Source organism: Chloroflexota bacterium (genome assembly GCA_026706485.1).
Lineage (GTDB): Bacteria > Chloroflexota > UBA11872 > UBA11872 > UBA11872 > JAJECS01.
Window position 1 is genome coordinate 57,672 of record JAPOYR010000008.1, and the last position, 57,671, is coordinate 115,342.

Here is a 57,671-nt window from a genome sequence, read left to right on the forward strand (position 1 = left end):
TGCGAATACGGCGGCGTCGCCCAGGACCTCCGGAATCGACGTCGCATCGGATGCCACGACCGGAACGCCGCACGCCATGGCCTCCACCGGGTCCAGCCCAAACCCCTCGTAGCGCGACGGAAACACGAAGACGGCGGCGGCCCGGTAGAGGGCTGCCTTGTCCTCTTCCGGCACCTCGCCAATCACGTTCAGCCAGGGGGCGTCTCCATGATTGCGGAACCAGTCCACGTACACCGGGCTCTGGGGGCGGGGCGCGCGTCCCGCGACGACCAGGGCAACGCCGGTCGCCGACCAAATCTCCGGCCAGGCCTGGAGCAGCACGCCCAGGTTCTTGCGAGCGTCCAGCGCCCCCAGATACAGCGCAAAGCGCGCCGGAAGACCGAAGCGCCCACGAATCGCCGCGTCGCGGCCATCCGGCGTCGGGGTGAGGCTCGTGGCGATGCCGTTGTGAATCACGTGAATCCGATCGGCCGGCACGCCCAGCACCGTCGTCAGTTCGCGCCGGGTCCAGTGCGACACCGAGATCACGTGGCGGATACGCCGCAGCCCGGCGCGAGTCAGCAGGTTGTAGAGCCGCCGCGGTCGGCTGGCGCCGTACTCGGGCAATACGAAGGGAATGGCGTCATGCGCGGTCACGATGGCGCGCGATATGGCGATCGGCGGCGCGAGATGCGGCGCATGAAGCACGTCGCCCGAACGGCGGGCGGCCGCGGGCCATGCCGCTTGCTCCCACCACACCTTCCCGACGCGGCCCCGCGCTCCGCTCCCAGGCACGCGCTCCACGATCTCGATGTCCGGGTATCCCGCCCGCAGCGCGGCGACCAGATGCTCCAGGTGTTGACCGGTGCCCGTCAGCGGATATAGGCGAAAGAGGGCGTTGAGCTCGACGCGCACCGGAGGCTGGTGCGCCTAGCGGTTTTCGTTGATGCCGAACCGCCGGTAGACGCCCAGCGCCGTGGCGTCGTCTCCACTAAAGGCGACCTTGAGCGTCAGCAGCGCCGCGATCACGGCCCCGCCGATGGCGAACGTCCACGAGCCCTGCATGAGCCCGAACACCACCGGGATCGCCGCGTGAAGCACGCGGGCCGCGGGCACGTTGCGCCGGATGGCCAGAATCGCCGCCAGCCACACCCCAAAGAGCACCAGCAGCATGAGCGGGGCGGCTACCAGCAGCGCCCAACCCACCGTGGTGCTGCCGCGGCTCCCGCGAAACTTGGCGAAGAGCTGCCACATGTTGCCCGCGGTGAGCCCCGCCATGGCAACCATGAGACCGACGTCGTCCCGCATCGGCACCCACCAGTCGGCCGGATACTGCCATCCCCAGGGAAACCATCCCTCGGGAAACCACCCCGCCAGAAACACGGTGAGCGCCGCCAAGATGCCGTGGCCGACGATCGTGAGCAGGCCGGGCAGCTTGCCCACGTTGAACATCGTGTTGAGCACGCCCAGGTTGCCGGAGCCGATCCGTCGCAGGTCCGTCCGCTTCAGCACGGCGGACATGATCAATGCGACCGGCACGCTGCCAAGCAGGTAGGCCACAACGCCCAGGACGGCGTAGCTCAGAATGTCGGGAGGTGTCATACGCCTTGCCTCGGCCGCAGTCTACCGCTTCGCGGCGATCCCGCTGCCCTGGGGCGACGGCTCACCGCGGCGCGCCTCGGCGTACACGTCGAGCATCTGCCGCGCCGAGCGGGACCACGAAAAGTCCTCGAGCCGGCGCCTCCCGCGCTCCATCAGCTCCGCGCGCCGATCCGCATCCCGCACCACGCGCACGATGCCGGCGGCGATTGACTCGGGATCGTGCGGGTCCACCAGCTCCGCCGCATCTCCCGCCGCCTCGAGCATCCCGGATTCGTTGGACGTCACCACCGGGGCGCCGCAGGCGAACGCCTCCAGGATCGGAAGGCCAAAGCCCTCCGCAAAGCTCGGATACACCAGCACGGCCGCCCGGCGATAGAGCGCTCGCAGCGTCGCGTCGCTGGTTTGGCCGACGAATCGAACGCCGGGCGGTCCGGCCGACTCGATGTCGGCGAACACCCGCTCGCACAGCCAGCCCTCGCGTCCCACATGTACCACCGGCAACTGCCGGCCCAGTTGCCGCGCGCTCAACGCGGCCGCGCGGGCCAGCCCCCCGAGATTCTTCCGTGGATGAATCGTGCCCACGCTCAGCAGGTATTCCTCGGGCAGCCGCAGCCGTCGTCGCACCGCGGCCAGCTCCTCCGCGCCGTCACGCTCGTGGAAATCCGCGCTGACCGCGTTCGGCACCACCCGGATCCGGTGCGGGCGCACGCCGTAGCGCGTCATCAGGTCCCGGCGCGTGGTCTCGGAGACCGCGACGACCAATCGCGCCCGGTCGATCGACCATGGCACCGCGGATTCCAGAAACCGCCGCTGCGCCGGGTGCGCGTCCTCGGGCCGGGTGGCAAACGCCAGGTCGTGCACGGTGACCACGCCGGCGGCCGCGATGCGCGGCGGGAGGACGAAGTCCGGCCCGTGCATCACATGCAGAGGACCCAGCAGCGTCTCGATGGGCAGCGGCAATCGCGCCTTGTACCAGCCCGCCAGCATGACCCGAGGACTGAGCGGCAACCGCCGCAGCTTGACGCGCTCGTGCACGCCGAGCGCATCGGCCTCGGGCACCGGCCCGCGGTGGGCATAGACCAGGCGCAGGTCCGGACAGTCCGGCAGCCGCAGCATCGCGTTCACCAGCTCGCGCGTCGCGCGGCCGATGCCTTCCCGTTGGGTGGCGGCGGACGTGTAGTCGATGCCGACCCGCACGGGTTGCCCTACCGCTTCATTCGCGTCAACGCAAACATCGCCGCGCCGGTGACCGTGACGCACCAATAGGAAATGAACCGGTCGATGATCGCCACCACCCCCGCCGGCCCGGCGCTCACGCCGCCGGCCACCCGCAGCAGGCCGATGATCCCGCCATCAACCGCTCCCAGGCCGCCGGGGGTCGGAAACGCCAGCAGCAGCGACGCGGCCGCGCCGCTGAAGAAGATCGTGCCCAGGCCCAGCTCGAGCCCAACCGCCCGCGTCACCAGGGTCAGCCGGCCCATCTCCGCCGTCCAGATGACGAAGCTCAACAGCCAGAGTGAGGGTCCGCTGCGCCAGGTCCAGCTATCGAAGACGCCGCTGTGAAAGCGCTCGTAGATCTCCCCCACCCGCTTCGGAAAGCGTCGGAAAATCGGGCTGCCGAACAGCAGCATGGCGAACACCGCCGCGGCGAGCACGGCCAGCACCACGACCGCCACCACGATGATCCGGCCCACGTCCTCGCCAACCTCCGCCTGCTGCAGCACGAACACCGAGCTCACCAGCACGATCAGAATCAGGCTCACCACGTCGAGCACGCGTTCGGTGAACACCGTCCCCAGCGTGCGCGTGAGCGACGTGCCGTAGTTGGCGCGGGCCATGTAGGCCCGGTAGACGTCGCCCATCTTGAGCGGAATCACGCCGTTCACGAACCACGAGATGTAGAGGATCTGAAACAGGCCCCACATCGTGTATTTCGGCGTCGTCTCCTCATGCTTGACCGCGTTGTTCAGCAAGATGCGCCAGCGCAAGGTCCGCAGCGGAAAGTTCGAAGCGTAGACCACGAAGGCGGCCACGATCAGCCACGGATTGGCGCGCGACAGCCGATCCAGGATTTCCTCGATCGACAGGTCGTTCAGGAACCACACCAGCACCAGCAGCGCCGCGGCGATCGCAAAGCTGAGCAGCGTCCGGACGCTCAGAAAGCCGCGGCGAAGGGCCGGGCGGGCGACCAGCGGCCCCTCCGGTTCGGCGCCCTCCGGCGGGATCTCCCGCTCGTTCATGACGCCGCTCCCGTGCCCGGAGGCGCCTGCCGGCGACGGTGATCCCACTCAATGGCGTAGCTCAGTCCAATGAAGAGCGCGAAGACGAGACCCATGCCGTTCACGAACAAGCTGTCCACCAGGTTGTGCAACGAAAACGCGACCATACCGCCCAGCGCCCCGATCGTCGCCCACTCCCATGGCGCACCCCGCGCCCAATGCACCGCGCGGACGCAACGCCAGATCGCCCAGACGCTGAGCGCCAGAAACGCGACCGCCGCCGGCAATCCGGCCTCGGCCGCGAAGTTCAGATAGATGTTGTGCGCATGCCCCGGCAACTGCAAGAACGGCTCGAAGTTGAACCTGGAGTACGCCTGGTCGTAGTTGCCCGCGCCCACACCGATCAGCGGCGCGCTCATGAACATCCGCCAGCCGGCCTCCCACTGGGCCAGCCGCTCGCTGATGGCGAAGTCGTCGTCCACCACGATGCGCAAGGCGTCGCGAACCTCCGTTCGGCCTTCCACCGCCGCGCGCGCCGGATCGGGAAGCGCCCGTTCCAGGCCCCCCGTGAGCTGCCAGCCGGCGAAGGCCAGGAACCCGGCCACGATCAGCGCGACCGTCGCCGCGCCCAGTACGCGGACCCGCGGCATCGCCGCCAGCAGCACCACGGCCGTGCTCCCAATCATTCCAATCCAGGCTCCTCGCGATCGGCTGATCACCAGCGCTACCAGCACCAGCAGCCAGAGCGCGGCGATCCACGGCCGTCGCGACCGCCGGGCATAGATCGCCCCGGCCAGCAGCAACGGCAAGTGCAATCCAAGGTAACCCCCGAAGGGATTGGGCTGCTCGAAGGTTCCAAACGACCGGATCAGACCGCCCACGTTGAACGCCGCCGGCCCGATGCCCGTTATCGCCTGCACCAGCCCCACCGCGGCCTCCGCCGTCACGGCCACTCCGACCAGCCACGCCACGGCGATCCTGGCGTCGGCGTGCCGCAGCACATCCGCCAGCAGCACGACCGCCACGGCCACCTGCAGCCACTTGATGGTCTCCTTGAGCACTGGCGCCGGATCGGGGGCCAGCACGCCGGTGACACTCAACCACGCGGCAAAGACGACTATCGCCAGCGCCAGCCGGGGAATCTCGATCCGCCCGCGGCCGTGCCCCCCAAGCCACACCACCAGCGCCGCCCCCAATGCAAAGTCGCTCAGCCCCACCACCGACGGCCCGAGGGCAATCTCGCCCAGTCCGCGAAACGGGACCAGGGCCACGGCCGCGGCCGCCAGCATGGCCGTCGTGGACCGCGCGTCCGGCAGCTTGCCGGCGATGCGCAGTCCTCCGACCAGCACCACCCCGCCGAGCGCCACGAGCGCCATGCTCAGCAGCGCCGGCGGCGTTTGCACGATCGCCACGGCCACGAACCCGACAACCGCCAGGGCCGCCAGCCAACGCAGCCCGCGCGCTCGATCTTGCGCCGTCCACCACGCGGCGGCCGCCAGCGCCGCCCCAAGCACCGGCGGCGCCACCTGCAACACGCCGCCAAGCTCCGCCGCCGCCAGTGCTCCGTAAATCCCGGACACCACGACGGCGGCCAGCGCCAGCAACAGCTGCGGCGTCCAGGCCGAGACGAGGGCGCTTGGGCTAGTTCGGCTCAGCAAGCGCCAGATGCTCGCGGTACCAGTCAACCGTCCGACGCAATCCGTCGGCGGGCGCCACCTGCGGCTGCCAGGCCAGCACCTCGCGCGCGCGGCCGATGTCGGGACGCCGCCGCTGCGGATCGTCCGGGCGGGCCGGCACGTGGCGAATCTCGGACGACGAGTCCGCGATGTCGCGAATCCAATCCGCGTACTCCGCCACCGAGTGCTCGCTGGGATTGCCCAGGTTGAAGACCTGGCCGTCGGTGGCGGGCCGATACATCGCGCGGGAAATGCCCTCGGCCATGTCGGTCACAAAGCACAGGCTCCGCGTCTGGCTGCCGTCGCCCACCACCGTCAGCGGCTCGCCGCGCAGGGCGTTGGTCACGAACTCGATCGACATGCGCCCGTCCCCCACACGCATGCGGGGACCGTAGGTATTGAAAATCCGCACCACGCGCGCATTCAGCCCGTGCATGCGGCGTCGCATCATCACCAGCGCCTCGGCGAAGCGCTTGCTCTCGTCGTAGGGCGAGCGCAGCCCGATCGGGTTCACGTTGCCAAAGTAGGTCTCGCGCTGGGGGTGCTCCAGGGGATCGCCGTAGATCTCCGAGGTCGACGCCAGCAGCAGGCGCGCGCCGTCTCGCTGCGCCAGGTCACAAAGGTTGCGCGCACCGAGCGCGTTCACCCACATGATCTCCTCGGGAATGCGGTCGAAGTCCGTCGGGCTGGCCGGACTCGCCAGGTGAAACACCGCGTCCACCGGCTCTTCAACGTCCAGCGGCTCGCAAACGTCATGCTCGATCAACTGGAAGTCGGGTCGTCCCGCCAGGTGCGCCACGTTCTCGGGACGCCCGGTCAGAAAGCTGTCCACCGCAATCACGCGGCGACCGGACGCGAGCAGACCGTCACAGAGATGCGAGCCGATGAAGCCGGCACCCCCGGCCACGAGTGCCGTGTTCACGCGGACTTGGGGTCCTCACCGAAAAAACGTCGTTTGGAACCCCTTCCCTTTTCAAGGAGACCTTTGCGTAATCCCTCCCGCGGTGCCTGGAGCGCAGGTCCGACCCCCTCTCCCCTGGAGGGAGAGGGTTGGGGTGAGGGGGATCCGCAGCTCGGGCGAGGGGTATCGACCGTTCTTACAAAAGTCTGTTCGAGGGAAGAGGTTGGGATGGGGGTCATCGAGTGATATTCCAGGTGGGGCCGTTTGGTGCCCTCTCGCAGATGGCTGCGGGCGCCGGCATCACGCGGAATTGTTCAGACCTTCCCTAGGCGCCGCGCACCGACCACGCCAGCGCCATCCTGCGGGCGTCCATTCTATAAGGTCGGCGCCGAAGTCTCTCAACGACCGTCCGTCACTCCGGCGGAAGCCGGAGTCCAGGAATCCGGCTCGGTGGCCCGCGCTGCGTGCAGCGTGGGACCGGACACCCCTAATCTGAGGGTCCTCCGGGTAACTTCGGAGAAACGCCCATCGCCCCGCTCGTGGTGAGCCTGTAGCCGCTCGTGGTGAGCCCGTCGAACCACAGCGGCGACGACAGCTCAGAGCGGATGCGACGACCGGATCATGGAGGGGCGGTTCGCAAACCGCCCTGTCGTGGACTGAACAACCCGCTTCGGCTCAGTTCGCTGTCGGTTGTTACCTTCAAGTCGAGCAACCACCTCGCTAGCCGCCTGCACCCCAAGTGGAACCCCCCGACGACCTCGCGCTGACTCCACCGGAGAAGCACATGTGGCAAGCCGTCATGGGCGGCCAGCTTTGCACTTTCGGCAACGACGATCCGCGTGAACTTCTCTTCGACGACGAATGGGGACCGGAGCGCACCGTCCGGGGATTCGTGCTGGCGGCACTCCTCGTACGACTTCCGCCATGCGGAGCACCAGCAGTTCCACAAGTTGTGATCCAGGGTGCCCAAGTGACCGGTATGGTCGATCTGGATCTTCCCGATGAAATCGTCGGTATCCACCTTGATCACGCTCAGACCATGACAGCCCTCCTATTTGAGTCCTGCCTTTTCGATACTGATCTCTATTTCAGTTTAGGACAATTACACAGTCTATCTATAAGTCGCTGCGTCTTGTCGTCAATAAATGCCGAGGGAGTCTGGATTAAGGGTCGCCTGCAAATCACTGAGTCATTGATAAAGGGAGTCGTCAACCTGATAGACGCTGAGGTCAGCAGATCGGTAGTTATTTCGGACCTCGCAGTAACTGGGGAAAACGGGGTAGCAATAAATGCCTATGGCCTCAAAGTAGGCGGCAGCGCATTTCTATGTGACCACTCGATCGCAATCGGAAAGGTCCATCTCATGAGTGCGTCGATCGGTGGCAATTTAGGCTGCAATCAGGCAACGATCTATAATCTCGAAGGTCAGGCGCCCAACGCTGACGGCGCAAACATCCGGGGTAGCGTATTGCTGCAAGACGGCTTTCAAGCGACCGGCGAAATGCGATTCATCAGCGCACGAATCGGCGGCAAAATGATATGCGACGGAGCGAGCTTCAACGCACCCTATGCGGGCGATGCACTCGTAGCCGACACACTGAACGTCCATGACGATGTATCGCTCGCTTCAGGATTTCAGGCCACTGGATCGGTGCGGCTGCGAAATGCGCATATCGGTGGAAATCTCATCTGCGAAGGAGGACGATTCGATAATCCCGGACGCGTCTCACTCAGCATCGACGGATCCAAGATCAACGGCTCAGTCAACCTTTCTCTAGATGCCAAAGCTGGCTTCTATGCTGCTGGCGAGGTGCGGCTTCCAGGCGCATATATCGGCGGTGGACTTGTCTGCAAAGGTGGCCGAATCGAGAATGGCGGAGATCATGCCCTCCTCGCTGATGGTACCGACATCCGAGGCGGCGCGTTTCTACTAGACGGCTTTCACGCGGTGGGTGAGGTAAGGTTCGTCAGTGCTCACCTTGGTCGACATCTCGAAGTCATAGATGCAGTATTCTCTAGTAAGACTAATTCATCCCAAGTCTATGCCAGTGGTCTCATTCTGCAGAATGCTCGCATGGATATATTCTTTTTGCATGGTCCGAGTCTGCGAATCTTTGGGGAATTGGATCTGCGAGCTGCGCGAATCCGCGTGCTCAACGATGATCCCGAACGCCTATTCGCAAGCAGTACGACGCTAGGTCTCGATGGCTTTGTCTACGAGCAATTTGCTTTGGATTCGCCCCCAGACCTCAATACCCGCCTGCGGTGGCTTGAGATCCAACGACCGGGCTATCACCCTCAGCCATTCGACCAGCTTGCGGCCGTCTTTCGGAGCAACGGTCAGGACCATGAAGCTACGCAAGTGTTGATCGCCAAGCGTCGAAAGCGTCGGGGAACGCTTCCCAATCGGTGGCACAAGAGCTGGGACAGATTCTTGGATTGCTCGGTGCGTTACGGCTGGCAGCCGTGGCGGCCGCTGGTGCTCGGAGTCGGTGTATTTCTGGTTGCGCTTGCACTCGTCTTTGGTGCGGACCGGGCGGGCGTTGTCACCAGCCTCTCGGACACGCCATCACCGTACGACTGGTTCATCCACACGCTTGATGTGTTCCTTCCGGTTGTTGACCTGGGCGTCGAGTCGCGGTGGGTCATCAATGCTGAAAGCGGCGGCGGCGCCCTGGCAGTCGTGTGGTCTCTGTGGATTCTGAAGCTGGTGGGCTGGGGCACGATCACGCTTGCCCTGGCCGCCGTCACCCGAATCGTGCAGCGCGAGTAGACGTAGGTCTTGGCCGCGCCAATTTTGTGCACAGCCACACTCTCCATGACCCCGCACCCACCTAACACCCCCCTCCCAGCCCTCCTGGTCCTGGGCTCGAACCTGGGCGATCGGATGGGTCACTTGCGCTTCGCGGTGGCGGGGTTGGGGATGGTTGGACGCATCGATGCCGTGTCGCCGGTCTACGAGTCGCCGCCGGCCGGGCATATCCACCAGGGCCCGTTTCTGAACCTGGCGCTGCGGCTCACGACCGGGCTGGGGCCGGTGCGGCTCTTGATGTGGGGCAAGGGCCTCGAATTCGCCGCTGGGCGTCGGCCGGGCATCCCCTACGGCCCGCGCCCGCTGGATGTGGACATTGTGAGCCTGGGAGCGCTGACCATTGCGAACGGGCGCGTGACCATTCCGCACCCCCGCGTCGCCGAGCGGCCGTTCATGGCGGCCCCGCTGGCCGACATTGCCCCACGCGAGACGTTGGCGGGCCACGACGCGACGCTGGCCGAGCTCGACCGCCGGCTTGGCCGCGAGGACCTCACGCCGGTAGCGGGTCCGGATGCCGTGTGGACGAGGCAGTGCCTTTCCTGAGCGAAGCCTTCGACGGAGTCGTTTGCGTCGCCCCTCCGTCGTTCCGGCGGCGCCTGTCCCCGCGAGTGGAGACCCTTGCAGAATCCAGCCGCGCTTGGGGATGACCGGGCGCCCTCTGTCCGCGCCCAGGTTCAATGAAGGGTGGATTCCCGCCTTCGCGGGAATGACGAAGGGTTACGCCAACGCCTTCGAGGGCGGAGGCCGGAAGCCAGTTCGGTCGAGTTTGGATGCACGCCGGATGCCTGGCGTCGGGCGGGTCTGAGGCCCGCCCCTACCGGATTTCAACAAGGTCTCAAGAGGGGAGAGGCGAACGGACCGCGGCGACCAAGCCGAAATACGTCATGCGCCGGCCTAAGCGAGCCACCAGCGGGGATCGCGCTGGCGCACCTTCGGCCTGTGAAATAATCCGCCGCCCCCGCGCCTCCCGAAAGCCGCCTCGCATTCGCACGGAACCAGACCTCCCCGCCGCGCGACGCCGCGTGATCGATGCCCTTCATCGCGCGCGGCGTCCCTTGGTGCTGTCGCACCGGGATTCGGACGCCGACAGCCTGGGCTCCGCGCTGGCGCTCGGCGGCGCCTTTGCCCAGCTTGGCGTGGAGGCGGTGTTGGCCGTCCACCAGCCGGACCGCATTGCCCCGCCCTTGAACGAGCTTCCGGGCGCGGCCGCCGTCGTTCCCCTCACCGCCGAGCTTGGGGCCGCGCACCGCGACGTGATCTTCGTCGTCGATACCGCCAGTCCCGCGCTCTTGGGCGGCGAGCCAACCACACGTGACGCGCTCTTGAGCAGCCGGCCCGTCGTCAACATCGACCACCACGACTCCAACCAGCACTACGGCGCCGTCAACTACGTGGAGACCGCCGCCGCGGCCACGGCCGAGGTTTTGTGGGGGCTGCTGACGGAGGCCCGCATCCCGCTGACGGCGGACATGGCGACCAATCTGCAAGCGGGCCTGGTCGGCGACACGCTCGGGTTCCAAATCGCCGACACCTCGCCTCGCACGCTGCGGGCAGCGGCCGGCTTGCTGGAAGCCGGCGGCGCGACGCACGGCCTCCCGCGGCGCGTGCTCAATGCGCGCACCATCCCGGCCACGCGCCTGTATGGCGCCGCCCTGGCGGCGGTGCAAACCACGGCCGACGGTCGCATCGTCTGGACCTGCGTCACCCAGGCCATGGCGGCCTCGGTGGATGCCAGCGTGCACTACTCGCACGGATTGCCCAATGCCCTTCAGGAAGTCGTGGGCGCGGAGATTGCAGCGGTGTTCTATGAGCTCGACACCAAGAGGACTCGCGCCAGCCTGCGTTCCACCGGGCGCCCGATTCGGGAAGTCGCCGAGGAGTACGGCGGGGGCGGCCACCAGCTCGCGGCCGGCCTCACGATTCAGCAGCCGATCGAGGCCGCTCAGCGCCTGGTGATTGACCGTCTCCAGGCCCTGCTCGGGAGCTGAGCGCCTCCATCGAGGCGGCATTGGCGATTGCTAGACTCAGCGGGCGCGCGGTAAAGGGACCCGCGCCATTCCCTGTCCCGTAGTCCGTCCACACGACTCAGTGGGCGGGGGCACGGCCTAGAGGCGAGGTCGATGCGCAAACGGCTCTCCCGGCTGGCGCCGATCATCATCTTGGGCGTCACGGCATGGCTGCTCGCCGCCTGCGGTGACTCCGAGGTCGTCGCCGAACCGGTGACGGTGACGCCAACGCCGACGGTTGTCGAGATCACCGTCGCCCCGACCGCGCCCCCCACACCCGCTCCAACGCCCGAGCCCCAGCAAACGCCGAACATCCAAACGCCAACCGCGTCGCCACAGAACCGCACCGCCACGCCCCTGCCAACCGCGCCCGTCACGCCGACCGCCGCGCCGCCGTCGACACCCGCGCCGGTCGCCACCCCGGCGCCCACCGCGCCGCCACCGTCCGCCAACAGAACCCCGACCGCCATCGTCCCCCCGCCCGACGCGCGAGCCGCCGTGGGTCGCGTGGACACGGCCGAGGGAGTGGACGGCCTCCAGCGCCCCGTGGGTGAAACCAGCACCTTCGAGCCCAACCAGCGGGTCTACATCGCCGTCGAGTTCCTCAACGTCACGGCCGGCGCCGAGCTCGGCTTTTCCTGGCAGGCCGCCGAAGGCTGCCGCGGCAGCTACTCCCTGCCGGCCCGGTCGCCCATGCGGCGCGGCTTCTTTGGGTTCTACATCGACGAGACCGAATGCCTTGGCCGCTATTTCGTCCAGATCCTGGTGGACGGTGTGGCCCACGCCGGAATCACGTTCTCCATCGGAGCCGCCCAGCCCAGCGGTTGACCCCTGACGCCGCCGATGGTTTGCTGCGTACATCCCCGCTCCACGACTGCCCGAGGTGCCCCGTGAAGGTGACGCGCGTTTCCGCCGAGGTCTACGCCAAGCCGCATGACCCGCCGATCACCAACGGCAAGTACACCTACACCCACTCCAAGAACGTCGTCGTCCGCATCCAGACCGACGAGGGCATCGAGGGCGTCGGCATTTGCGGCGGTCTCGGCCTCCCGTCCGGGCGCGACGTGCTGGTCACCGTCATCGATAACATGTCCGAGGCCGTCATCGGCGAAGACCCGTTCAACGTCGAGCGCATCTGGGACCGGCTCTACCAGCCCAAGATCTTCGGTCGCAAGGGCCTCACCACGCGCGCGCTTTCGGCCATCGACATCGCCCTGTGGGACGTGATTGCCCGAGCCGTGGAGCTTCCGCTCTACCGGCTCCTGGGCGGCTACACCGACGAGGTGCGCGCCTACATCGCCGGCGGCTACTACGCCGAGGGCAAGGGCATTCCCGAGCTGCAGGACGAGATGCTCGGCTATGTCGAGCAAGGCGCCACCGCCGTCAAGATGAAGATCGGCGCAGTGTCGCTGCGCGAGGACGAGCGCCGCGTGGCGGCCGTGCGCGACGCCATCGGCGACGAGGTGGACCTGCTGGTGGACGCCAACAATGCCTACGTCACGGCCGACGCCGTGCGCATGGCCCGCATCCTTGAGTCCTACGACGCCTTTTGGTTCGAGGAGCCCGTCTCGCCCGACAACATGGCCGGCAGCGCCGCCGTCGCCAATTCCTCCAGCGTGCCCGTCGCCGCCGGTGAGAACGAGTACACCCGCTGGGGCTTTCGCGAGCTGTTCGAGTCCGACGCAGTGCGCATCGCCAATCCCGACGCCATGGTCCTTGGCGGCATCACGGAATACCGCCGCATCGCCGCCCTGGCCTCGGCCTACGAGATCCCCATCGCCCCGCACGGCCTGCAGGAGATTCACATTCACCTGCTGGCCGCATTCCCGTTCCCGCTGATCCTCGAGTACTACAACCCCAACGTGGCCGGTCTCAACGAAGTCATGTTCCACGAGAAGCTGGAGCTCACGGACCGCGGCACTGTGATGCTGCCGCAGGGGCCCGGGCTGGGCGTCGAGTTCAACTGGGACGCCCTGCGGCAATACCGCGAGGAGTGACTCCCGACGGGCTCGGCGACATCGAGCTGCGTCCCGCCCGTGAGGGCGATATCACCCAGTTCGACCGGCTGTGGGCCGAGGCCGAGCGGGAAGACCCGTCGCCCGACGACGATTCCCTGCCGCTCTACGCCCACGAGCTGACCACCGGCGCCGTCTGGGTCGCCGCGCGCGGCGACCGCGTCGTCGGCATGGCGGCCGCGCTGATCCGCGGCGACGTGGCCGTGCTGGCGGAGCTGGCCGTCGCGGCCGACGTGCAGGACCGCGGCATTGGACGGCGCCTGCTGGCGGCCGTCATGCCCGCCGACGTCCCCGAGCGCTTCACGCTGAGCTCGAGGGACCGGCGCGCCGTCGGTCTCTACGCCCGCGTCGGCATGACGCCGCGCTGGCCGGTCTACGAGTTGCGCGCGGAGCAATTCGACCTCCAGTCGCTGGACGGCGGTGTCGAGGCCGCGGTGGCCGCCGTGGACGACCCGGCGTTCATTGCCTGGGACGCGCGCGTCGGCAAGCGTCACCGACCGCAGGACCTCACCTTCGTGGCCAACGAGGTGGCCGCGCAGCCGCTGTGGTTCCGGCGCGGCGGCGCGACCGTGGGCTATGGCCTCGTGGCCCAGCGCATGGCGGACGAACCGAAGCAGTCGGGCACGTACGCCCTCGGCCCGCTCGGGGTTGGCGACCCCGCCGACGCCGGCGCCTGCGTGGCGGCCGCGCTGAAGTGGGCCCGGCCGCGGGCGCGGGCGGTGCGCCTTGACGTGCCCGCCCCGCACCCAGCCCTTGCCCCATTGCTGGAAGCCGGATTCCGCATCGTGGAGGACGACCAGGTGTTCTGCTGCAGCAGCGCGGCGACCGCCGCCGACCTGGCGTCGTACCTCCCTACCTTCGTCGAGATCTACTAGACGCTCGTCAGACCGACGCCTGCCCGGCCTCCGGTTCGACCACGCGCGAGCCGTGTGGAACTATCACCCGGTTCGATCCCGACGCGAGTGCGATGCGACCAAACACACTGCGTGAATTGCTCAACACCGGCCAGCCGTCGGTCGGCACCCACATCCTGGTCTCATGGCCGGGCGTGGTGGAACTCGTCGGACAGACCGGCGTCATCGACTACGTGGAGTTCGTGGGCGAATACGCGCCCTACGACCTCTATTCGCTGGAGAACATCGGGCGGGCCATCGAGCTGTTCGACCACCTCAGCGGCATGATGAAAGTCGAACAGGAGCCGCGGACGCACCTCGCGATTCGCTCCATCGGCTCGGGCATCCAGAACATCCTCTTTGCCGATGTGCACTCGGCCGAAGAGGCGGCGGACTGCGTGGCGGCGGTGCGCGCCGAAACACCGTCCACCGGCGGGCGGCACGGGGCCGGTTCCCGGCGCGACGTGGGCTACGGCTGGGAAAGCGCCGGCGGGGGGAAGGCCTTCGTCCAGGCGCTCGAAGATTCCGTGGTGGCGCTGATGATCGAGAAGGACGGCGCCGTCAAGGACATCGAGAACATCCTCGCCGTCAAGGGCGTCGACATGCTCCAGTTCGGTCCTGCCGACTACGCCATGAGCATCGATCTTCCCGGCGAATACTGGCATCCCCGCTGTAAGGCGGCGGAGGAGCACATCATCAAGACCGCGCTTGCCATGGGCAAGCACCCGCGCGCCGAGATCAGCTCGCCCGACCAGGCCAAGTACTACCTGGACCAGGGCGTGCGCCACTTCTCGATCGGCACCGACGTCCAGATTCTGCGCGACTGGTGGGCGCAGAACGCGGAGGGCGTGCGGGACGCGATCGCCGGGCACTAGGCCCGAGGCAATCTCGGTGCACGCCGTCGTAGCGCTCGGCGGTGACGCCGAGCCGACCCACGTCCGGCGGGCGCTCGCGCGCGCGCAGATTGTCATCGCCGCCGACGGCGGCGCCGCCCACGTTGAGGCTGCCCGGGGCGTCTGCGACGTGATCGTTGGAGATCAGGACTCGGTTCCGGCCGCGACCCTCGACCGAGCGCGCGCCGCCGGCGCGGACATCCGCGATTTCCCCACCGCCAAGGACGCCACGGACGGTGAGCTGGCGCTGCGCGAGGCCCTGAGCCGTGGAGCTACGTCCATCACCATCGTCGGCGCGTTGGGCGGACCGCGGGTGGATCACCTGCTGGCCAACGTCGGGCTGCTGGCGCACCCGGACCTGCGCGACGTCGACGCCGTGATCGAGGACGCCGCGCATCGGATCTGGCTCGTCGGCGGATCGTCGGCCTGGCGCGGCGCGGCCGGCGACTGCGTGACCCTGCTCGCCGTCGGCGGCGACGCACACGGCGTCACCACCCAGGGTCTTCGCTATGCCCTGCGGGACGGTGTGCTCCCGCACGGCTCCAGCCTCGGGGTCAGCAACGAAATGACCGATCCGCAAGCCGAAGTCTCCGTCGCCCGCGGCTCCGTGCTCGTGATCCACGAGTATCGCCGAGCCGCCGGCTAAGGCGTACATCGGTGGCCCGCGCTGCGTGCAGCGTGGGAGTTCGCGCCGGCCTGACGACCTGACTCCCTGACGTGCCATTCCCAACGCCGTGAGGATTCCGCGGACGCTGGGCCCGCCCCCGGCCTCTTAAGTTTCTCGCTCCGCTCGAAATGACATGGCGAGGGCTGAAAATGACAGCGGTGTTGCCATGTAAAAAAAGTCCACGCCCGCAATGTGCGGTGTAGAATCTTGGGCCGGGGGGCAATGGCGCCCGCTCTGGTGAATCTGGAGGCCGATGATGGGATCCAGGAAGAAAGTCCTCGTGGGGACCGCAGCGCTCGCCGCCGCCGTCGGGACGCTACTTGGTATATGGCTTTGGCTGCTGTATTCGCCCATCCCGCCACCTACCGAAGCCGTGTCCATCCCCAGCGCTACCGCGGCGATCCAGCAATCGGGCGTCTCGGCGAGCGGCTTCGCCGCAGGGGTGGCGGCCATGCTGGTGGGCGTGATCTACGTCAGCGCCGTCGCGGCGATCCTGTGGTTTCTGCTCGCGTTGGCCTGGCGGGCCTTCGTGCACCTCGGGCATCGGCACCGGGAATACGAACGGCGGCACACGGGCGTCTGACGCGAGTCCAGATCCGGTGGCCCGCGCTGCGCGCAGCGTGGGACTGGCCGCCGCGCCCTCCCCCTCCGAGTCGTTCGCCGCCCGCCGCCGGACCGCCACGTCCGTCATTCCGAACGCCCCTCCTGTCATTCCGAACGCCCCTCCTGTCATTCCGAACGCAGTGAGGAATCTAAGGCCGCTGCGTCTTCTCCCGGCCCCTTAGATTTCTCGCTCCGCTCGAAATGACAGGGGTGAGACGCCAGACTAGCCATCCCGTAGGCCGCGAGGTTCTTCAGACGCTCGTGCACGGGCGGATGGGAGTCGGCAGACGCAGGCTCGAGCCTGTCAGTCCTTCGAAGAAATCTCCGCCACCATGGTTTCGACCAGGCTGGACGGATTCGACGGAAACACCCTATCGCTGTGGAAACTCCCCTCCCGATAGTCATTCGACGTTCGCGACAGCCAGGCCATTCGCGCGCGCCACTGTCCGCCGCCGCCCCCGTTCTTGAGCAGCCGCAACACTTCGAGACGCGCCTCCGCCCGTGCGCGAAGGAAGTCACACGCGAAGTCCTCGTCGCCGTGAATCCAGTTGTCCAGAGTCTTTCGCGTCACGCCCGCCAACGCCGCGCAATCTCCCAGCGTCAGGCCGTCGCCAGCCGCAGCCACCAATCGGCGGCGCACTTTCGGGGTGAGCTTTGTGGGTCGTGCCATTGCGTTACCATTGTAATCAAATTGTATCCAGCGCCCCAAAGGCATTTTTCACAGATCGGAATATAGTTCGTATTCGAAGTTAAAGCCCGAACGTGTATAAAAACCCCGCCCACCGCCTCGCGGGATTCCGCCCCGGCAGCCCATAGACTTGAGCGCCGGCACGGAGTTGCGTGAGCCGGGGGGCGCACGTGGTGGAACTGGAGCTGTTCGGCGAGCTGGCGGTCATTGGCGGACTGGCCGTGGCCACCGCGATTGGGCTGCATCGCTTCGGCCTTCCGTCGACCGTCGGCTTCCTCGTCACCGGCGCCATCGCCGGACCGCACGGCCTCCGACTGGTCGGCGACCCGGAGCACATCGAGCAAATCGCCGAACTGGGCGTGATCCTGCTCCTGTTCGCGGTTGGGCTCGAGTTCTCCCTCACGCGCCTGCGCTTCATCTGGAAGGCGGTCGCGTTCGGCGGCTCGTTGCAGGTGGGCGTCACGACGCTGGCCACGCTTGCCATTTTGGTAATCGCCGGAGACACCGTCGCGCGCGGCATTGTCTTCGGGCTTGTGGTGGCGCTCTCGAGCACGGTGGTCGTGCTGCGCGTGCTCACGGTTCGCGGCGAGCTGGATGCGCCGCACGGACGCTTCATCGTCGGGGCGCTCATCTTTCAGGACCTCTTGGTGATCCCGCTGACGTTACTGGTGCCGGCGCTGGCCGGCGGCGAGGGCACCGGAGTCGCCGTGGAGGTCGCGTGGGAGCTGCTTCGCGCGGCATTGGCGGTGGTCGCCCTGCTCGTCGTGGCGCGATTCCTGATCCCGCGAGTCTTTCGCGCCGTGGACGCCACCCGCACGCGCGAGGTCTTTCTGCTCACCGTGATCTCGATCGCCCTGGGCTCCGCCTGGCTGATGAGCCAGCTCGGGCTGTCGGTGGCCCTGGGCGCGTTCCTTGCCGGAATGCTCCTCGCCGACACCGACTACGGGCACCGCGCGACCAGCGACATCATTCCCCTGCGCGACGCATTTACCAGCTTTTTCTTCATCTCGCTCGGGATGATCTTCGATTGGCGGGTGTTCGCGGACTCCCCCCTGCTTGCGGTGCTGATCGTTCTCGGCCTCGTCTTCGGCAAGGCCCTGGTGGCCTCGCTGGCGGCGCTGGCCATGCGAAACCCGGCGAGCGTGGCCTGGCGGTCGGGCATCTCGCTGGCGCAGTTTGGCGAGTTCGGCTACGTGGTGCTCCTGATCGGCGCCGGCGTGGGACTGGTCACCGACCTGGAGCTGCGCCTGGTTGTCACGACGGGCGTCGTCAGCATCGTGATTTCGCGGATCCTCATGCATTGGACCGGCGGCCTGCATGCGGGAGAGACCCTGCTGCGCCCGCTGGAACGGCTGCTGCGCGCCCGCGGCATGGACGAGCCGACGGCGCAGGACGCCCGCCTCAGCGACCACGTGGTGATCGCGGGCTACGGCGTCGCGGGCCGGCTGCTCGCGCGCACGCTGGCACAGGCGGACGTGCCCTATGTGGTCCTGGAGGTCGACCCCGACCGCGTGCGTGAGGGTCAGCGCGAGCACGCGCACGTCTACTACGGCGACGTCACCAGCCACGAGGCGCTCGAGCACGCGCGTCTCAGTCACGCGCGCGTGCTGGTCATGCTGGTCAACGACCGCGTGGCCATGCGCCGCGGCATCGGACTCGCGCGGGCCGATTGCCCGGACGTCCCGATCCTCGCGCGCACTCGCTACCTGTCCGACCGCGACGATCTGGTCGCCCTGGGAGCCGACCACGTCGTGTGCGAGGAGGTGGAAGGCGGCACCGAGATGACCGCGCGCGTGCTCAAATCCCTGGGTCTCGCCACGCCCGCCATCTACGACGAGATCAACACCGCGCTCGGCTCATCGACCGACGAGTTTCTCACCGGGGCGATGGACGACTGGACCGAAGCCACCGATCGAACGCCGTGACCGACCTTCAGTCAGGGGCCAAAACGGCGCATTCGTGCGATGCCGCGGGCAGAGGCTTAGAATTAGGCGAGTGACCGTGCCGCGATCGCCGTGATCGCCACGCGCAGCGAGTAGCGCCTCATATGGAAAAGAACACTCTCACCGTCAAGCGCGGGCTGGCCCAGATGCTCAAGGGCGGCGTCATCATGGACGTCGTCACGGCCGAACAGGCCAAGATTGCCGAGGACGCCGGCGCGGCGGCCGTCATGGCCCTCGAGCGCGTGCCCGCCGACATTCGCGCCCACGGCGGCGTGGCGCGCATGGCCGATCCCGAGAAGATCATCGAGATCCAGGCGGCGGTGACCATCCCGGTGATGGCCAAGTGCCGCATCGGCCACTTCGTCGAAGCCGAATTGCTTCAGGCCCTGGGCGTGGACTACGTCGACGAGTCCGAGGTCCTGACGCCGGCGGACGAGGCGCACCACGTGGACAAGCACGGGTTCGACGTGCCGTTCGTCTGCGGCTGCCGCAACATCGGCGAGGCGCTGCGCCGCATTGGCGAGGGCGCCGCCATGATCCGCACCAAGGGCGAGGCCGGCACCGGCGACGTGGTCGAGGCCGTGCGCCACATGCGCGCGGTCATGGGCGATCTGCGCCGGCTCACCACCATGCGCGAGGACGAGCTGGCGACTTTCGCCAAGGACGTGCAGGCGCCGCTGGACCTGGTCGCGTCGGTAGCCCGCGAGGGCCGCCTGCCGGTGGTGAACTTCGCCGCGGGCGGCGTGGCCACGCCGGCGGACGCGGCGCTGATGATGCGGCTCGGCGCCGACGGCGTTTTCGTGGGCAGCGGCATCTTCAAGTCCAGCGACCCCGCCATTCGCGCCAAGGCCGTGGTGGAAGCCACCACCCACTACCAGGACGCCGGCATCATCGCCACCGCCTCCCGCGGCCTCGGCGAGCCCATGACGGGCATTGCCCGCGACACCCTCGCGCCGGAGGAGCTCCTCGCAACCCGTGGGTGGTAGGCCGCCGCGCGCGTGACCCCCGTCATCGGTGTGCTGGCCCTGCAGGGCGATTTCGCCGAGCACACCGCCATGCTGCGCGGGCTCGGGGTCGAATCGCGCGAGGTGCGCGTACCCCGCGACCTGGAGGGTATTGACGGGCTGGTGATTCCAGGCGGCGAGAGCACGACGATCGGCAAGCTGCTGGAGATGTACGCGCTGCTGGAGCCGGTCCGCGATCTCGGCGCGTCCGGGTTTCCAATCTGGGGAACCTGCGCCGGGTTGATTCTGCTCGCCAAGGACGTGGGGAAGTCGCAGCCGCTGCTAGGCCTGATGGACATGACGGTCGAGCGCAACGCCTTCGGTCGCCAAATCGACAGCTTCGAGACCGAGCTCGACGTCGAGGGCGTGCCGGGCGGCGCGTTTCACGCGGTGTTCATTCGCGCGCCGATTGTTGGCAGCGTGGGCGACGCGGTGGACGTGCTCGCGAGGCTGGACGACGGCCGCATCGTCGCGGTGCGGCAAGGCAACCTGCTTGGCACGGCCTTCCATCCCGAGCTGACTGCCGACGCGCGCCTGCACCGCCTCTTCGTCGACATGGCGCACGCCGCATGAGCGACGCCGGCTCCACGCTCCGGTGGCCCAGGCTGCGTGCAGCCTGGGAGTTTTCCCCGGCCAGGAATCGCCCCCTCGTCCCCGCATCAGGATTGGAACACTCGATGTCTTTGTTCGGCGAGGAGACGTCTGCGAGTCCTTGTAAGGGCGGGTTTGAAACCCGCCCCTACCGCGGGCAGGCGGCAACCGCATGAACGTCACCGGCTCCACACTCGGTCCCTGGCACATTCCGACCATTGTCGGGACCTTCGTGCTGGCCAATCTGCCGCGCGTGGACGTGGTCACCTACCAGGGTCGCCATGTGCCGGCGCTCATGGCCGCCGGCGCCGCGCTGCCCACCGTGGCGCCCGACCTGCAAGCGGTTGGGGCCTGGACCGGCGCGCGTCTGCGTGGATTCGGCCTGCTGCGCTGCGCCCCGGCGGCGCGCCGCGCCAGCGTCGAGGCCCTGACTCTGCTGGCGCCGCGTGTATCAGCTACATCCGGCGACCCAGCCGGCCCGCTCCAACTGGAAACCGCCGAGGCCATGCTGCAGCGGCTTGCCGGATGCGCCGCCGCCCAGGGACGTCCGATCCTCGCGGCGCGCCTGTGGGAGAACAGCCCGTACGCCTCGGCCTTCACCGCCGGCGGCTTCTCCTCCGCGGCCATCGAGCACGAGTACGAGCGAGCGCCGGGCCCGGTGAGCGCCGTGCCGGAGATCGACGGACTGCGACCGCAGGAAGCCCCCGATGCCTGGGACGTGATGCAGCTCTATCGCGCCACCACGCCTGCCGCCGTGCAACGCGCCGAAGCGCGCACCATGGAGGAAATGGAACAACCGCCGCCGCGCAGCGCCGGCCTCTGGCGGTGGCTGAGCGACGTTGCCATCGAACGCCACGTGGTCGCCGACGAGCACGGACTCGTCGCCTGGCTGGAGCTGCGCATGGACGCCGGGGAGAGTCATCGGCTGACGCTCATGCTCCACCCGCGTGGCCACCACCAGGCGCGCGCGCTGCTGCACTGGGCGCTGTGGCGATTGGGCGCCGCGGCGCCGCGTCCCGTGCGCATTCAGATCCGCGAACCCGACTCGCCGATCGGCTCGGCCCTCGACGCGCTGGGATTCACGCACGCCAACAGCCACGCGCTCATGGTCAGGGAGGTGGCGGTGCCGGCGGCGGCGCAGGTGCGCGGCGTCGTGCTGGACGGAGCGCCCGGATAGCCCATGGAAGCAACGACCACGCCCCCCGCCGCCGCCAACGGCCCGGTGCCGCATCCCGCGGCGTCCGACGGCGAGGAACTCGAGCGGCTCCTGGCGGCGCTTCCGCCCTCAATTCGGGATGCCCTCCAGGCGCTGCCCGACTGGGACACCCTGGTCGAGATCGTGCTCGATGTCGGCCGCTTTCCGGAGGCCCGGCTGGACGCCCGGTCGGTGGCGCTGCTGGAGCGCGAGGTCACGGGCGACGACTTGGATCAAGTCGTCGCAACCGTGGGCGCCTTTACGGCCGACAATCGCGCCGGCATCGCCCGCACACTGCATCGGTTCTCGGCGCTGCGCAATCGCTCGGGGCGCATCGTCGGTCTCACCATCCGGCGCGGACGCGCCCTGCACGGCACGACGCACGTGGTGGCGGACATCATCACGTCGCGGCGCAACCTGCTGCTGCTCGGCCCGCCGGGCGTCGGAAAAACCACCATGCTGCGCGAGATCGCGCGCGTGCTCGCCAACGACGCGGACCGCCGGGTCGTCGTGGTTGACACCTCGAACGAGATCGCGGGCGACGGCGACATTCCCCACGCCGGCATTGGGCGGGCGCGCCGCATGCAGGTGGCGCAACCCGACCTGCAGCACCGCGTCATGATCGAGGCGGTCGAGAATCACATGCCGGAAGTCGTTGTCGTCGATGAAATCGGCACCGAGGCCGAGGCCCGCGCCGCCCGCACCATCGCCGAGCGGGGCGTGCAGCTCGTGGCCACCGCCCACGGCCAAACGCTCGAAAACGTGCTACTCAACCCGTTGCTGGCCGACCTGGTCGGCGGTGTCGAGGCGGTGACGCTGGGCGACGAGGAGGCGCGCCGCCGCGGCACGCAGAAGACCGTGCTGGAGCGCCGCGCGCCGCCCAGCTTTCACACGCTCATCGAGCTGCACAGCCGCGACTCGTTCGTGATCTACACCGACGTGGCCGAGACGGTCGACGCCGTGCTGCGCGGCCTGCCGGCCCCCGGCGAGCGCCGCGTGCGCCTGGCCGACGGGCGCACCGAGCGCGAGACGTTCAGCGAGCCGCCGCAAGACTCCGAGCGTCCCGCCGCAGCCGTACGCGGACCGGGAGCCTCGCCGCGCAGCCGCGCATCCTCGGGAACCTTGCAGATTCTCCCGTTCGGCGTCGGGCGCAATCGGCTGGAACAAGCCATCATCAATACCGGCATCGACGCGCGCCTCGCGCGCGACCTTGGCGGCGCCGACATCGTGATGACGCTGCGCAGCTTCTACCGGCGCCGCCCCCGCCTGCTGCGCGACGCCGAGGCCCGCGGCACGCCGGTCTACGTGCTGCGCAGCAACACCGTCTTGCAGATGGAGTCGTGCCTGATGGAGATGGTCGAGGACGGCGCAACGGTCGACGGCGACGCGCCGTCGCGAATCGGCTCAGGCGCCGCGGGACCGTCGCAGCGGCTGCGCCTGGCGCTGACAAAGCCCCGCTCGTGACCGTCGACGGCCGGCGGCGCGGGCTGTTCATCGCCTTCGAAGGGCCCGAAGGCAGCGGCAAATCCACCCAGGCGCAGCTGCTGGCTCAGCGACTGCGATGGGCTGGACTTGACGTGCTGCTGACCCGCGAGCCCGGAGGAACCGATTTCGGTGAACGGTTGCGGGAGCTGATGTTGGATGAACGGTCGTTGCCGGACATGCAACCGCGGGTGCAAGCACTTCTTATGCTCGCGGCGCGTGCCCAGCACGTCGCCGAGCGCATCCGTCCGTGGCTGCGAAGTCGGGGCGTAGTGATTTGCGACCGTTTCTCGGGGTCGACAATCGCCTATCAGGGAGCTGGTTTCGGCCTCGACACCAGAACTCTGGATGCGATGAACAGGTTTGCAGCGTTTGGCGTGCGTCCAGACTTGACGGTGCTATTGGACCTGGATGTGCGGCTCGGTCTTGCGCGCAGCTATCGACAGCGCGGCGACGATTGGGAGAAGGCCGGCGGTATGAACGCGGAGAAACTAGATTTTCACACCCGCGTGCGGAACAGCTATCTGGATCAAGCAATATGGCAGGACTGGAAGGTGCTCGACGCTTCGAGGCCGCGGGATGAGTTGCATGTAGCTGTTTGGCACATCGCAGCTCAGCAGATCGCCACGCGCAAACTGCGTGTAGCGGATGCGGTACAGCCCCCGCTTCCATTGGGAGGGCAGAGTGAGGCGTTGGCGCTCGATGCGTGGAGGAAAGCACTGGTTAACGCCGGCATGCTGCAACCATTGACCGCAGTGCAGCCTCCGCTGCCATTGGGGGCATGGGGCGAGGAGTTGGCGCTCGAAGCATGGAAAGACGCACTAGCTAGCGCAGGCATGCTGCCGCCCGCAATTCCACAACAGCGCACCCTGCCACTGGATGTGTCTCTGGAGTGGTCCCCCGAGCCGCCGACTGATCAAGCCGGTCCCGCGTGAAGCTTTTCATCATCATCGTGCAACAGCAGGACGCCGACGGGCTGGCGGAGCTGATGCGCGACGCCGACCTCCGCTTTACCCGCATCGATTCGGCGGGCGGCTTTCTGCAACAGGGCAATGTGACGTTCCTGACCGGCGTCGACGACGAGCGCATCGGCGAGCTGATGGCCCTGATCAAGCGCGGGGCCACCACCCGTGTGCAGATGGTGAGCCCCATCCCCGCCATGGTCGAACCCGGCGAGCTAGCGGTGCCCTATCCGGCGGAGGTCCAAGTCGGAGGCGCGACGATCTTTGGCTTCGACGTGGAGCGGTTCGAGCCGCTCTAGCGGCAGCTCAGGCTCGGGCGCCGGCCAGCCAGTCGGACATGCGCCTGACGCCCTCCCGCAGGTTCTCCCGCGAGTTGGCGTAGGACAGCCGCAGCGAGTCGCGCCCCACGTCGCCGAACGCGCTGCCGGCCAGCACGGCCACACCTGCCTCGTCCAGGAGCCCGGCGGCGATCTCGTCCGCGTCGCGATCGAAGCCCGAGAGCTGCGGAAATACGTAAAAGGCACCTGCTGGCCGCTGGCACGACACGCCGGGGATGGCGTTGAGGCCGTCGACGACCTGGTCGCGGCGCGCCTTGAACTCGGCGACCATTTCCGCGGCAGCGTCCTGCGGTCCCTGCAGAGCCTCGATGCCGGCGATCTGAATGAAGCTGGCCGTGCAGCTGGTGATGTTCGTCTGCAACTGCGAGAAGGCGGAGGCGAGATCGGCCGGCATGACGCCGTAGCCCATGCGCCAGCCGGTCATGGCATAGGTCTTGGAAAAACCGTCGAGGATGATCGTGCGGTCGCGCATGCCGGGTTCGGCGGCGATGGACGCGTGCTCGATCTCCCCGTACATGATGCGGCAGTAGATCTCGTCGGAGAGCACGTAGGCGTCGTGATCGACCAGCAGCTCGCCAATGGCCCGGATGTCGGTGGGCTCCAGCACGCCGCCGGTCGGGTTTTGGGGCGAGTTGAGAATCAGCAGCTTGGTGCGCGGCGAGAGCTTGTCACGCAGCTCATCGAGGTCGAGCCGGAACTCGCGCTCCGGGCGCAATGCCAGCGGTACCGGGGTCGCGCCGACGAAGTCGACGACCGACTCGTAGATGGGGAAGCCGGGGTCGGGATAGAGCACTTCATCGCCGGGCCCGCACAGCGCCGTGATGGCGAAATACATGATCGGCTTGGCGCCCGGGGTGACGACGACCTCGTCGGGATCGACGACGATGCCCCGGGTCTCGCCGACGTGGGAGGCGATGGCGGCGCGAGTTTCGGGCAGCCCGGCCGAGGGGCCGTAGTGGGTGAATCCGTCATCGAGCGCGCGCTTGGCGGCTTCGATAATGTTGGCGGGGGTGTCGAAATCCGGCTCACCGATTTCGAGGTGAATGACGTCGCGGCCCTGGGCTTCGAGCTGTCGGGCGCGAGCCAGCACGGCGAATGCCGTCTCGGTGCCCAGCCGCCCCATGGCGGGCGCCAGGCCGGGATGCGTGAGCAACGCCACACTTGCCTCCTGCACAGGTGAACCAGACGGGCGGCCGACGAAGCCGCGACAACGAGGGCGATTCTAGCGTGCCGCATTCCGAGGCCACGGACTCCGGGTCGAGCGCGCCGGCGGCGCGGCGCATGCGGTCGGAGGACGTGGACTCGGTAGCGCACGTGCTCACGCAGGCGTTCGCGCCGCCGCCCGGCACGAGCCCTCCGGGACCGCGCACGCTGGTTTCCAACCACCTGGCCGATCGCTGGCACGCCCAGTGCGCCGGGTCGTGGGTGGTGGACGCGCCCGGATTTGGCCCCGTGGGCGCGGTCTTCGCCGTGGTCGAACCGGATGTCGGGTGGATCGGGGGACTCGGGGTTCATCCGGCATATCGCGGCGTGGGCGTGGGACGCGCGCTGACGACGGCGGCGCTTGGGTTCCTGGACGATGCCGGCTGCGCCATGGTTGGACTGGAAGCGTCGCCGAACGATGGCGTGGCGCTGGGCGCCTATGCGCGGCGCGGCCTGCGTCTGGTGGACGTCACGCTGCGCCTGCGGGCGAGCGCCGCGGCGCTGGCGACATCGGGCGTGGCTGTCGAACTCGAGGTTCGGTCGGTGCCCAAGGCAACGGCGTTGGATGGACCCGCGCTGGTCGAGCCGGGCGGTTCGCGAACCGCCCCTACTTCCTCGGATGAGAGGTTGGAATCCGATCCCTCACGCGCTGCTGAGGACCGCGTGGAGCTTCACGCGGCGGTACCGCTGTCGGGGGCCGCTTTCGCGGTTGTGGGGCCGGGTACATGCCTTGTGTGTGATCCCGAGGCCGTCCCCGCTGGCGAAGTCCTGGAGGCGCGGCTCGGGTCCTTGGGCCGCGACGGTCACTCGGTCGCGGCCGCGTGCCGTGGCCTCGGGCGCCTGGCCGTGACCAGGCAGTTGCGTTATGTCGAGTTGGATCTTGCGGTGGGGTCGGGAGCGGGGCTGGCCGAGGTGTCGCGCCTCGGATTTCAAACAGTCGCCAGCACGGTCCGGCTGGCCCGGCCGGCGGCGGCCTACCGCCGGGAATCGGACGATGGGCTGGAGATCGGGCGCTGGTCGCTTTAGAGCAATGTCACATTCAAACTGGCACACAATGAAGAACCAGCCCGTTCGTGGTGAGCCTGTCGAACCACGACCGGCGACCAACGCCCTTCGACAAGCTCAGGGCGAACGGGCGTGTAGCTAATCCAGCGCCTTGGTCGCCACCGCGATGAGGCGGTCGCCTTCGCCGTCGTAGGGATCGAGCGCCCAGGTGCCGTAGGTTTCGATCCGCTCGAATCCGGCGCAGCGCAGGGCCAACTCCAGCTCGAATCGATGTACGTAGCGCAGGGGCATGCGGCTCACGCGTCGCTGCACGCGGCCGTCGCCATCGAGCGTGTCGTAGATGTGCAGGGCGTCGATGCGTTGCGCGCCGGGGTCGACCTCCCACGACACGAAGTGCGTGACCGTCATTCCCTCGGCATCCGTGAAGCTGCCTTGGGTCCGCAGCACGCCGTCCCACGCCGCCAGCCGATCGAGCGTGGGATTGAAGACGTCGACGGCCAGGATGCCGCCCGGCTCGAGCACGTCGTTCACACTTTCCAGCGTGTCGAGCTGATCCTGGGTCGATTCCAAGTGCAGGAATGAGTCCAGCGCGCAGAACACCGCGCCAAAGCGGACGCGCGACGACAAGCGCCGCATGTCGCCCGGCTCGAGCTCGATCTCCAGGCCACGCTCCTCCGCTCGTCGGCGGGCGATGGCGAGGAGCGCCGGCGACGCGTCGATGCCGTGCACCGCGAATCCAGCCGCCGCCAAAGCCGTGCCCACGCGCGCCGTGCCGCACGCCAGGTCCAGAATCGGTCCGCCGGCGCGCTCCGCCAGGTGGGCGTACATCGGGAGATCGTCGTCCCAGTCGTCATGCTCGGCCGCATAGAGCTCGGCAATGGCCGCGTAGGGATCGGGTGTGCTCACCGGCCAAAGGGCATGCGCCGGATGAGCAACTCGGCGCTGATGACGACCAGGACAATCAGAATCACCGCCGCCGGGGTTGCGACGCTGTTCACCGCCGCGGTCGCCACCGCCAGGGCGCCCACGGCGACCAGGACGGCCTGCCGGGTGACGGTCAACGCCGGCGGTCGCGGCGCTGAGGCGTCGTCTCCGGTTCGCAGCCAGGCGCCGATGGCCCAGGCAAAGAAAAAGGCTCCGAAGCCGGACAGGGCCACGAAGGCCAAGACGTTTTCGGTCCGGTCCGGCGAGGTGAAGACCAGCACGTAGCCCAGCAATGCGAGCGTGACCAGTCCACCCAGCCACATGAGGCCGGAAGTGACCCGGGTGAAATCGCGCGCTGCGCGTGGGCCAGTGCTGCGCGCCCGGTAGCCGCGTGGGGCCGGCGTTGCGAGGTCAAGTGTGGACTGCGGCGCGCCATCGTCCTTTGCGGCGGGTGGCTTGGCGGGGGACTCTTCAGCGGACTTGGCAGCCGACGCCCCAGCGCCGGGCTTCGGCTCGGGCTTGGGCTTGGGCTTGGCAGCCTTCGAGGCCGGCCGGTCCTTGTCATCCTCGGCAGCCGGCGGCGCCTCCCGCCGGATGACGAGCGAACCCTCAGCCAACGGCCTTGAGCCAGCGGGCGTCGGCCGCTTCGTCCGGCGACGGCGCCGACGCGCCGTCAACGATGTCCGCCACACGGTCGAATCCTGCGCTGGTCAATCCGCCCGGCGCCGACGTGGCGATGACCTGCGGAAAGTACTGCTGGAAGTCGCCGTGGGGCAGCGCCTCGAGCACGGGCGCCACGGCTTCGACGTCAGCGGCGTCGAGCCAGAGGAACGCGGGCGCAAAGGGCGCGTCGTGGGGTCGGACGGCACTGAGAAAGGCCACGCCAACGGCAAGCTCGATCCGGTCGCGCAACGCGTCGCCGACCTCCCCGAGTGGCTTCCAGGCTTCGGGGGCTTCGTCCCAGACATGCACCGCCTGGTCCTGGGAGATCCGAACGTCCCAGTACATCCCGCCCGTCACCCGGCCAATGATCCGGCGCAGGGCGGCCTCCGTGGACTGCCGGACGCCATTTGCCAGCGCATCGAGCGCATGGGTCATCAGGCGCGAGGCGGCGGCCCGCACGCGACGCCGGTCGACGAGGTCGTCGAGCGCCGCGCGCGCCGCATCCAGATCGACGTCGTGACGCACGGCGCCGGTCCGGAGCTCGAGCTGTCGAATCTGCGCGTCGAACTCCCGTCGCGCGGCTCGGGCCCGCTGCATCCGTCGGCGAGCGCCGCCCGCGTCTTCCAATCGATCCTGGTCCAGGTCGGGGAATACGGCCCGAACTTCCGAAGCGGTCGGGGAGTCGTCGCCGTGCGCGCCCGTCGCCCGCACGGCGCCGGCCAGCTCCGTCGTCGCCCGCGACACACCGCCCTGCGCGACCCGCGCCGTCTCGGACGCTTCGGTCAAGCCCGAGGCTGCCCGCAATTCGCCCACCGCAGCCACGACGTCGACCAGGGCAGCCAGTCCGTCGAGGCGGTCGATGGCTGCGTCCGGTGGTTGGCCCTGCGGCAATCCGGCGTCGGTGGCCACCAGCGCGTCGATGGCCTGGGCGATTCCGGGCAATGCGTTCTCGGCCGCGTGGAGCTTCCACGCCGCGCGCTGCCGGCCCGCCTCGAGGTCGGCTCCGCGGTCCAGGCGCTCTTGCATGGCGTTCAGCTCGCGCCGCTGGGCGTCGCGGGCGTTGACCAGCGCCGGGTGGTCGTCCGGCAGATCGAGGGACCGGGCCAGCTCCCCCGCGTGGCCGCGGGCGCGCCCGCTGGCCTCGATCTGGCTGCGGAGCTCGGCCTCCGCGGCCGCCGCGCGCTCTTCCACGCCCGAGCGTTCCAGCGCGTCGACACGGGCGCGCAACCGGTGCACCTCGCGCTCGGCGTGGGCCAACTCTCGCTGGGTGCGGGTGCACTCGGACTCGAGGTCGTCGGTCGAGACCGAGCTGTCACCGTCGGCAATGCGGCGCAATCGCGCGGTGGCGCTGTCACGCAGGATGCGCGCGCGCTCCGCCGATAGGGGGATCTCGAGGCCGAGGCGCTCCAGTTCGCGCTCGATTCCGGCGCGCTGCTTGCGGCTGACCGCCAGGCGGGCGGCGTGTTGCTCGCTGTCGCGTTGGTCGTGATCAAGCTCGGCTAGTTGGTCCAGAAGCTCCGCCTCGTGGGCGAGATCGGCCCGCTGGCTCCACAGCGACCAGGCGCCCGCGGCCGCGCCGGCGACGACCACCACCATGCCCAGCACGGCCAGCGGCCCCGTGCCGGAGAAGCCGATGGTCGCCAGGACGATGCCGAAAGCGACGCCGACGGCCGCCAGCATCAGGCGGTTTCGGCGGCGCTGAGCTTCGATGGTCAGCGACCGTAGGTCTTGCCTGATGCGAGTGGTCTCGCGCGTCAGGTCCGAGGGGTCGACCTCGTCGCCCGCGTGATCGGGCTCGGCAAGGAGGATGTCGCCGAGCCGGCTCCACAGGCGGTGCGCGGCGGGGAGGTGCTCGTCTTCGTGGGCGCGTTGGCGCAGGGTCCGGGCCCGCTCGGCGCCGGCCTGGGCCTTGGCCTGCACCACCTCGGCCTCGACCAGGTTGGAGCGGGCCTGTCGGAGTTCATGGGCGGTCCGGTGGTGATGGTCGCGCTTCGTCCGGGCGCGGTCGGCGGCTTCCGACGCCGCGGCGCCCGCGGTGGCGGCGTCACAGGCCTGATCGAGAGCCGCCAGTCGCTCGGCGCCGATCCGGGCGCGCTGCGCCAGGGACGCGAGATCGCCCAGCCGGGCATCCAATCGCCCGATGTGCTCCCGCGCGCGGGCGGCTTCCGCGGCGCTGCGCGCGTGATCCGCCCAGAGCGAGGCAAGCTCGCGGTACCGGGCAGCGCGGTCGCGCTCGTCAAGGAATTGCCCGCGTAGCACGCGGAATCTGCGCTCGGAAGCGTCGGCCTCCGCCGCGCGCTCCGATGCCGCGGTGAGCGCCTGCAAGGCCTGGCGCACACGCCAGCGCTGCAGCGCACGATCCAGCCGGTCGATCTCGTCCTCGTTGGCCGACGCCCGGGCCACCGCCTGCGCCAGCTCGACGCGCGCCCGCGCCACGGCCTCTTCCTCGTGGTGCGCCGGGCTTTCGGCGAACTCGACTTCCATTTCCTGGATGCGCCGCTCGCCGAGCAGACGGCGCAGCAGCGCTCGAATCTCGGCGGCCGGCGGCAATTCGGAACGGGGCTCCGGCCGCACCAGCAATTCCAGCGTCGCTCGATCGAGTCCCAGCATCCTGTCGAGCGCCGCGCGTACCTGAGCCTCGCCGTGGATCGGCGCTGAGCGCGGTCCGCGGTTGATGAACAGCTCCGCCTCGTCCCCGCCGGTGGCCCGCAGGGTGCGCCGCACGGTGAGCGGTCGTCCACCGGCGGCGAGCGCGCACTCCACCATCGCCCCGTCGGACCGGGCGCGCATGCCGTCGGGCGGGCCGTAGAGGCAGGTCAGCAGCGCCGCCTTCAACGCCTGCGCCTGGTCAGGCGGACCCGTGATCAGGTGATGGCCCTGCGGCTGAAACTCCAGGTCCACCCGGTGCATGGCGCCAAGCTCGCGGACCGTCAGCCGCTCCAGGAGAATCATGCGACGCGGCTTTCGGCGCGTCGCCGAAAGCCATCGACGACCAACCGGCGCGCCCGAGCGACGGTGTCCGCGTCGTCCGCCGGCGCGGCGCCGGCGGTCAGGTGCTCGGCCGCGCGACGCACCTCCACCACGAACGAACGCGTCGGGCGTGCGTCGGCCGGTCCGGTTGTAATGTCGAGTTGTGACAGGTCAAGGTGTACCAGCGTGCCGTCGGCGGATGCCCGGCGGCTCAGATCGGCCACCCGGCAGCGATGCCACAGCTCGCGCGAGAACGCTCCCACGAATTCAAGCGTCACCAGCGGGGCGTCTCCAATGAGCGGCGTCACTCGCTCACGAATGACTCCGGCAGGGTCGCGATCGGCCAGCTCCCCCGCGGTGAAGGTGACCACGACGGGCGAGACACCCGCAAGCTCGCGAAACTCCGCGGCAATCACGCCGCCCTGATCCAGATCCACCAGGGCGAATCCCGCCTCCGGGCGACGCTCGGCCACCGCCGGGGCGGACCACCCGGGGCAGATCAGGAAAACATTTTCGAGTTGACGCTGGCCGGGATCCGGCCGGTTGCCGAGGACGATGACGTCGGCGGCCATGGCCTCTGGGCGCTGCAGCGCGTCCGAGTCGCTGGTCAGCGCGATGCGGAGGGTTGGATGATGAGGCGCAGGATCGGCATGGCCAAACGCCGAAGGCGCGCCAACGTCGAGCGCGATTCCGGCAACGTCGACGGTCCGGCTCCGGATGCCGCCGTCGGGCCGCACGCCGGCCAAAAGCCCAAGCTCCTCGAGGAAGGCAATGCCGGTGCTGCCGGTCGCGGGATTCTCGGCATCGTCGAGCGCGATGGCCACGATTCCGGCGTCGCGCGCGCGACCGAGACACTGGGAAGCAAAGCGAATATCGTCGAGTCCCGGCTCCGACTGCGCGAAGAGGCCGCCGGCGATGAGCATGAGGTCAGCGTCGTCGGCGATTGCTTGCTCGACGACAGCGGCGAAACTGCGCCTCGAGTGCGCCTGGAAGAGCGCAAGCTGCTCGGCGTTGAGAGATGGAGGCACGGCCCCGATGAGGTTGCCCGCGGTCAGCACGGCACGTATTGATTCGGCCGATCCCCGCAGGAACCGCATACGCAGCTACGCCATCCCCTGCCTCCCAGGTGCGGCGACGAAATGCGCCTGACTTGACAGAATATCACCGCCCGCTGGCGACGACCAGATCGAGGGCTCCTCGGCCCCTCGGCTGGGCGCCAGTTTCAAGCTGATGCCACATCCGTCCTGGACGTAGGTGCGGCGTCCGTCCCGGATCATGAGCGTGTGACCGCGCCAGCGGCGGCGGAAGTGCCGCAACACCAGGTCGACGACCGGAAACTGGAAGCGCCACTCGGCGACGAGCTGGCGCGGACCCGGTCCGCGGGTGAAGCGCAAGTCACGCCGCGCGGCGTGCACTTCGCGGTAGACCTGATGCCCCCAGCTCAAGGCCAGCTGGGCTTCGCGCGAACCGCGACCCAGCACGAACGAGGCGCCGTGCTCCAGCACCTGGCCGGCCACGGCGCGCAGCACCCGATCGCGATCAGGCGCGGGATGGCGCAGGGCGTAGCCGTAGAGACGTGCGAGCCGCGCCAGGCGCCGGCGGTCGCGGCGCACAGCCGCCAGTCGCGACCGCACCACGTCCGGTCCGCCGCCGCGCTCGTCGGCAACCTGCCGCAGCAGGGCAAAGAACGTGTCGGGCACGCGGCTCATGCTGGCCTCCAATCGAATTCGGCGCCCACGCTTGGGGACGTGTCCAGCACCGACTTCATAACTGCGCACGTGGTCGACGAACCAGAGTCATGCCGGCGGTCCCCCTCACCCCAACCCTTTGCCACGGAAGACGCTTGCAGAATCCAGCCGGAGTTGGGGACAACCGGGCGCATCCGTTCCGCCGTCGGGTTCAGTGAGGGGTGGATTCCCGCCTTCGCGGGAATGACGGAAGGGTTAGACGACGATCGCATCATCCGAGCACCGCGTCGCGCCAGGCGTATCGACTCGAGCTCATGCGCGCCCGGCTGGCGAGCAGCGACGCGGGCGCCAGGACGGCGTCGCCGAATCGCTGTCGGACCTGGTCCTGCGCCTCGTCCAGCCGCCGCCGCTCACGCGTCTCCGCCGGCCGCAGCGGCAACTGGCAGTAGTCAAAGCTCTCGAGCGCGGTGGCGTGAACTCCCACCAGGCGGTAGACATCATCGGCGCGCGCCACGCGCAGAAACAGCTCGCGAGCCAACGCGAAGATGGCCGCGCCGATATCCACGGCCGCCCCGGCGGTCGTCTGTCGGGTGATGGTGCGGAAGTCGGCGTAGCGCACCTTGACGCTGACGGTGCGCGCGCGGAGGTGCTTGGCACGCAGCCGCTGACCCACGTGCTCGGCAAGCTGCTGCAGGTAGTCCACCACAACCGTCCTGTCATCGACATCGCGGTCGAAGGTGACCTCGTTGCCCACCGAGCGGCGACCGCGCGCGGGAGTCACGGCCCGCGGGTCGATGCCACGCGACCGCACGGCGGCTTGGGCGGCGGTCCCGCCAAAGCCGGCGTGGACCCGCTCCGGGTCGATGCAAGCGAGGTCACCGATGGTGGTCACGCCATGCCGTCCGAGCTTGGCCGCCGTCTTGGGGCCAATGCCCCAGACCATGCGGACGGGCAGCGGGTCGAGGAAGGCCGACTCCGCGCCGGGAAGGATGACGCGGCAGCCGTCGGGCTTGGCAACCTGAGAAGCGATCTTGGCCACCGACTTCGTGGCCGCCACGCCGACGGATATGGGGAGGTCTTCGCGTTGACGCACGGTCGCTCGCAGGTGATTGGCAATTTCGGCCGGCGTCCCATAGCGGCGCTCGCAGCCGGTGACGTCGAGGAAGGCCTCGTCCAGCGACAGCGGCTCGACGAGCGGCGTGTAGGTGCGAAACAAGTCCATCACCCGGCTCGACACGTCGGCGTAGAGGTCCATGCGACCGGGAACGAACTCGGCCTGCGGGCAGAGGCGGGCGGCCTGGCGCGAGGGCATGGCGGAGCGCACGCCGAACGCGCGCGCTTCATAGGAAGCCGCCGTGACCACGCCGCGTCCGTCGCGCGAGCCGCCGACGACTACCGGCTTGCCGCGCAGCTCCGGCCGCTCGCGCTGCTCGACGGCCGCGTAGAAGGCGTCCATGTCGGCGTGCATGACCACCCGGTGACCATTCCAGGCGTCTGAGCCGAGATCCTGCATGTGCGCGTCGACTGCGGTCGGTGTGCGGGAATAATACCAGACAACAACCGAACGAACAAATAGCGAACAGGCGGATGGCGCGTCACCGCGCCGTGGGGGTTGGACTCCGGCAGCCTCCGATGTGGCGGCCGGAGAATCCCCTCACCCCGACTCTCGCCCCGTGGGAGAGGGAGCGGATGCAGCCGGCTTGCGCGTGTGCCCGTCTCACCGACCCTCTCCCCGTTGGAGACCCGTGCAGATTCCAGCCCGGTTTGGGGATGAGCGGGCGCATCCTGTCCGTCCCCAGGTTCAATGAAGGGTGGATTCCCGCCTTCGCGGGAGTGACGATTGGTTTCGCAGAAGCGTCCTTACCATTGGAAGGCATCGCACCGCCTCTGGAGCCTCACCTCTGTCATTTCGAGCGGAGCGAGAAATCTAATGGGCGCGGGAGGATTCACAGCGTGCTTAGATTCCTCGCTTGCGCTCGGAATGACAGACTGCGGGAATGCCGCGCGACGAACTCTCGGCCTAAAGGCTCCGCAGGATGGCGACGGCGTGGCCGCGGACGCGCACGTCGCGGGCGTAGATGGGGTCGTAGTCGGCGTTGGCGGGCTGCAGGCGCACGCGCCCGTTCTCGCGGAAGAGGCGCTTGAGCGTGGCGGTGCCGTCGTCCAGCATGGCCACGGCGATCTGTCCGTCCCGCACGGCCTCGGTGGGCGCGACGATCACCAGGTCGCCGTCGCAGATGTGGTCGTCGATCATGCTGTCGCCGCGCACGCGCAGCGCATAGGTGTCGCTCGCGGGCGCGAGGCCGGAGGCCACCGGGACGGTGTCGATGCGCTCCTCGTAGGCGTCGATCGGCAGACCGGCGGCAATCTCGCCGATGATCGGCACGTGGACCACGCCGGCGTCGGCGCCGTTATCGAGGATCTCGATGCCGTGCGACTGGCCGGTGCGCCGGATGTAGCCCTTGCGCTCCAGGGCGTCCAGGTGCTGCTGCACGGTGGCCGGCGCCAGACCGACGATGCCGCCAACCTCGCGAACACTGGGCGTGTAGCCCTCGTCGCGCACGAAGCGCTCGATGGTGACCAGCACGCGATGCTGTCGTTGAGTGAGCGGGCCGCCCATGGGCGACATCCTCCGCGACGCGCGACGCGGCATGACCAACGGTCACGCGCCAGATGATTCCACGCACGGCCAACCTACCAGACAGAATGCGAACGCGTCAACACTGCTTCAAGAAACTCGGCCCATCCCGACGTTACGCCTGTAGCTCGTCCATTGCCTCGATGACGAGCATCGCGCCGGAGCGAACCCGGCGCAGGGCCGAATCGTCGGGGTCGTCGATGCGTCCAACGGGCGCAATCGGGCTTGCGGCGCGCGGCTCGGATCCACGGCTGGCCGGCGTGGGACCGAAGAAGATGCAGATCGCGCGACCCGGCGGCCAGATCGCCAGGTCGCCCACCGCCGCAACGTCCGTGGCGTCGTCCGGCAGGTCCACGCCGACGCCGATGCCGGCGTAGATTTCGTCGCCCCAAACACTCGCCCGCACGTTCAGCGGCAGGGCCTGCCACACGGCGTCCGCCGCCGGCGTGTCGTGCAGGCGCGCCTGGACCGAGTAGTCACCCACCCGGATCAGAACGAGCCGTGTCGAAATGCTCAGCCGCCCTGACCGCGGAGCTCGCGCGCCCGGGCCACGTACGTCTGCACGGTGGCAGCAAACTCGGCGTGGCTCCAGGTGAGCGGGCTCACGCTGAGGGGCTGCCCGGTGAGCGGGTGCACCTGCTCCGCCAGGGTGCCGCTGGGGAGAGCGCGGTCGACCACCCAACGCATCAGCTCGTGCGCGCGCTCCAGGTCAGCCATGGTCTGGGCCGCCGCCGCTTCCCACTGCGCCAGCCACAGGGTGCAGATGAACCACGGATTGCCGGGAATGCGCTCGATGTCGTCCGAGACGCGGTGGTAGTAGTCGTCCTCGTAGCGCGCCACGCCGCCGATGTCGGTCTTGACCCAGAGCCGATCGCGCAGCGAGTGCATGGTGGATACGCAGCGCGAATCCGTCGGCTCGCAGAGCCCGAAACGCCAGACGCCGGTGACGCTGGCGTCGATGGTCAGATCGGGAACCAGCGTGCCGTCGTCGGCGACCTCCAGGCGACGGATGAAGCGCCGCTCACCTTCGTCGTAGAGGTGCTCGAAGGCGGCCTCGCGGATCTCGGCCGCGGCGGTGTCGTACTCATCGGCCGCCGCCTGTTCGCCGAACCCACGGGCGAACGCGGCGGCCGCTCGCAATCCGCCATACACGCTCGCGACGGTGAACGTGTGGATGCCGTAGCGCTCCTCCCATAGGTCCCAGGAGGGCGCGGGCAGCCCGGTCTCCCGATGCCGGAAACGAACCATGAAGTCGGCGGCGCGCTTGATGAGCGGCGCATACAAGGGCTTGACGACCTCGGTGTCCTTGAAGCGCTCGTCGTAGGCGCCGAGGGCCCACAGCACCAGGGAGGTCTCGTCCTCCTGGATCGGCAGGATGCGGTTGCCGTCCGCGTCCGCCCAGGGATGCCAGCTGCTGCCCGGCGTTCCGTCGGGGTTGTACTTGTGCAGCATGAAGCCGCCCGGCTGGATCGTGCGGAGGCAGAAATCGAAGAAGCGCCGCGCCAGCTCGCGGTGGTCGCCCTGGATCAGCACCTGAACCACCAGGGCGCCGTCCCGCGGCCACATATAGGTGTAGGTATCGCGGCCGAACTGCAGGATGTCGCTGTCGTTAGCCGCGATGATCGCGCCGTCGTCGTCGGTTTGGGTGCGGACGATGAGCATGCTGCGGCGGTAGAGATCGCGGACGGCCGGATCGAGGCCGGTGAAGTCCAGGTCCTCGCGGGTGACCCAGTGGCGCCAGTAGTGGTTGGTGCGTTCGATCAGGGCGTCGGGACCGCGCCGCACGACCATGTCGTTCTCGTCCTTGACGGCAAAGAACTCGTCGCCGACCGCCAGCCAGTAGTGCGCCACCGCGTCGCCACCCGCGGGCACGCGCACATCCACGCCGCCGGTGCTGTCGACCAGCCCTTGAGCGATGGCGTTGCCGGAGAGATTGCCGTCCTCGGCGTCGCGCCAGGTGCCCTCCAATCCGTGCAGATGCTTGGTGCCCGTGCTCACCGCGTCGAATCCCGGCTGCTCGCCGGCCCATGCGTTGGCCATGAACAGCACGTCCCGCTTGTGATGCACGATGCCGCGCGTGAGGGGATCGAAATAGGTCGTGTCGCCCACGCCGTCGCGGAACAGGTAGAAATCGTGATGGAAGAAGAGCTTGACGTGACGCGGGGCGCCCCGGAGGTCGCGCACGACCATGCGCCGAACGTAGATCGGTCGATGGAAGTCAACCGCGTCGGCGCAAATCAGCTCGAGCCCGAGGTCGTCGTTGACCAGGCGAACGTCGCTGACCAGGGTGTCCGGGCGGTAGCGCAGCGTGCCGTTCCAGGTTCGCGCGGTGATCCAGGCGAACGCGCCGTCGACCCAGATGCCGAACCGAAACGGATCGTGGCCGGCATGGTTCCACAGCCCCACGTGAGGGAAATAGATATCGCGGACGCGATAGTCGCCATCGAACGCGACCAGCAGGCGGCCATTGCCAATCGCCAAGTCACGCGGCATCGCTTGCCCCTTCCACGCCGGAGGGAATCGCGGGTGGCCGCATTATGGCAGTGAGCTTCGGCACGTTTGGTAGGGAGAGTCGCGAACCGCCCGAGGTCGACCTTCGCAATTCGGGTAGGGGCGGGTCTTAGACCCGCCCGACGCCAAGCATCCGGCGCGCGCCCCGAGTTCAGTCAAGGTGGATTCCCGCCTTCGCGGGAATGACAGATGCAACGTAGCCCGCGACCGAGCGGTGGCCCGCGCTGCGTGCGGCGTGGGACCCTTGGAAGACATCCCATGCTGCGCGCAGCATGGGCCACCGGAGCAGCGTGCCGGAGAGCAAGCCGATGCCAGCCATCATTCCCGTCGTCATCGATACCGACCCGGGCGTCGACGACGCGTTGGCCCTGGCGTTGGCGCTGGCCTCGCCCGAGCTCTCCGTGCGCGCGGTGACGACCGTGGCGGGGAACGTGGACCTGGCGACGGGCACAGCGAACGCCGACTATCTGCTGCGCATCCTGGCGCCCGGTGCGCCCATCCGGCTGTCCCAGGGCTGCGCCAAGCCGCAGGCGCGCGAGCTGGTGACGGCGGAAGAGGTTCACGGTTCCGACGGGCTGGCCGGAATCACCGGCCATGAACGCTGGCGGCGGACGCGCCCTGAACCGCCGGACATCCTGGCTGACGCCGTGGACGTGATCATCGAGGAGGTCGGCGCCTCACCCGAACCCCTGACGGTGATCGCCCTGGGTCCGCTGACGAACGTCGCCGCCGCGCTCCGGCGCGACCCCGCGGCCATGCGCCGAGCGGGGGCCATCGTGGCCATGGGCGGCTCGCTGTACGCCGGCGGCAACGTGACCCCGCACGCGGAGTTCAACTTCTATGTGGATCCCGAGGCGGCGGACATGGTGCTGGCCTCCGGCGTACCGGTGATCGTGACGCCGCTGGACGTGACGCACCAGTTGGCCGTGAGCGACGCGACCGTCGAGTCGCGCCTGTTTTCGCGCTCGGAGCCCCGGAGCGCCTTCCTGGGCGAGCTGATCCGCCGCGCCCGCGCCGAGCAGTTCACCGGGCGCGGCGGCAAGCTGCTGCTGCACGATCCGGCGGCGGTGGGAACGCTGCTCTGGCCGGAACTCTTCACGATGCAGTCGCACCCACTGACGGTCGAATGCGGCGACGGAGACCTACGCGGCGCGATGCGGCCCGCCGCGGACGACGACTCTGGAGCGGGGCGGATGGCGGCCCAGGTGGCCGTCGACGTCGCGGCGGATTCGGTTGTGGGCCGGATCGTCGAGCGGCTGGTCGCCGGCGGCGGCTAGCCACACTTACACCCAGCCTCGATCCAACGCCCGCCGCCCGTGGCAATCGCGCGGCGGGCGCGGCAGAATGGGCCGTGGGCTGGTGACGACGCACGGGGGAACAAGATGATGCGGCGAATGGTCGTCGTTGCACTGGCGCTGGCGATCGCGATGGTGGTGGCCGCCTGCGGCGAATCCGAGCCCGAAGGGCCGCCGACGTTCGCGTCCTACCCGGAGATGGGGATCGACCCCAAGCGGCCCTATAGCGTCATCGTCACCACCGACGTCGGGCGCATGACGTTCATCCTGCTGCCGGCGGAAGCGCCGCTGGCGGTCAACAGCTTCACGTTCCTCCTCAACGAGGGGTTCTACACGGGCATGGAGTTCTATCGCGTGCTGCCGGGCGTGCTGGCCGAAACCGGCGATCCAACCGGCACCGGAACGGGCGGGCCCGGCTACACCTACGAGCTCGAGGCGCCGCAACGGCCCTACGCGCGCGGTCTCCTGGCAATGGCGCCCAACGGGGCCGACAACTCCAACGGATCGCGGTTCTACATCCTCCTGGGCGACCTGGACGCGAGCGACGCGGTCTCGGGCGACCACACGATCTTCGGCCACCTCAAGGAGGACCACGCCCCATCGGCCACCACGCTGACGAAGATCGAGAACTCGCAGGTGCCGGTCGCGATCCGGGAAGTGAAGGCCATCGAAGGCTGTCTGCCGAACGTGAGCATGTGGACGCAGGGCTGCTAGAGGATTGACCGACCGCCACTGCACCACGCACCGGGCAAGATCTACCGGTCGTGAACGCCTCTAGGCCTACGTTCGCGAAATCAGAGGAGACCAAGGTGGGAGATTCGAACGGCGCGGCGCTCTACCGAACCGGCGACGAGCTGGAAGCCGGCCTGGACCATTTGCGGGAGTCGCCGGCGGACGGAGGTCCCGTGCGCATGATCGTGCGGCGACCCGAGGTCGATGCGCGCGAGGTGATCGCGGAGGGTGAGCTCGACACCGAAACCGGACTGGTCGGGGACAGCTGGAAGGACCGCGGCAGCACGGTCACCCCCACTGGGGGTCCGAACCCGGCGGCGCAAATCACGATCATCAACTCCCGCCTGCTCGACCTGCTCGCGCAGTCCGAGGAGCGTTGGCCGCTGGCGGGCGATCAGCTCGTGATCGACATCGACATGAGCGAGGAGAACCTTCCGCCGGGATCGCAACTCGCCATCGGGTCGGCGGTGATCGAGATTTCCAAGGAACCGCACACGGGGTGCGCCAAGTTCGCCGCGCGGTTCGGACACGATGCGCTGCGTTTCATCAGCACGCCGCTGGGACGGCAGATGCGGATGCGCGGCATCAACACGCGCGTGGTGCAGTCGGGGAGGGTGCGCGTGGGGGACACGGCGACGAAGGTTTTGCCGTAGGTCAGCCGGACCCACTGGCCCCTGAGGGCGGGTCGCGGGCGCCGAGCTCGCACTGCATAGACTTGCCGCGATCTGTGGGCCGAGGGTTTGCCATGTCGCTGCAGTGGATTACACCTTTCAGGCGGACTGGTTGCGAGCGGCTACACGCCGACGGGCAGCCAGTCTCGGAATCAAATGACCTTTTGCAATTCTGGCAATGGATGGGCTCCGACCTTGTCGCGAACACCCAGCGTGCCGTAGTGGCCGAATACATCGTTGGAGTTGCCGTGGGCGATGCCTGTCTTATGAGTGGGACACGGGACCCGTGGGGCAACTACGACCTCACGAGTACCCACGAGGTCAGGATCGAGGTCAAATCCGCGGCGTATGTTCAATATTGGAGGCAGGCCAGGGAATCGACACCAACTTTCGATATCGCAAAGACTCTCGCTTTTGATCCTGAAACTGATCAATTTTCGGACACCCCAACGCGTTCCGCGGATGTCTACGTGTTTTGCTTGCACACCCATCGTGCTAGCGATCCGGTCGAAGCCATTGATCCTCTGAACGTTTCGCAGTGGGAGTTCTATGTGCTGTCGACCGCTGCACTAGAGGATCATTTCGGCGATCAGAAGACCGTCCGTCTTGGATCGCTATATCGGATCGGAGCCCGACCGGTCCGATTCGAGGATCTAGGCAGTGCCGTCGATGGAGCGTTCCGTGGCGACTGATAGTCTGGCGCGCTCCGCGGGCAGACGCCCCGCGCTCACGCCTAGATCGGAAAAGGCGCCTCGCTAAGGTCGCCGAGCTTGTAGCCGCAGCGTCCACACTTCGTCGCCCTCGCTGGTCCGTTCGCCGGTGCGACGCATGCCTACGTTCGCAGCGACTCGCTGGGATGCGGTGTTCTCGGGGTGGATCGTCGCTCGGACTTCTCTCGGGTTGAAGAACTCCAGCAGCCAGGCGGCGATGCGCTGCGCGGCCTCGGTTGCATAGCCCTGTTTCCGAAAGCGTCGTCCGACTAGCCAGGCCATGTCGGCCCACTGTTCGGTCACGGTCGCTTGCATGCGCCCGACCGCGGTTTGGTCGTCCTTCAGCCGAAGCGTCCAGTTCAGCCAGACTTCGGCGCCGTCCGGCGACCGCCGGCGCTCCCAGCGGCGGATTCGCGCTCGGACTCGCGGAAGGCTCACGTCAGGTCCGTCGTCGGCAGGTGCGTCGGAGTCGAGGATCCGAAGCTCGTGCAGCTCCGCGGCGTCGCTTTCGGTCATTGGCGCAAGCAGCAGACGCTCGGTTTCCAGGGTCCATTCGTCGTCGGCGGGGACGTTGAGCACCTAGTGACCTTGCCGGCTTCGGCAGGGATTGACCTGCAATGGCATCGTCGGGGCGCGTCTTTGCCTAGAGGCACTCCGCACTCTACGCGCACTGGCGTTGACACTGGGAAAGCGCCGTCTCTAAAGTCGCGGTGCTTGCGAACCGCGCGCGTGGGGCTCTATGTCTGAGAAGACCGCCGGCCACAAGATCCTGATCACGGACATCGCCTGGCCCAGCACGGCGCCGGAGCGCGAGGTGCTCGCCGAGCTCGACGCGGAGGTGATCGAGTCGGATAGCCCCGACGAGGATCGGCTGATCGAGCTGGCGCAGGACGTAACGGGGATCCTCACCTGCTTCGCCAAGGTCACCGAGCGCGTGATCGCCGCCTCGCCCCGCCTGGGGGTGGTCGGGCGCACCGGCGTGGGCACGGACAACATCGACGTGGACGCCTGCACCCGGCGCGGCATTCCGGTGACCTACGTGCCCGACTACGCCATCGAAGAGGTGGCCGACCACGCCATGGCGCTGCTGATGGCGCTGTCCCGCAAGATCGTGGCGCTGGACCGGCTCACCAAGGCGGACCGCTGGGAGACCAAGCCCGCGCGCCCCATCTACCGGATGCGCGGGCGCACCCTGGGCATCCTGGGCTACGGTCGCATCGGCCACGCGCTGGCGCTGCGCGCGATTCCCCACGGGCTCAAGATCCTGGTCTACGACCCCTACATCACGGCCGACCGCGTGGCCGACATTGGGGCCGAGCTGGTGGACAAGGAGCGGCTGCTGGCCGAGTCGGACGCGATTTCGGTGCACGCTCCGCTGACGCCCGAAACCCACCACGTGATCGGCGAGACCGAGCTGCAGGCCATGAAGCCGGATGCCTTTCTGATCAACACTGCCCGGGGGCCGCTGATCGACGAATACGCGCTCGCCCGCGCGCTGTCCGAGGGCTGGATCGCGGGCGCGGGCATCGACGTGCTGCAGGCCGAGCCGCCGCCGGACGGCCACCCCCTGCTCGCGGAGCCCAACGCCATCGTCACGCCCCACGCGGCGTTCATGTCCGAGGAATCGGTCCTAGAGCTCGAGCGCCGCGCGGCGCTGGCCGTCGTGCGCGTCCTCCAAGGCCGCATGCCCGAGTTCATCTGGAATCGAGAAGTGCTGGAGCAGGTGAGGCTGGCCGAAGGGTAGGCGGCGCGCCGAGCGTCTCGCACACTTCCACAGCTCGATTCTCAGCAGAGGAAGGATGCTTGCCGATAGGGCCATATCCGACTAGTCTTAAGTCTAGTCAGAGTGATCATTCACGGAGGCGACATGGGTAAAGTCTGGCCAGTACAAGACGCCAAGGCGAGATTCAGCGAGTTCCTGGCCACCAGTCTCGTGGAAGGCCCGCAAATCGTGACCAAGCGCGGCGTCGAAACCGCCGTGCTGGTGCCGATCGAGCAGTGGCGGCGATTGGAACAGCGGACAAAGCCGGACCTCAAGCAGTTGCTGCTCACCCCGGAGGCGCGGACAGACTCGCTGACCCCGCCGCGAGCACCGCATCGCCGGCGAATCCCCGAAGCATTCGAGTAGACCGGTGTATCTCCTCGATACCAACGTAGTATCCGAGCTGCGGCGGCCGTTTCCCGATCCGTCCGTCGTGCGTTGGATCACCGACGCGCCAGGCGAGCGACTCTTTCTGTCGGCGGTCACCGTCGGTGAAATACAGGCGGGAATCGAGATCATCCGGCAGCGAGACTCGGCGAAGGCATCAGATCTCGAAGCCTGGCTCGGCCAGGTCCTCGCCTCCTACGGCGTCTTGCCGATGGACGCAACGGCGTTCCGCGAGTGGGCGCGCCTCAAGCACCGACAGCCGGAATCGCTGATCGAAGACGCGATGATCGCCGCCACGGCCGTGGTTCACCGCCTCAACGTGGTCACCCGCAACGTGCGGGACTTCGGGCGACTCGGCGTGACGGTCATCAATCCCTGGGAGTCTGCGTAATCGGTCCCGTCGCTCGTAGGTCGTCCGAGAAACTCTGAGCCAAACGATCCCTAAGTCCGCGTAGGGGCGCCCCTAGTGGGCGCCCTCTGGTAGCCGGGGAGTATCGAAGCAGAGGGCAGCCACTAGGGCTGCCCCTACACGGACGGGATGAACCAGAAACGACGTCAGGCGCAGCCGGTGGCTATGGCTAGGGCGCGGCAGACCTGGCGCATTTTGGTTGGGCTGAGCGAGCCGACGTAGCGGTGGAGGCGGTTTTGCTCGACGGTTTGGACGTGGTCGAGGTTGATGGCGGAGCCGTGACGTAGGCCCTCGTCCGGGCCGACGACGACCTCGCTGGGCAGGCCGCGGATGGTGGACGTGATGGGGGCGACCATTGCCGTGTGGAGCAGTGGGAGCACTTCCTGGCGCGTGAGAATGACGACCGGACGCCGCTTGTCGGGCGATCTGAATCCGTAGTGCCAGATCTCGCCGCGACGCGGTCCGGCGTCTAGTCCTGGGGCCATGCGCCCTCGCCGGCCCAGCCCTCGAACTCGGCGTCAAGCCCGGCGGCATCGCCGTAGCCCGCGCGGTATCGATGGGCGATGTCCTCGGCGTCCTTGCGGGCCAGGTAGGCGGCGGCCGCCTCTCGCAGCACGGCCGAGCGACCCCGCTCCCGGACGGCGGGGTGCGCGTCGAGCCGCTTGAGGAGCGCCTCGTCGAATGTGATCTGTATAGGTTTCATAGCTATAAAGATACTACATCACAAATAGACAGTCTGATTTGGGAGTCATTGACGCCCGGCTGCGCCTTCGCGGTTCTTCCGGCGTCGTGCGATGTCTACGGCGGCGGTGCCGCTTTCCCGCCCCTTGGATTCCTCGCCTGCGGCTCGGAATGCCAATGTGGGTGGCGCAAGCGTTCTCGGTGGAATTCCCACGCTGCACCCAGCGCGGGCCACCGGGACTCGACCGCCGGGCGACCCCTCACCCTGGCCCTCTCCCTGTGGGAGAGGGGACCGGACACGGCCTTTTATTCGGCGTCGAAGTTAAACGCCGAACGTGTATAAAAACCCCGGCTTTTCAGGTTTGGGTCTCCGCTGGTCGCAACTGCCGGGCGGGCCTGCATGTGGCGTCATTTCGGCCTTGGGCCGGGATCGAGACCGCCTGGACGGCCTTGCTCTGCACGGCCCCTTAGATTCCTCGCTGCGCTCGGAATGACAGGTTGGTGGTTCAAGTGCTGGTCGTGGATTCCCCGGGCTATCCGGAAGCCGGACAACCCCTCACCCTAACCCTCGCCCTGTGGGAGAGGGGACCAGACTGCCGCATGACAGCGGGCCTCGATGGCGGATTGGTAGACGGCGAGGGTTGCGGTGGCGGAGCGTTGCCAGGTGAAGGTGGACGCGGCGCGAGTGCGGGCGTTCTTGCCCCAGGCGGCGAGGCGGTCGCGGTCCTCCAGGGCGTGGATCAGGCCCCAGGCGATGTCATCCGGGTCGGCGCCGTTGACGTGCAGGCCGGTCTGCTCCGGACCGCCCGCGACCACCTGCTCGCGGAAGCCCACCACGCCCTGCGCGCCGACGACGGCCGGCTTGCCGCAGGCCATGGCCTCGGCGGCCACGAGGCCGAACGGCTCATAGGTCGAGGGCAGCACCACCACGTCGCTGGCGACGTAGTGCGCGATGCGCTCCTGCTCGTCCACGAACTCCGTGCGCATGACCACGCGATCCGACCCCCCGGCGTGGGCGAAGGTGTCGCGCAGCTCGTGCTCCAGCTCGCCGGACCCGAGCACCACGAGCCAGGCTCCGGCGCACTGGGACGCAACCGATCCCCAGGCCGCGGCAAGCTGCCGCACGCCCTTCACCTCCGTGAGCCGGCCGATGAAAAGCGCCACCGGCGCCGCTGTCGGGATGTCGTAGCGCGCGCGCACCTCGGGACCGCCAGGGGCGAGCGGGTGATAGAGGCGCGTATCCACGCCATTCCAGACGGCCTGGACCCGGTCGTCCGGCCAGCCGTGCGCGACCAGGTCCTCGCGCATGGCTTTGCTGACGGTGACGACCGCCGCCGCCTCGTGCCCCAGGGTCAGCTCCCAGGACTGGACGATGGGCGACGACGCCACAGGCTGGCGTCCGCGCTCGGTGCTGTGCACGTGGAAGACCACCGGCGCATCGACCAGCGGCGCGAGCACGAGGCCCGACGGCGCGGCGAGCCAGTCGTGGATCGCCACCACGTCGAAGGGCCCCCGGCGGTGGCGTTCGCGCACGCGGTCGGCCCAGAGGACGTTGGTCGCCGCGAGCTCGCCGAGCAGGGGTCCCCAGGCTTGGGCTTCGCCGTTGAGGAGCGACGAATAGAGTGGGGTGAGCTCGAGGGGGCGGGTCCAGTGAGTGCCGTCCGCCGGGTCCGGGTCGGTGGCGCGGAGGGCGGCGAAGACTTCCACCTCGTGCCCGGCGGCGCGCAGGGCCGCGACCATGGCGCCGGCGTAGGTGCCCAGGCCGCCGACGATATGGGGCGGATATTCCCAAGTGACGATGGCGATGCGCATCAAGGGGTGGGCGCTTCGGAGTGCCGGATGACCCTCACCCTAGCCCTCTCCCTTCCAGGGCGAGGGGACCGGATCGGCCTGTGGCGTGGCGGCGAAACGCCCGGGCCGCCGTGGTTTTTCCTTGCCCCTTAGATTCCTCGCTGCGCTCGGAATGACAGCAGGGGGACGAGCGACCATGGGGATTCCCACGCTGCACGCAGCGCGGGCCACCGGACGGCCCCTCACCCTCGCCCTCTCCCCGTGGGAGAGGGGACCGGACCGGGCCGCGGGCGTGGCGACCATCCACCCGAGCCGCGGTGCCGCCTTCCGGCCCCTTAGATTCCTCGCTGCGCTCGGAATGACAGCAGGGGGACGAGCGACCATGGGGATTCCCACGCTGCACGCAGCGCGGGCCACCGGACGGCCCCTCATCCTCGCCCTCTCCCCGTGGGAGAGGGGACCGGACCGGCGCTTCCAGGTTGGATGGCGGGTGGATTCCCGCCTCCGCGGGAATTACGAAGGGCCAGCGGACATCGGTCATACGAACCCTGGATTCCGGCCTTCGCCGGAATGACGGCGGGGGGTGCGCAGAAGTGTCGCGAACCGTCCCCAAGGGCGTGGTTCGACAGGCTCACCACGAACGGGAGTGGACTCAGCGCGAGTCGGTTAGGCAATGGCATCCAGGAAGTTGACGTAGACGCGCTGGTGCTCCCAGAGCAGGCGCTCGGTGCCCATCCACATCCACTCCTGTGGGGTGAAATAGGCCGACACGTCGGCCTCGGCGCCGACGCGGCCGACCCATTGCAGCCAGTGCAGGTTGTCGGATTGCATGAGCCAGTGGGCGATCTCGACCAGCTCCGCGTCGCCGGTCATTCGCGCCGCGCCGTAGGCCACGCTCATGAGGCGGTAGATGGCTTGCTGCGCGTGGTTGCCGAGGAAGAACTCGAGGCCGCCGCTTTCGCCCGCCCAGGTGGCCGGGAACGGCGTAAGCGGCAGGTCGTGCACCTCCTGGTCGGGCGCTTGCAGGATCTCGCTGGGCGTGACGCACGTGACGCCTTTCTCGGCGAGCGCGGCCGGCAAGGCTCTCAGGAACTCGAAAATGCCGGTGTCGCGATTGTGATGCTCGCCGAAGGTCTCGAAGTCCCACGCGAGCAGGACGAATTCGCCCGGCGCGTCGCGGACCCACTGGGCGTAGGTATCGGCCATGAGCGGCCAGCGGTCCCAACTCTGGTTCGAGAAGCGGTAGCCGACGTCGTCGCTGAGCGGAAAGTGTCGGGGCAGGATCTTGAGCGACCCGCCGTCGAAGTTGTAGCGATGCGTGGATTCGCGCCAGTCCATGACCCACTGACGCCCGTCGATGAAGGCGCCCTGATAGCCGGCGGTCTGCAGCGCGCGATAGATGTCGGCGGACATGAGCATCTCGGTGGTGTCCGCCACGACCGGCTCGACGCCGAAGCGCTTGGCCGCGCCGGATCGGGCGAACTCCATTTGCGTCGTGAACGTCGGCAGGTCGATGAGCATGGTCATGGCGTGAAACGGCTCCACGGCCACAAGCTCGGCGCGGGGATGGGCGACCAGCCCCTGCATTTCCTCCAACAACTCCGGCGCCCAGGTCTCGAACTGCTTGACGGTCGAAAGGGGAACGCCGAGCGACAGCGTCAGGCCCTCGTCGAGCAGCCGACGCCAGAGCGGCAGCGCGGGGCGATAGCACCAGCGCGCGACCTTCTGGAAGTAGTGGCGGTTGAGGTCCTGATCGAACATCAGGCGCGCCAACTCGGCGGCGGACGCGCCACGGGGCAGTTCGACCGCGGGCAGCCGTACGCGACGCGGCTGGTGCAGCACCGTGTAGATGACCAGTTGCTCGGCCAGAGGTCGTCAACTCCCGGGCCGATGTCGAATCCGGCCCACGTGATGCTACAGCCCGCGCAACCCCTGACGCTGTCCGGCGAGCTGCAACTTGCTCAGCAAGAGTGGCAGCAGCGCGTCCCAGGTGTGGAGCTGGGCGGTCTCGCGCGCGCCGGTGCGGATGCGCTCGGCCAGCTCGGGATCGTCGCGCAGCAGCCGCGCCACCTGCACGATCTCGTCGGGGCTGCCGACATCGTCCAGGGCCACGCTGTTGCGCATGGGAATGGCGTAGTCCTCGCCGGTCGATCCGACGTAGGCGACGCCGCCCGCCGCCATGGCTTCGAGGCCGACTAGGCCGAAGGGCTCGTAGCCGCTGTTTGCGAGCACGCCGTCGGCGGCGGCGTAGAGCGCGGGCAGCGCATCGTCGGGCAGGAAGAACTCGACGTTGAGCACGGCGGCGTCGGGATCGGCGTCGGCGAGGGCCTGCGCGATGCCGGCAATCGATCGATCGTCGGTGTGCACGCCGACCGCCTGGAGCCCGCGCCAGGCCATGTGGCCGTAGACCTCGTGGGCGTGAGCTTCCAGCTGTCCGGCTTTCATCACCAGGCGGGCGGGCACGCCGCCCTCGTGCAGACGGTGCACGGCCTCCACCGCCGCCAGCCAGCCCTTGTCCGGGTCCATGCGTCCGAGCTTGAAGAACCAGGGGCCGGAACCGACGGCCTGGCGAACGGCGTCGACCGCGTCAGCGTCGACGGGCTCCAGCAACTCCGACGGGATGCCGTTGGGAATCACCAGCGGGTTGACGCCGTGCGACCACATCTGGGCCTTGACGAAGCGAGATACTGCCGTGAATTGCGCGACGTATCCCAGACGATTCCAGTTGATGCGGTCGAACGACATGTCGTTGTTGGCGTTCCAGAGCAGAACGGCGGCGTCGCGGATGCCCAGGAAGTGCAGCGAGTCGCTGAGCCGGGACAGGGCGTCGGCGGTGTGCCACTCCTCGGCGATGACCGCCACGCGCCGCCCGGCGGCGAGGGCCGGCTCGACGATGGCTTGCGTGACGAAGGCCGGAACCGAATCCTGGTAGTCATGAACCTTGGCAACTTCGTCCGCGTAGGCGCCCTCCGGGTGCGAGGCGCTGATCCATTGGCACCAGCGATGCAGATGCAGGCAGCCGTCCTCGCGCGTCTCCCTGCCGGGCAAGGTGGGGTCGCCGACGAAGACCAGGTGCGTCTGGAAACCATTTCGGGCCAGCGCTTGGGTGAGGTGGGTGACGCGGACGCCGAGTCCGCCGGCTTGGGCGTAGGGTTGGTCCGGTCCTTCGAAGGACAGGAAGACGAACTCGAGGTCGTCGGGGGTGAATGACATGCGGCGGGCGGGCGCCTTGCGGGCGGCGAAGGCCGGGGGCTCCATAGTAGCGGCGGGCACGTCGAGATCTCGCTGATGAATCCACGGGAGTCTGACTCCGAGCCGCGGGGCGATGCGCTGGGGGCGGGCGTCGGTCGTGCGGCGGCGATTGTGGTGGCGTCGATCCTGGTCAGCCGGGTGCTGGGGTTTGTGCGCCAGGCCGCCATCAATGCCGAATTCGGCGTGGGACCGGAGGCCGACGCGTGGTTTGCGGCGTTCCGCATTCCCGACACGATTTTTATGCTGCTGGCCGGCGGCGCGCTGCTGTCGGCGGTGATCCCGGTCTACGCGGAAGTGAAGGCGCGCGGGGATCCGCAGGCGCTGGGGCAGTTCGTGGGGCGTATCGGCGCATTGGTCGCTGGAGCCAGCGCGGTGCTCGCGGGAATCAGCGCTCTGCTGGCCGAGCCGTTGATGCGCGTGGTGGCGCCGGGCTTTCCCGACGCAACCGTGGCGCTGGCGACCGACGCGGCGCGCTGGCTGATGATCTCGCCGGTGGTCCTGGCCATGAGCGCCGTGGCCAAGGCGGCGCTGCAGGCCGAGCGCAAATTTGCCCTGCCGGCGCTCAGTCCGCTGCTCTACAACCTCGGGATCATCGCGGGCGCGCTGGGTCTGGCGCGGGTGTTCGGCCTCACCGGCCTAGTGTGGGGCACGCTGATCGGCACGGGTCTGCATCTGCTGGTGCAGACGCCCGGGCTGCCCACCATCTTTGGCGCGGGCGAGGCCACGACGCGTCGTTTCGACTACACGACGTGGCATCCGGGCGCGGCGTGGGCGGACCCGGACGTGCGCAAGGTCATCCGCCTGATGGTGCCGCGCATGCTCGGGGTGGCGGTGCTGCAGGCCAGCCTGATCTACATCAACATCCTGGCGTCGTTGCAGGGTCCGTCGGCCGTGGCGGTGCTCAATAACGCCTTTCTGCTCATGTTGCTGCCGCTGGGCGTATTCGGCATGGCGCTGGGGGAAGCCGCGCTGCCCGATCTGGCCCATCGCTGGATCAGCGGGGACCGCGCCGCGTTCGCTCGCCGCGTGCACGGCGTGGGCCGGATCGTGCTGTTCCTGAGCGTTCCGGCGGCGGTGGTGCTGGCGGTGCTGGCGGAACCGATCGTGTCCGTGGCCTTCGAACGGCATGCGTTCGACGCCCGAGCCACCGAGCTGACGGCCAACGCGCTGCGGTTTTATGCGGTGGGCCTGGCGGGGCACGCGGCGGTGGAGGTGCTGGTGCGCGGATTCTTCGCCATGCACGACACGCGCACTCCCGTGGCGGTGGGCGCGGGCTCGCTGGCGCTGCACATGGTGCTGTCATGGGCACTTTCGATGGTGATGGGGAATCCGGGGATCGCGCTGGGGCTGTCGATCGGCGTCCTCGTCGAGGCGGTGATCCTGGTGGCGATTCTGCGCCGCCACGGAGGCCTGGTCGTGCACCGCGCGGACGGGCGCTGGCTGCTCAGCATCGGCCTGGCGGCCGCCCTGATGGGGGCCGCGATCGGGGGGCTGCGGCTGGCGACCTGGCCGGCGTCGGACGCCATCGCGGGCGGCGGGTGGCTGGCGGCCTACCTGGCGACGGCGCTGGTGGTGTACGTGGGCGCGGCGCGTCTGATGCGCATCCCGGAGCTGGATGAGCTGGTCGGGCGAATCGCCGGCTGGCCGCAGCGCATGGCCCGCTGAATAGAATCAGGCATGAACTCCGGCGGCGAGGTCGATCAAGCGCACACGCGCAACTTCTGCATCATCGCGCACATCGACCACGGTAAATCGACGCTGGCCGACCGCATGCTGGAGCGCACGGCCACGCTGACCGCGCGCCAGATGCGCGACCAGGTGCTCGATTCCATGGACCTCGAGCGTGAGCGCGGCATCACCATCAAGGCGCATCCGGTGCGCATGGAGCTGGACCTTGACGGCACCGCCTACACGCTGAATCTGATCGACACGCCGGGCCACGTGGACTTCAGCTACGAGGTGTCGCGCTCGCTGGCCGCGTGCGAGGGGGCGGTGCTGCTGGTGGACGCCAGCCAGGGCATTGAGGCGCAGACCCTGGCCAACGCCTACGTGGCGGTGGAGCACGACCTGACGGTGATTCCGGTGGTCAACAAGATCGACCTGCCGACCGCCCGAGCCGACGTGGTGGCGCAGGAGCTGGCGGACTTTCTCGGCGCGAGCGTCGATGACGTCTTGCAGGTTTCCGCCAAGTCGGGCGCGGGCGTGGATGACCTGCTGCACCGAATCGTCGAGGCCGTCCCGCCGCCGGCTGGAGATCCGGACGCCCCGCTGCGGGCGCTGGTGATCGATTCGAGCTACGACCAGCACCGGGGCGTGGTGGCGAGCGTGCGAGTGTTCGACGGATCGCTGCGCCGGAACGAGCGGCTGCGGCTTATGCAGACCGGGACACGGGCCGAGGCGGTCGAAACGGGGGTGTTCACCCCGGCGGTGAGCGCCCGCGAGGGGCTAACGACCGGACACGTGGGCTACGTGGCCACCGGGCTCAAGGAAGTCCGCGAGTGGCCGGTGGGCGACACGGTGACCCACGAGCACGCGCCGGCGACGCAGCCGCTGCCGGGTTATCGCACGCCAAAGCCGCTGGTGTTCGCCAGCCTCTACTCCACCGATCCCGAGGGCTACACGGACCTGCGCGAGGCGCTGGACCGCCTGCGGCTGAGCGATCCCGCGATCGTGAGCCAGCCGGAGCAGTCGGCGGCGCTGGGGTTCGGGTTTCGCTGCGGGTTCCTGGGCGTGCTGCACATGGACATCGTGCGCGAGCGGCTGGAGCGGGAATACGAGTTGGAGCTGGTGCTCACGACCCCGCAGGTCGAGTACGAGGTCGCCACGCGCGACGGCCAACTCATGCGCGTGGACCGGCCGGCGGACCTGCCGGAGCCGTCGCAGATCGGCGAGGTGCGGGAGCCGTGGATGGTGGTGACCATCGTGACACCGGAGGATCATCTCGGCGGGGTGATCGAGCTGTTGCAGTCCCGGCGCGGCGAGCACCGGCGACTTGAATACCTCGAGCCGACGCGCGTGCTGCTGGAGTACGGCCTGCCGCTCGGCGAGATGCTGACGGAGTTCTTCGACGCGCTCAAGTCCGCGACGCGCGGGTATGGCTCGCTCGACTACAGCTTTGGGGAATATCGGGCGGGGGATTTCGTGCGGCTGGACATGCGGCTCAACGGCCAGATGGTGGATGCGCTGTCGACGATCGTGCCCCGGGCGCGCGCCGCGGAGATTGGGCGCGACCTGGCCCTGCGACTGAAGCGCGAGATTCCACGGCAGCAGTTCGAGGTGAGTGTGCAGGCGGCGGTGGGGTCGCGCATCGTGGCGCGGGAAACCGTGCGACCGGTGCGGAAGGACGTGCTGGCCAAGTGCTACGGCCGCGATGTGACTCGCAAGCGCAAGCTGCTGGAAGCCCAAAAGGCCGGGAAGCGACGGCTCAAGCGCGTGGGCCAGATCGACGTGCCGCAAGAGGCGTTCACCGCCGTACTGCGATCGGGCGGCTCGGGCGGGACGCGGCGGCGGCGGGCGTAGACGCGCCGGCTTTTTTGTCGGAGCAAAATCACGGCTGCTACTTATTCATTGTCCGTATGACGGAGCAAAGCCGTCGAACGCGCCCGCCGCGACACGGTCGGCCTCGCGGCGCACATCGCTCGGTGATATACTCCGAGGGAGCGGCCTAGCGGCGACATATTGGCGGACGCGGCCCGCTTTTCTTTGTCTCTGGGGAGGGACTCGAACTAACGGCCGAAGGAGGCAGCGATGCGCAGCGAGTTCATTCTCGCCTTGCAGCAGCTTGCCGACGAGAAGGGCATCCAGGTGGATGCCGTCCTCGACTCTCTTCGCACGGCGGTAGCGTCCGCCTATCTCGACTCCAGCAACGAGTACGACGACATTGACGTCGAGATTTCGCCGGACACGGGCGAGGCCACCATCTACGCCAACAAGACGGTGGTGGACGAGGTGACCGATCCGATTCGGGAGATCTCGCTGAGCGACGCCCAGGCCTATGACGAGACGGTGCCCCTGGGCGAGATTTTCCAGATCGACGTGACGCCGCCGAATTTCGGGCGCATCGCCACCCAGCGCGCGCGGCAGGCCATGCAGCAGGCGCTGCGTGACGCGGAGCAGATGGAGGTCTACAGCCAATTCATCGAGCACCAGGGCGAGATCCTGGTCGGGCGGGTGACGCGGGTGGAGTCGCGCGGAGTGTTCGTGGAGTTGGGCCGCGCCGAGGCCGTCATGCCCGTGGCCGAGCAGATTCCCGGCGAGTTCTATCGCGTGGGCCAGCGATTGCGCGTGCTGTTGCTCGAGGTCGCGGAGGGCGGCCGAGGGACGCAGCTGCGGGTCTCGCGCGGGCACGCGGACTTCGTGCGCCGGTTGTTCGAGCGCGAGGTGCCGGAGATTCAGAACGGCCTGGTCGAGATCACCGGCATCGCCCGCGACGCCGGCGTGCGCTCGAAGGTTTCCGTGCGCTCGCTGCAGGACGGGCTGGACCCGGTTGGCGCCTGCGTGGGCATGCGCGGCACGCGAATTCAGAACATCCTTCGCGAGCTGGGCCAGGAGAAGGCCGAGATCATTGAGTGGGCGGCCGACCCCAGCGCGTTCGTGGCCAACTCGCTGAGCCCGGCGCGGGTGCAGACGGTGCACATCAGCCACGCCGAACGCACCGCGGATGTCTTCGTGCATCCGGACATGGTGTCGCTGGCGATCGGTCGCGAAGGGCAAAACTCGCGGCTGGCCGCGCGTCTGACCGGCTTTCGCATCAACATTCGCGACGCGTCGGCGCCCGCGGAAGCCCGCGGCGTAGCCGCGCCGGACGAAGACGAGACCGACGCGGATGCCGCGGGGGACATCGAGTCCAGCGATGCCGCCGACGAGGCCGGAGATATGGATGTAGACACGGCCGGCGCTACCGCTGAGCGGCCAGCGGCCGGATCCGCGGAGACATAGCTCTGCGTCATCAGCCTCAGCGCACCTGCATCGCCTGCCGCACCAAGCGTTCCAAGCGCGAGCTTGTGCGCATCGTGCGGACCCCCACGGGAGCGATCGAGTTGGACGCGACCGGGCGCGCGCCCGGTCGCGGGGCGTACATTTGCCGCGATGAGACATGCTGGCCCGCGGCGATCAAACGCGGCGCGCTGGCGGCACAGTTGCGTGTGAGCATTCCCGATTCGACGATCGAAGCCCTCGGCCATCAGATAGAGGCGACCCATGAGCGGCGCCTTCAGCCCGCGATGAGCGACTAGCGTGGCGCGCGGTCGCCGCCCGGCGCGGCGCGCACCCCATCGACCCGGCGGCCGCCGCAAGGCCCCGCCGCCGTCTCCGGCCGCGCCTGCGCCGGCGCCCGCGGCGCCGGAAGCCGCGCCGATGCGCACCGTCCCCCTGCCCGAGACGGCCACCATTGCGCAAATCGCCGAACGCGCCCAAGTCGAAAGCACCGACATCATCGTCGAGCTGCTCTCGCGCAACGTGCTGGCGACCATCAATGCCGCCATCGATCGGGACACGGCCCGCGCGGTGTTGGCCAAGCTCGGCGTCGACGTCACCGACGAGGAGACCGACGCCCCGGCGGCAGCAGCCGAAGTTGAGCAAGCCGCGCCGGCCGACGATGAGGCGCCGACGGGCGATCCGCGCCCGCCGGTGGTAACGGTCATGGGACACGTGGACCACGGCAAGACCACGTTGCTCGACGCCATCCGACAGACCCAGGTCGCCGCGGGCGAGCACGGTGGGATCACGCAAAGCATCGGCGCCTACCAGGTGACGACCGATGAGGGCGCCATCACGTTCATCGACACGCCGGGCCATGAAGCGTTCACCGCCATGCGGGCGCGCGGCGCCGGAGTGACCGACATCGTGGTGGTGGTGGTGGCCGCCGACGACGGCGTGATGCCGCAGACGGTCGAGGCCATCGGGCACGCCAGGGCCGCCGGGGTGCCGATGATCATGGCGGTCAACAAGATCGACCTGCCGACGGCCAACCCGGAGCGCGCGTACCAGCAGCTGACGGAGCATGAGGTGGTGGTGGAGGCCTACGGCGGGGACGTCGTGGCGGTGCCCCTGTCGGCGGAGCAAGGCGACGGCATCGACGAACTGCTGGAGTACATCAATCTGACGGCGCAATTGGAGGAGTTGCGATCGCCCGCGGACGGGCCGGCGGTCGCCACGGTGATCGAGACGCGGCTCGACCGCAGCCAGGGGCCCATTGCGAGCGCCATCGTCACGAGCGGAACGCTGAGCGTCGGCGACCAGGTGCAAGTGGGGAACGTCGAGGGTCGCGTGCGCGCGCTGTTCGACCACACCGGGGAGCGGCTCAAGCAGGCCGGTCCGTCGACGCCGGTGCAGGTGGTCGGCCTGGAATCCACCCCCACCGCCGGCGATCAGCTTCGGGCGACGAAGCGGAGCAAACGCCGCCGCCGCGCCGAGCGGTCGGCGGCGCAACGCGGCGGCGGCGAGCAGGCGATCCGGCTGAGCCTGGAGCAACTGGCGGCGCAGATGACCGCGGGCCAGCTCCACCAACTGAGCGTGGTGGTGAAGGCGAGCACGGACGGCGCGGCGGCCGCGGTGGTGAAATCGCTGGCCGATGTCGGCGAGGCCCGCACCCGGGCCGTCGTGATCTACGAGGGCGTGGGGACCATCACCGAATCCGACGTGAATCTGGCCGCCGCCGCCGAGGGCATCGTGGTGGGATTCGACGTGCGGATCGACCCGGCCGCCCGCGCCGAGGCCGATCGCCAAGGCGTGGACGTGCGGGTCTACTTCACGATTTACGAGCTGATCGACGAGGTCGACGCCGCCCTGCGAGGAATGCTGGAGCCCGAGGAATTCGAGGTGGTCGACGGGCAACTCGAAATCCGAGGCGAGTTCCGCAGCGAGCGCACGCTGCAGATCGTGGGTGGCATGGTGCTGACCGGACGCATCTATCGGGGCGCGGACGTGCGCATCCTGCGCCGCGGCGAGGAGATTGGCCAAGGCCGAATCAGTACGCTGCGGCGGTTTGCGGACCCGGTGGATGAAGTGCGCGAAGGGTTTGACTGCGGCCTGGGCATCCAGACGACGACGAACATCGAGCTTGCCGACATCATCGAGGTCTTCCACACCGAGACCCGGCAGCCCTGATCGTCGGAGTCGCCCGCATGCCCACGCGCCGCCCAGAGCGCATTGCCGCCCAGATCGCCCGCGAAGCCAGTGAGATCGTGAGGTTCACGCTGGGCGACCCGAATATCCGGCTCGTTACAGTCAATCACGCGCAGGTGAGCCCCGATCTACGCCGCGCCACGATCTTCGTCACCGTGCTTGGCGACGCGGAGCAGTGCGAAGAATCGATCGCGGCGCTGGAACGAGCGGAAGGCGTGGTGCGGCGCGAGCTGAGCGCCCGCCTGCGGCTGCGCTTCACCCCCGAAATCAGATTCCAACTGGATCCGGGGATGGTCACGGAGGAGCGCATGCGTCAGCTGCTGGACGAGGAGCGCGACGAGTCGAACCCCGGCGCGAGCCTCCCCGCCGAGCGGTCCGAGTGAGCGCCGGTCCCCAACGCACGGCGCGCCGTCCAGGCTGACCTCTTGTGTCCTCGCCGGTTGACGTTCCGAGCGGATTCCTCGTAACGGCCAAGCCGATCGGGGCGCGGTCGACGGCGCTGGTGCAGGCGGCGCGCGGCTGCCTGGGCCGGCAAAAGGTGGGCCACTGCGGCACGCTGGACCCCCTGGCCGCGGGGGTGCTGCCGCTGGCGATCGGCCGCGCCACGCGGCTCAGCGAATACCTGCTGCGCGCGCCCAAGACCTACATTGCGGCCGTGCTCTTTGGCGTGCAAACCACCACCGACGACTTGGAAGGCGCCGTGATGCGCCCGTTGCAACCGTCTCCGGAACCGGCGGAAGTCCTCGATGTGCTGCCGAGGTTCGTCGGCACGCTGCACCAGCGCC

At 68.5% G+C, this 57,671-nt stretch carries 54 protein-coding genes (2 of these 54 cut by a window edge); 31 read left to right on the forward strand and 23 right to left on the reverse strand.

From position 1 onward, the window contains the following. The 6 genes in view from OXG79_06285 to OXG79_06310 are tightly spaced (at most 21 nt apart) and all read right to left on the reverse strand, a layout consistent with a single transcriptional unit that may run on beyond the window. Positions 1-894: the 5' portion of a glycosyltransferase family 1 protein gene (locus OXG79_06285; protein ID MCY3783376.1), read on the reverse strand. Its footprint begins 165 nt before the window's first position; the window shows 894 of its 1,059 coding nt (coding positions 1-894); it begins with the start codon at positions 892-894; its stop codon lies off the left edge, out of view. A 15-nt stretch (positions 895-909) separates the two neighbouring features. Then, positions 910-1,581: a glycerol-3-phosphate acyltransferase gene (locus OXG79_06290; GenBank protein MCY3783377.1), complete on the reverse strand. Its 672-nt coding sequence runs from the start codon at positions 1,579-1,581 to the stop codon at positions 910-912. Positions 1,582-1,602: 21 nt separating this feature from the next. Continuing rightward, entirely contained in the window at positions 1,603-2,778 is a 1,176-nt protein-coding gene (locus OXG79_06295) for a glycosyltransferase family 1 protein (GenBank protein ID MCY3783378.1), read from the reverse strand. An 8-nt stretch (positions 2,779-2,786) separates the two neighbouring features. Continuing rightward, positions 2,787-3,821 carry a lysylphosphatidylglycerol synthase transmembrane domain-containing protein gene (locus OXG79_06300; GenBank protein MCY3783379.1) on the reverse strand — a complete coding sequence of 345 codons (1,035 nt, stop codon included), beginning with the start codon at positions 3,819-3,821 and terminating at the stop codon, positions 2,787-2,789. Beyond that, positions 3,818-5,458 (reverse strand): O-antigen ligase family protein, encoded by a 1,641-nt coding sequence (locus OXG79_06305; protein MCY3783380.1) that lies wholly within the window; start codon positions 5,456-5,458, stop codon positions 3,818-3,820. Before OXG79_06305 ends, OXG79_06300 begins: the two co-directional genes overlap by 4 nt. Beyond that, on the reverse strand, positions 5,442-6,398 hold the full coding sequence (locus OXG79_06310; protein MCY3783381.1) for a GDP-mannose 4,6-dehydratase: 957 nt from the start codon (positions 6,396-6,398) through the stop codon (positions 5,442-5,444). The genes OXG79_06305 and OXG79_06310 overlap by 17 nt, the downstream gene beginning before the upstream one ends. 763 nt (positions 6,399-7,161) lie before the next feature. Here OXG79_06310 and OXG79_06315 point away from each other — a divergent pair. The 9 genes from OXG79_06315 to OXG79_06355 all read left to right on the forward strand — a co-directional run bounded on the left by OXG79_06315 (position 7,162) and on the right by OXG79_06355 (position 16,246). Then, the gene (locus OXG79_06315) at positions 7,162-9,150 is read left to right on the forward strand and encodes a hypothetical protein (GenBank protein MCY3783382.1); all 1,989 of its coding nucleotides are present in this window, start codon (positions 7,162-7,164) and stop codon (positions 9,148-9,150) included. A gap of 45 nt (positions 9,151-9,195) precedes the next feature. Further along, positions 9,196-9,732: a 2-amino-4-hydroxy-6-hydroxymethyldihydropteridine diphosphokinase gene (folK, locus tag OXG79_06320; protein MCY3783383.1), complete on the forward strand. Its 537-nt coding sequence runs from the start codon at positions 9,196-9,198 to the stop codon at positions 9,730-9,732. A 479-nt stretch (positions 9,733-10,211) separates the two neighbouring features. After that, positions 10,212-11,177, forward strand: coding sequence for a DHH family phosphoesterase (locus OXG79_06325; GenBank protein MCY3783384.1), 966 nt, complete (start codon positions 10,212-10,214; stop codon positions 11,175-11,177). Positions 11,178-11,309: 132 nt separating this feature from the next. Beyond that, on the forward strand, positions 11,310-12,023 hold the full coding sequence (locus OXG79_06330; GenBank protein MCY3783385.1) for a hypothetical protein: 714 nt from the start codon (positions 11,310-11,312) through the stop codon (positions 12,021-12,023). Between the two features lie 62 nt (positions 12,024-12,085). Continuing rightward, positions 12,086-13,192, forward strand: a complete 1,107-nt coding sequence (locus OXG79_06335; GenBank protein ID MCY3783386.1) for a mandelate racemase/muconate lactonizing enzyme family protein — start codon at positions 12,086-12,088, stop codon at positions 13,190-13,192. Continuing rightward, on the forward strand, positions 13,189-14,085 hold the full coding sequence (locus OXG79_06340; GenBank protein ID MCY3783387.1) for a GNAT family N-acetyltransferase: 897 nt from the start codon (positions 13,189-13,191) through the stop codon (positions 14,083-14,085). Before OXG79_06335 ends, OXG79_06340 begins: the two co-directional genes overlap by 4 nt. A gap of 92 nt (positions 14,086-14,177) precedes the next feature. Then, positions 14,178-14,978, forward strand: a complete 801-nt coding sequence (locus tag OXG79_06345) for an aldolase/citrate lyase family protein (GenBank protein MCY3783388.1) — start codon at positions 14,178-14,180, stop codon at positions 14,976-14,978. 16 nt (positions 14,979-14,994) lie between these two features. Further along, positions 14,995-15,642, forward strand: a complete 648-nt coding sequence (locus tag OXG79_06350; GenBank protein MCY3783389.1) for a thiamine diphosphokinase — start codon at positions 14,995-14,997, stop codon at positions 15,640-15,642. Between the two features lie 301 nt (positions 15,643-15,943). Then, on the forward strand, positions 15,944-16,246 hold the full coding sequence (locus OXG79_06355; protein ID MCY3783390.1) for a hypothetical protein: 303 nt from the start codon (positions 15,944-15,946) through the stop codon (positions 16,244-16,246). A gap of 324 nt (positions 16,247-16,570) precedes the next feature. Here the strand turns inward: OXG79_06355 and OXG79_06360 are convergent, their stop codons facing one another. Then, a complete protein-coding gene (locus OXG79_06360) occupies positions 16,571-16,936 on the reverse strand; it encodes a hypothetical protein (GenBank protein ID MCY3783391.1) in 366 nt (121 codons plus the stop codon). Between the two features lie 170 nt (positions 16,937-17,106). Between OXG79_06360 and OXG79_06365 the strand changes: the two genes are divergently transcribed. The 7 genes from OXG79_06365 (at position 17,107) to OXG79_06395 (ending at position 24,430) form a co-directional block, all read left to right on the forward strand. Beyond that, positions 17,107-18,879 carry a cation:proton antiporter gene (locus OXG79_06365; protein MCY3783392.1) on the forward strand — a complete coding sequence of 591 codons (1,773 nt, stop codon included), beginning with the start codon at positions 17,107-17,109 and terminating at the stop codon, positions 18,877-18,879. 122 nt (positions 18,880-19,001) lie between these two features. Beyond that, entirely contained in the window at positions 19,002-19,883 is an 882-nt protein-coding gene (pdxS, locus tag OXG79_06370) for a pyridoxal 5'-phosphate synthase lyase subunit PdxS (protein MCY3783393.1), read from the forward strand. A gap of 12 nt (positions 19,884-19,895) precedes the next feature. Next, entirely contained in the window at positions 19,896-20,474 is a 579-nt protein-coding gene (gene pdxT, locus OXG79_06375) for a pyridoxal 5'-phosphate synthase glutaminase subunit PdxT (GenBank protein ID MCY3783394.1), read from the forward strand. 190 nt (positions 20,475-20,664) lie between these two features. After that, positions 20,665-21,669: a hypothetical protein gene (locus OXG79_06380; GenBank protein ID MCY3783395.1), complete on the forward strand. Its 1,005-nt coding sequence runs from the start codon at positions 20,665-20,667 to the stop codon at positions 21,667-21,669. A 3-nt stretch (positions 21,670-21,672) separates the two neighbouring features. Next, the gene (locus tag OXG79_06385) at positions 21,673-23,151 is read left to right on the forward strand and encodes an AAA family ATPase (protein MCY3783396.1); all 1,479 of its coding nucleotides are present in this window, start codon (positions 21,673-21,675) and stop codon (positions 23,149-23,151) included. Beyond that, on the forward strand, positions 23,148-24,104 hold the full coding sequence (gene tmk, locus OXG79_06390; protein ID MCY3783397.1) for a dTMP kinase: 957 nt from the start codon (positions 23,148-23,150) through the stop codon (positions 24,102-24,104). Before OXG79_06385 ends, tmk begins: the two co-directional genes overlap by 4 nt. Continuing rightward, entirely contained in the window at positions 24,101-24,430 is a 330-nt protein-coding gene (locus tag OXG79_06395; protein MCY3783398.1) for a cyclic-di-AMP receptor, read from the forward strand. Before tmk ends, OXG79_06395 begins: the two co-directional genes overlap by 4 nt. Positions 24,431-24,437: 7 nt before the next feature. Here OXG79_06395 and OXG79_06400 read toward each other — a convergent pair whose 3' ends face one another. Further along, on the reverse strand, positions 24,438-25,592 hold the full coding sequence (locus tag OXG79_06400) for a pyridoxal phosphate-dependent aminotransferase (protein ID MCY3783399.1): 1,155 nt from the start codon (positions 25,590-25,592) through the stop codon (positions 24,438-24,440). A 104-nt stretch (positions 25,593-25,696) separates the two neighbouring features. On the opposite strand from OXG79_06400, the gene OXG79_06405 reads away from it, so the two are divergent. Further along, positions 25,697-26,698: a GNAT family N-acetyltransferase gene (locus OXG79_06405; GenBank protein ID MCY3783400.1), complete on the forward strand. Its 1,002-nt coding sequence runs from the start codon at positions 25,697-25,699 to the stop codon at positions 26,696-26,698. Positions 26,699-26,815: 117 nt separating this feature from the next. Here OXG79_06405 and OXG79_06410 read toward each other — a convergent pair whose 3' ends face one another. From OXG79_06410 to OXG79_06450, 9 genes are all read right to left on the reverse strand, one after another. Then, positions 26,816-27,583 carry a methyltransferase domain-containing protein gene (locus OXG79_06410; GenBank protein MCY3783401.1) on the reverse strand — a complete coding sequence of 256 codons (768 nt, stop codon included), beginning with the start codon at positions 27,581-27,583 and terminating at the stop codon, positions 26,816-26,818. Continuing rightward, on the reverse strand, positions 27,580-27,924 hold the full coding sequence (locus OXG79_06415; protein MCY3783402.1) for a hypothetical protein: 345 nt from the start codon (positions 27,922-27,924) through the stop codon (positions 27,580-27,582). Before OXG79_06415 ends, OXG79_06410 begins: the two co-directional genes overlap by 4 nt. Positions 27,925-28,210: 286 nt before the next feature. Next, positions 28,211-31,216 carry a hypothetical protein gene (locus OXG79_06420; protein ID MCY3783403.1) on the reverse strand — a complete coding sequence of 1,002 codons (3,006 nt, stop codon included), beginning with the start codon at positions 31,214-31,216 and terminating at the stop codon, positions 28,211-28,213. Beyond that, positions 31,213-32,292, reverse strand: coding sequence for a hypothetical protein (locus tag OXG79_06425; protein MCY3783404.1), 1,080 nt, complete (start codon positions 32,290-32,292; stop codon positions 31,213-31,215). The genes OXG79_06420 and OXG79_06425 overlap by 4 nt, the downstream gene beginning before the upstream one ends. Before the next feature lie 45 nt (positions 32,293-32,337). Then, the gene (locus OXG79_06430) at positions 32,338-32,943 is read right to left on the reverse strand and encodes a DUF4130 domain-containing protein (GenBank protein ID MCY3783405.1); all 606 of its coding nucleotides are present in this window, start codon (positions 32,941-32,943) and stop codon (positions 32,338-32,340) included. Between the two features lie 250 nt (positions 32,944-33,193). Beyond that, entirely contained in the window at positions 33,194-34,435 is a 1,242-nt protein-coding gene (gene dinB, locus OXG79_06435) for a DNA polymerase IV (GenBank protein MCY3783406.1), read from the reverse strand. A gap of 507 nt (positions 34,436-34,942) precedes the next feature. Beyond that, positions 34,943-35,542 (reverse strand): transcriptional repressor LexA, encoded by a 600-nt coding sequence (gene lexA / locus OXG79_06440; GenBank protein MCY3783407.1) that lies wholly within the window; start codon positions 35,540-35,542, stop codon positions 34,943-34,945. A gap of 133 nt (positions 35,543-35,675) precedes the next feature. Beyond that, entirely contained in the window at positions 35,676-36,044 is a 369-nt protein-coding gene (locus tag OXG79_06445; GenBank protein MCY3783408.1) for a cyclophilin-like fold protein, read from the reverse strand. A gap of 29 nt (positions 36,045-36,073) precedes the next feature. Continuing rightward, positions 36,074-38,053 carry a glycoside hydrolase family 15 protein gene (locus OXG79_06450; GenBank protein ID MCY3783409.1) on the reverse strand — a complete coding sequence of 660 codons (1,980 nt, stop codon included), beginning with the start codon at positions 38,051-38,053 and terminating at the stop codon, positions 36,074-36,076. A 326-nt stretch (positions 38,054-38,379) separates the two neighbouring features. On the opposite strand from OXG79_06450, the gene OXG79_06455 reads away from it, so the two are divergent. The 4 genes from OXG79_06455 (at position 38,380) to OXG79_06470 (ending at position 41,461) form a co-directional block, all read left to right on the forward strand. Continuing rightward, positions 38,380-39,348 (forward strand): nucleoside hydrolase, encoded by a 969-nt coding sequence (locus OXG79_06455; GenBank protein MCY3783410.1) that lies wholly within the window; start codon positions 38,380-38,382, stop codon positions 39,346-39,348. Positions 39,349-39,465: 117 nt separating this feature from the next. Further along, positions 39,466-40,080 carry a peptidylprolyl isomerase gene (locus OXG79_06460; GenBank protein MCY3783411.1) on the forward strand — a complete coding sequence of 205 codons (615 nt, stop codon included), beginning with the start codon at positions 39,466-39,468 and terminating at the stop codon, positions 40,078-40,080. Positions 40,081-40,175: 95 nt separating this feature from the next. Then, entirely contained in the window at positions 40,176-40,751 is a 576-nt protein-coding gene (locus OXG79_06465) for an MOSC domain-containing protein (protein ID MCY3783412.1), read from the forward strand. Between the two features lie 92 nt (positions 40,752-40,843). Then, the gene (locus OXG79_06470) at positions 40,844-41,461 is read left to right on the forward strand and encodes a hypothetical protein (protein MCY3783413.1); all 618 of its coding nucleotides are present in this window, start codon (positions 40,844-40,846) and stop codon (positions 41,459-41,461) included. Between the two features lie 63 nt (positions 41,462-41,524). Here the strand turns inward: OXG79_06470 and OXG79_06475 are convergent, their stop codons facing one another. Next, positions 41,525-42,058: a GNAT family N-acetyltransferase gene (locus OXG79_06475; GenBank protein ID MCY3783414.1), complete on the reverse strand. Its 534-nt coding sequence runs from the start codon at positions 42,056-42,058 to the stop codon at positions 41,525-41,527. A gap of 160 nt (positions 42,059-42,218) precedes the next feature. Here OXG79_06475 and OXG79_06480 point away from each other — a divergent pair, with 160 nt between their 5' ends. The 3 genes from OXG79_06480 to OXG79_06490 all read left to right on the forward strand — a co-directional run bounded on the left by OXG79_06480 (position 42,219) and on the right by OXG79_06490 (position 44,019). Continuing rightward, positions 42,219-43,223 (forward strand): C-terminal binding protein, encoded by a 1,005-nt coding sequence (locus OXG79_06480; protein MCY3783415.1) that lies wholly within the window; start codon positions 42,219-42,221, stop codon positions 43,221-43,223. Positions 43,224-43,346: 123 nt separating this feature from the next. Continuing rightward, on the forward strand, positions 43,347-43,607 hold the full coding sequence (locus tag OXG79_06485; GenBank protein ID MCY3783416.1) for a type II toxin-antitoxin system Phd/YefM family antitoxin: 261 nt from the start codon (positions 43,347-43,349) through the stop codon (positions 43,605-43,607). Between the two features lie 4 nt (positions 43,608-43,611). Then, complete coding sequence (locus OXG79_06490) at positions 43,612-44,019, forward strand: type II toxin-antitoxin system VapC family toxin (GenBank protein MCY3783417.1); 408 nt, start codon at positions 43,612-43,614, stop codon at positions 44,017-44,019. 164 nt (positions 44,020-44,183) lie between these two features. Here the strand turns inward: OXG79_06490 and OXG79_06495 are convergent, their stop codons facing one another. The 5 genes from OXG79_06495 to OXG79_06515 form a co-directional block, all read right to left on the reverse strand. Then, positions 44,184-44,522, reverse strand: a complete 339-nt coding sequence (locus tag OXG79_06495) for a type II toxin-antitoxin system PemK/MazF family toxin (GenBank protein MCY3783418.1) — start codon at positions 44,520-44,522, stop codon at positions 44,184-44,186. Then, positions 44,507-44,740, reverse strand: coding sequence for a ribbon-helix-helix domain-containing protein (locus OXG79_06500; protein ID MCY3783419.1), 234 nt, complete (start codon positions 44,738-44,740; stop codon positions 44,507-44,509). Before OXG79_06500 ends, OXG79_06495 begins: the two co-directional genes overlap by 16 nt. 539 nt (positions 44,741-45,279) lie before the next feature. Then, positions 45,280-46,530, reverse strand: a complete 1,251-nt coding sequence (locus tag OXG79_06505; GenBank protein ID MCY3783420.1) for a glycosyltransferase family 4 protein — start codon at positions 46,528-46,530, stop codon at positions 45,280-45,282. A gap of 645 nt (positions 46,531-47,175) precedes the next feature. Next, positions 47,176-48,351: a glycoside hydrolase gene (locus OXG79_06510; protein ID MCY3783421.1), complete on the reverse strand. Its 1,176-nt coding sequence runs from the start codon at positions 48,349-48,351 to the stop codon at positions 47,176-47,178. Positions 48,352-48,423: 72 nt separating this feature from the next. Further along, positions 48,424-49,782 (reverse strand): glycosyltransferase family 4 protein, encoded by a 1,359-nt coding sequence (locus OXG79_06515; GenBank protein MCY3783422.1) that lies wholly within the window; start codon positions 49,780-49,782, stop codon positions 48,424-48,426. A gap of 15 nt (positions 49,783-49,797) precedes the next feature. Here OXG79_06515 and murJ point away from each other — a divergent pair, with 15 nt between their 5' ends. The 7 genes from murJ to truB all read left to right on the forward strand — a co-directional run. Continuing rightward, positions 49,798-51,426 (forward strand): murein biosynthesis integral membrane protein MurJ, encoded by a 1,629-nt coding sequence (murJ, locus tag OXG79_06520; protein MCY3783423.1) that lies wholly within the window; start codon positions 49,798-49,800, stop codon positions 51,424-51,426. A 12-nt stretch (positions 51,427-51,438) separates the two neighbouring features. Continuing rightward, entirely contained in the window at positions 51,439-53,280 is a 1,842-nt protein-coding gene (gene lepA, locus OXG79_06525; protein MCY3783424.1) for a translation elongation factor 4, read from the forward strand. Positions 53,281-53,508: 228 nt separating this feature from the next. Further along, on the forward strand, positions 53,509-54,699 hold the full coding sequence (nusA, locus tag OXG79_06530) for a transcription termination factor NusA (GenBank protein ID MCY3783425.1): 1,191 nt from the start codon (positions 53,509-53,511) through the stop codon (positions 54,697-54,699). Between the two features lie 29 nt (positions 54,700-54,728). After that, complete coding sequence (locus tag OXG79_06535; GenBank protein ID MCY3783426.1) at positions 54,729-54,995, forward strand: YlxR family protein; 267 nt, start codon at positions 54,729-54,731, stop codon at positions 54,993-54,995. Positions 54,996-55,116: 121 nt separating this feature from the next. After that, positions 55,117-56,868, forward strand: coding sequence for a translation initiation factor IF-2 (gene infB, locus OXG79_06540; protein ID MCY3783427.1), 1,752 nt, complete (start codon positions 55,117-55,119; stop codon positions 56,866-56,868). Positions 56,869-56,885: 17 nt separating this feature from the next. After that, on the forward strand, positions 56,886-57,269 hold the full coding sequence (gene rbfA, locus OXG79_06545; GenBank protein MCY3783428.1) for a 30S ribosome-binding factor RbfA: 384 nt from the start codon (positions 56,886-56,888) through the stop codon (positions 57,267-57,269). Positions 57,270-57,313: 44 nt separating this feature from the next. Continuing rightward, positions 57,314-57,671, forward strand: partial view of a tRNA pseudouridine(55) synthase TruB gene (gene truB / locus OXG79_06550; GenBank protein MCY3783429.1) — the start only. 599 nt of this gene lie beyond the right edge of the window; only the first 358 of its 957 coding nucleotides appear in the window; its start codon is at positions 57,314-57,316; the stop codon falls past the right edge of the window.

Coding starts and splice junctions, on each gene's coding strand:
- OXG79_06290 (MCY3783377.1), bottom strand. CDS start 1,581: ATGACACCTCCCGACATTCTGAGCTACGCCGTCCTGGGCGTTGTGGCC.
- OXG79_06300 (MCY3783379.1), bottom strand. CDS start 3,821: ATGAACGAGCGGGAGATCCCGCCGGAGGGCGCCGAACCGGAGGGGCCG.
- OXG79_06315 (MCY3783382.1), top strand. CDS start 7,162: ATGTGGCAAGCCGTCATGGGCGGCCAGCTTTGCACTTTCGGCAACGAC.
- folK (MCY3783383.1), top strand. CDS start 9,196: ATGACCCCGCACCCACCTAACACCCCCCTCCCAGCCCTCCTGGTCCTG.
- OXG79_06330 (MCY3783385.1), top strand. CDS start 11,310: ATGCGCAAACGGCTCTCCCGGCTGGCGCCGATCATCATCTTGGGCGTC.
- OXG79_06345 (MCY3783388.1), top strand. CDS start 14,178: ATGCGACCAAACACACTGCGTGAATTGCTCAACACCGGCCAGCCGTCG.
- OXG79_06360 (MCY3783391.1), bottom strand. CDS start 16,936: ATGGCACGACCCACAAAGCTCACCCCGAAAGTGCGCCGCCGATTGGTG.
- pdxS (MCY3783393.1), top strand. CDS start 19,002: ATGGAAAAGAACACTCTCACCGTCAAGCGCGGGCTGGCCCAGATGCTC.
- OXG79_06380 (MCY3783395.1), top strand. CDS start 20,665: ATGAACGTCACCGGCTCCACACTCGGTCCCTGGCACATTCCGACCATT.
- OXG79_06385 (MCY3783396.1), top strand. CDS start 21,673: ATGGAAGCAACGACCACGCCCCCCGCCGCCGCCAACGGCCCGGTGCCG.
- OXG79_06400 (MCY3783399.1), bottom strand. CDS start 25,592: ATGGGGCGGCTGGGCACCGAGACGGCATTCGCCGTGCTGGCTCGCGCC.
- OXG79_06415 (MCY3783402.1), bottom strand. CDS start 27,924: ATGTGGCTGGGTGGACTGGTCACGCTCGCATTGCTGGGCTACGTGCTG.
- OXG79_06420 (MCY3783403.1), bottom strand. CDS start 31,216: ATGATTCTCCTGGAGCGGCTGACGGTCCGCGAGCTTGGCGCCATGCAC.
- OXG79_06430 (MCY3783405.1), bottom strand. CDS start 32,943: ATGAGCCGCGTGCCCGACACGTTCTTTGCCCTGCTGCGGCAGGTTGCC.
- dinB (MCY3783406.1), bottom strand. CDS start 34,435: ATGCAGGATCTCGGCTCAGACGCCTGGAATGGTCACCGGGTGGTCATG.
- lexA (MCY3783407.1), bottom strand. CDS start 35,542: ATGGGCGGCCCGCTCACTCAACGACAGCATCGCGTGCTGGTCACCATC.
- OXG79_06450 (MCY3783409.1), bottom strand. CDS start 38,053: ATGCCGCGTGACTTGGCGATTGGCAATGGCCGCCTGCTGGTCGCGTTC.
- OXG79_06455 (MCY3783410.1), top strand. CDS start 38,380: ATGCCAGCCATCATTCCCGTCGTCATCGATACCGACCCGGGCGTCGAC.
- OXG79_06460 (MCY3783411.1), top strand. CDS start 39,466: ATGGTCGTCGTTGCACTGGCGCTGGCGATCGCGATGGTGGTGGCCGCC.
- OXG79_06470 (MCY3783413.1), top strand. CDS start 40,844: ATGTCGCTGCAGTGGATTACACCTTTCAGGCGGACTGGTTGCGAGCGG.
- OXG79_06480 (MCY3783415.1), top strand. CDS start 42,219: ATGTCTGAGAAGACCGCCGGCCACAAGATCCTGATCACGGACATCGCC.
- OXG79_06485 (MCY3783416.1), top strand. CDS start 43,347: ATGGGTAAAGTCTGGCCAGTACAAGACGCCAAGGCGAGATTCAGCGAG.
- OXG79_06495 (MCY3783418.1), bottom strand. CDS start 44,522: ATGGCCCCAGGACTAGACGCCGGACCGCGTCGCGGCGAGATCTGGCAC.
- OXG79_06500 (MCY3783419.1), bottom strand. CDS start 44,740: ATGAAACCTATACAGATCACATTCGACGAGGCGCTCCTCAAGCGGCTC.
- OXG79_06505 (MCY3783420.1), bottom strand. CDS start 46,530: ATGCGCATCGCCATCGTCACTTGGGAATATCCGCCCCATATCGTCGGC.
- murJ (MCY3783423.1), top strand. CDS start 49,798: ATGAATCCACGGGAGTCTGACTCCGAGCCGCGGGGCGATGCGCTGGGG.
- lepA (MCY3783424.1), top strand. CDS start 51,439: ATGAACTCCGGCGGCGAGGTCGATCAAGCGCACACGCGCAACTTCTGC.
- nusA (MCY3783425.1), top strand. CDS start 53,509: ATGCGCAGCGAGTTCATTCTCGCCTTGCAGCAGCTTGCCGACGAGAAG.
- infB (MCY3783427.1), top strand. CDS start 55,117: ATGCGCACCGTCCCCCTGCCCGAGACGGCCACCATTGCGCAAATCGCC.
- rbfA (MCY3783428.1), top strand. CDS start 56,886: ATGCCCACGCGCCGCCCAGAGCGCATTGCCGCCCAGATCGCCCGCGAA.